This window comes from Streptomyces sp. NPDC091279 (assembly GCF_044757465.1).
Lineage (GTDB): Bacteria > Actinomycetota > Actinomycetes > Streptomycetales > Streptomycetaceae > Streptomyces.
Genome location: NZ_JBIVVA010000009.1, coordinates 55,615 through 113,285, shown reverse-complemented (window position 1 = coordinate 113,285; position 57,671 = coordinate 55,615). Strand labels below are relative to the sequence as shown.

50 protein-coding genes and 1 pseudogene (2 of these 51 only partly in view) are annotated in these 57,671 nt (G+C 70.9%); 43 read left to right on the top strand and 8 right to left on the bottom strand.

Annotated features, from left to right (window positions below):
- From ruvC to ACIQOU_RS23105, 8 genes are all read left to right on the top strand, one after another.
- Positions 1-26, top strand: partial view of a crossover junction endodeoxyribonuclease RuvC gene (gene ruvC, locus ACIQOU_RS23140; protein ID WP_401538703.1) — the end only. The gene continues 517 nt to the left of window position 1, outside the view; 26 of the gene's 543 nt are visible here — the last part of the coding sequence; its start codon lies beyond the left edge, outside the window; it ends in the stop codon at positions 24-26.
- Complete coding sequence (gene ruvA, locus ACIQOU_RS23135) at positions 23-631, top strand: Holliday junction branch migration protein RuvA (protein WP_401538702.1); 609 nt, start codon at positions 23-25, stop codon at positions 629-631. Before ruvC ends, ruvA begins: the two co-directional genes overlap by 4 nt.
- A 25-nt stretch (positions 632-656) precedes the next feature.
- Positions 657-1,727 (top strand): Holliday junction branch migration DNA helicase RuvB, encoded by a 1,071-nt coding sequence (ruvB, locus tag ACIQOU_RS23130; protein ID WP_401538701.1) that lies wholly within the window; start codon positions 657-659, stop codon positions 1,725-1,727.
- A gap of 188 nt (positions 1,728-1,915) precedes the next feature.
- Positions 1,916-2,416, top strand: a complete 501-nt coding sequence (gene yajC, locus ACIQOU_RS23125) for a preprotein translocase subunit YajC (RefSeq protein WP_401539009.1) — start codon at positions 1,916-1,918, stop codon at positions 2,414-2,416.
- Positions 2,417-2,548: 132 nt separating this feature from the next.
- Entirely contained in the window at positions 2,549-4,333 is a 1,785-nt protein-coding gene (gene secD, locus ACIQOU_RS23120) for a protein translocase subunit SecD (protein ID WP_401538700.1), read from the top strand.
- Between the two features lie 3 nt (positions 4,334-4,336).
- Positions 4,337-5,464, top strand: coding sequence for a protein translocase subunit SecF (gene secF, locus ACIQOU_RS23115; RefSeq protein ID WP_401538699.1), 1,128 nt, complete (start codon positions 4,337-4,339; stop codon positions 5,462-5,464).
- A complete protein-coding gene (locus tag ACIQOU_RS23110; RefSeq protein ID WP_401538698.1) occupies positions 5,461-6,000 on the top strand; it encodes an adenine phosphoribosyltransferase in 540 nt (179 codons plus the stop codon). The genes secF and ACIQOU_RS23110 overlap by 4 nt, the downstream gene beginning before the upstream one ends.
- A gap of 284 nt (positions 6,001-6,284) precedes the next feature.
- A complete protein-coding gene (locus ACIQOU_RS23105) occupies positions 6,285-8,816 on the top strand; it encodes a RelA/SpoT family protein (RefSeq protein ID WP_401538697.1) in 2,532 nt (843 codons plus the stop codon).
- A gap of 77 nt (positions 8,817-8,893) precedes the next feature.
- On the opposite strand, the gene ACIQOU_RS23100 is transcribed toward ACIQOU_RS23105, so the two are convergent.
- Together ACIQOU_RS23100 and ACIQOU_RS23095 are read right to left on the bottom strand one after the other, a co-directional pair.
- Positions 8,894-10,123 carry a DUF349 domain-containing protein gene (locus ACIQOU_RS23100; RefSeq protein ID WP_401538696.1) on the bottom strand — a complete coding sequence of 410 codons (1,230 nt, stop codon included), beginning with the start codon at positions 10,121-10,123 and terminating at the stop codon, positions 8,894-8,896.
- A 145-nt stretch (positions 10,124-10,268) separates the two neighbouring features.
- Positions 10,269-11,081, bottom strand: a complete 813-nt coding sequence (locus ACIQOU_RS23095) for a peptidylprolyl isomerase (protein WP_401538695.1) — start codon at positions 11,079-11,081, stop codon at positions 10,269-10,271.
- A 177-nt stretch (positions 11,082-11,258) separates the two neighbouring features.
- Here ACIQOU_RS23095 and ACIQOU_RS23090 point away from each other — a divergent pair, with 177 nt between their 5' ends.
- The 18 genes and pseudogenes from ACIQOU_RS23090 to nusB all read left to right on the top strand — a co-directional run bounded on the left by ACIQOU_RS23090 (position 11,259) and on the right by nusB (position 29,860).
- A complete protein-coding gene (locus tag ACIQOU_RS23090) occupies positions 11,259-11,969 on the top strand; it encodes an MBL fold metallo-hydrolase (RefSeq protein ID WP_401538694.1) in 711 nt (236 codons plus the stop codon).
- Between the two features lie 13 nt (positions 11,970-11,982).
- A pseudogene (hisS, locus tag ACIQOU_RS23085) lies at positions 11,983-13,239 on the top strand (histidine--tRNA ligase); the annotation flags it as partial.
- A 368-nt stretch (positions 13,240-13,607) separates the two neighbouring features.
- On the top strand, positions 13,608-14,264 hold the full coding sequence (locus tag ACIQOU_RS23080) for a vitamin K epoxide reductase family protein (protein WP_401538693.1): 657 nt from the start codon (positions 13,608-13,610) through the stop codon (positions 14,262-14,264).
- Between the two features lie 53 nt (positions 14,265-14,317).
- Complete coding sequence (locus ACIQOU_RS23075; protein ID WP_401538692.1) at positions 14,318-15,673, top strand: replication-associated recombination protein A; 1,356 nt, start codon at positions 14,318-14,320, stop codon at positions 15,671-15,673.
- Positions 15,674-15,971: 298 nt separating this feature from the next.
- A complete protein-coding gene (gene rpsD / locus ACIQOU_RS23070; protein WP_153291663.1) occupies positions 15,972-16,586 on the top strand; it encodes a 30S ribosomal protein S4 in 615 nt (204 codons plus the stop codon).
- Positions 16,587-16,796: 210 nt separating this feature from the next.
- A complete protein-coding gene (locus tag ACIQOU_RS23065) occupies positions 16,797-17,243 on the top strand; it encodes a DUF948 domain-containing protein (protein WP_401538691.1) in 447 nt (148 codons plus the stop codon).
- 4 nt (positions 17,244-17,247) lie between these two features.
- Positions 17,248-17,613 (top strand): hypothetical protein, encoded by a 366-nt coding sequence (locus ACIQOU_RS23060; protein WP_401538690.1) that lies wholly within the window; start codon positions 17,248-17,250, stop codon positions 17,611-17,613.
- A complete protein-coding gene (alaS, locus tag ACIQOU_RS23055) occupies positions 17,613-20,285 on the top strand; it encodes an alanine--tRNA ligase (RefSeq protein WP_401538689.1) in 2,673 nt (890 codons plus the stop codon). Before ACIQOU_RS23060 ends, alaS begins: the two co-directional genes overlap by 1 nt.
- A gap of 8 nt (positions 20,286-20,293) precedes the next feature.
- Positions 20,294-20,758, top strand: a complete 465-nt coding sequence (ruvX, locus tag ACIQOU_RS23050; RefSeq protein ID WP_401539007.1) for a Holliday junction resolvase RuvX — start codon at positions 20,294-20,296, stop codon at positions 20,756-20,758.
- Positions 20,759-20,879: 121 nt separating this feature from the next.
- The gene (gene mltG, locus ACIQOU_RS23045) at positions 20,880-22,565 is read left to right on the top strand and encodes an endolytic transglycosylase MltG (RefSeq protein ID WP_401538688.1); all 1,686 of its coding nucleotides are present in this window, start codon (positions 20,880-20,882) and stop codon (positions 22,563-22,565) included.
- Positions 22,546-23,385, top strand: a complete 840-nt coding sequence (locus tag ACIQOU_RS23040) for a shikimate dehydrogenase (protein WP_401538687.1) — start codon at positions 22,546-22,548, stop codon at positions 23,383-23,385. The genes mltG and ACIQOU_RS23040 overlap by 20 nt, the downstream gene beginning before the upstream one ends.
- 187 nt (positions 23,386-23,572) lie before the next feature.
- Positions 23,573-24,757, top strand: coding sequence for a chorismate synthase (gene aroC / locus ACIQOU_RS23035; protein ID WP_401538686.1), 1,185 nt, complete (start codon positions 23,573-23,575; stop codon positions 24,755-24,757).
- Positions 24,754-25,272, top strand: coding sequence for a shikimate kinase (locus ACIQOU_RS23030; protein ID WP_401538685.1), 519 nt, complete (start codon positions 24,754-24,756; stop codon positions 25,270-25,272). The genes aroC and ACIQOU_RS23030 overlap by 4 nt, the downstream gene beginning before the upstream one ends.
- Positions 25,269-26,360, top strand: coding sequence for a 3-dehydroquinate synthase (gene aroB, locus ACIQOU_RS23025; protein ID WP_401538684.1), 1,092 nt, complete (start codon positions 25,269-25,271; stop codon positions 26,358-26,360). The genes ACIQOU_RS23030 and aroB overlap by 4 nt, the downstream gene beginning before the upstream one ends.
- A 164-nt stretch (positions 26,361-26,524) precedes the next feature.
- Positions 26,525-27,391 carry a Pro-rich N-terminal domain-containing protein gene (locus tag ACIQOU_RS23020; RefSeq protein ID WP_401538683.1) on the top strand — a complete coding sequence of 289 codons (867 nt, stop codon included), beginning with the start codon at positions 26,525-26,527 and terminating at the stop codon, positions 27,389-27,391.
- A gap of 300 nt (positions 27,392-27,691) precedes the next feature.
- A complete protein-coding gene (locus ACIQOU_RS23015) occupies positions 27,692-28,798 on the top strand; it encodes a M24 family metallopeptidase (protein ID WP_401538682.1) in 1,107 nt (368 codons plus the stop codon).
- A gap of 58 nt (positions 28,799-28,856) precedes the next feature.
- The gene (efp, locus tag ACIQOU_RS23010; RefSeq protein ID WP_401538681.1) at positions 28,857-29,423 is read left to right on the top strand and encodes an elongation factor P; all 567 of its coding nucleotides are present in this window, start codon (positions 28,857-28,859) and stop codon (positions 29,421-29,423) included.
- Between the two features lie 2 nt (positions 29,424-29,425).
- Positions 29,426-29,860 carry a transcription antitermination factor NusB gene (gene nusB, locus ACIQOU_RS23005; RefSeq protein WP_401538680.1) on the top strand — a complete coding sequence of 145 codons (435 nt, stop codon included), beginning with the start codon at positions 29,426-29,428 and terminating at the stop codon, positions 29,858-29,860.
- 429 nt (positions 29,861-30,289) lie between these two features.
- On the opposite strand, the gene bldD is transcribed toward nusB, so the two are convergent.
- Complete coding sequence (bldD, locus tag ACIQOU_RS23000; RefSeq protein ID WP_401538679.1) at positions 30,290-30,793, bottom strand: transcriptional regulator BldD; 504 nt, start codon at positions 30,791-30,793, stop codon at positions 30,290-30,292.
- Between the two features lie 253 nt (positions 30,794-31,046).
- Here bldD and pyrR point away from each other — a divergent pair, with 253 nt between their 5' ends.
- The 13 genes from pyrR (at position 31,047) to metK (ending at position 45,482) form a co-directional block, all read left to right on the top strand.
- Positions 31,047-31,640 (top strand): bifunctional pyr operon transcriptional regulator/uracil phosphoribosyltransferase PyrR, encoded by a 594-nt coding sequence (gene pyrR / locus ACIQOU_RS22995; protein WP_401538678.1) that lies wholly within the window; start codon positions 31,047-31,049, stop codon positions 31,638-31,640.
- A gap of 89 nt (positions 31,641-31,729) precedes the next feature.
- The gene (locus ACIQOU_RS22990) at positions 31,730-32,710 is read left to right on the top strand and encodes an aspartate carbamoyltransferase catalytic subunit (RefSeq protein ID WP_401538677.1); all 981 of its coding nucleotides are present in this window, start codon (positions 31,730-31,732) and stop codon (positions 32,708-32,710) included.
- 4 nt (positions 32,711-32,714) lie between these two features.
- Positions 32,715-34,001, top strand: a complete 1,287-nt coding sequence (locus ACIQOU_RS22985) for a dihydroorotase (protein WP_401538676.1) — start codon at positions 32,715-32,717, stop codon at positions 33,999-34,001.
- A complete protein-coding gene (locus ACIQOU_RS22980; protein WP_401538675.1) occupies positions 33,998-34,561 on the top strand; it encodes a hypothetical protein in 564 nt (187 codons plus the stop codon). Before ACIQOU_RS22985 ends, ACIQOU_RS22980 begins: the two co-directional genes overlap by 4 nt.
- On the top strand, positions 34,558-35,715 hold the full coding sequence (carA, locus tag ACIQOU_RS22975; protein ID WP_401538674.1) for a glutamine-hydrolyzing carbamoyl-phosphate synthase small subunit: 1,158 nt from the start codon (positions 34,558-34,560) through the stop codon (positions 35,713-35,715). The genes ACIQOU_RS22980 and carA overlap by 4 nt, the downstream gene beginning before the upstream one ends.
- Positions 35,708-39,025 (top strand): carbamoyl-phosphate synthase large subunit, encoded by a 3,318-nt coding sequence (gene carB, locus ACIQOU_RS22970; protein WP_401538673.1) that lies wholly within the window; start codon positions 35,708-35,710, stop codon positions 39,023-39,025. The genes carA and carB overlap by 8 nt, the downstream gene beginning before the upstream one ends.
- Positions 39,026-39,080: 55 nt before the next feature.
- A complete protein-coding gene (locus ACIQOU_RS22965) occupies positions 39,081-40,187 on the top strand; it encodes a quinone-dependent dihydroorotate dehydrogenase (RefSeq protein ID WP_401538672.1) in 1,107 nt (368 codons plus the stop codon).
- Positions 40,184-41,029, top strand: coding sequence for an orotidine-5'-phosphate decarboxylase (pyrF, locus tag ACIQOU_RS22960; RefSeq protein WP_401538671.1), 846 nt, complete (start codon positions 40,184-40,186; stop codon positions 41,027-41,029). The genes ACIQOU_RS22965 and pyrF overlap by 4 nt, the downstream gene beginning before the upstream one ends.
- A gap of 401 nt (positions 41,030-41,430) precedes the next feature.
- Positions 41,431-41,754 carry an integration host factor gene (locus ACIQOU_RS22955; protein WP_401538670.1) on the top strand — a complete coding sequence of 108 codons (324 nt, stop codon included), beginning with the start codon at positions 41,431-41,433 and terminating at the stop codon, positions 41,752-41,754.
- A 60-nt stretch (positions 41,755-41,814) separates the two neighbouring features.
- Positions 41,815-42,408 carry a guanylate kinase gene (gmk, locus tag ACIQOU_RS22950; protein WP_401538669.1) on the top strand — a complete coding sequence of 198 codons (594 nt, stop codon included), beginning with the start codon at positions 41,815-41,817 and terminating at the stop codon, positions 42,406-42,408.
- 50 nt (positions 42,409-42,458) lie between these two features.
- Entirely contained in the window at positions 42,459-42,731 is a 273-nt protein-coding gene (gene rpoZ / locus ACIQOU_RS22945) for a DNA-directed RNA polymerase subunit omega (protein ID WP_003988945.1), read from the top strand.
- Positions 42,732-42,832: 101 nt separating this feature from the next.
- Positions 42,833-44,035, top strand: coding sequence for a bifunctional phosphopantothenoylcysteine decarboxylase/phosphopantothenate--cysteine ligase CoaBC (coaBC, locus tag ACIQOU_RS22940; RefSeq protein WP_401538668.1), 1,203 nt, complete (start codon positions 42,833-42,835; stop codon positions 44,033-44,035).
- A gap of 238 nt (positions 44,036-44,273) precedes the next feature.
- A complete protein-coding gene (metK, locus tag ACIQOU_RS22935; protein WP_401538667.1) occupies positions 44,274-45,482 on the top strand; it encodes a methionine adenosyltransferase in 1,209 nt (402 codons plus the stop codon).
- Between the two features lie 60 nt (positions 45,483-45,542).
- Here the strand turns inward: metK and ACIQOU_RS22930 are convergent, their stop codons facing one another.
- Genes ACIQOU_RS22930 through ACIQOU_RS22915 form a run of 4 tightly spaced genes read right to left on the bottom strand, consistent with a single transcriptional unit; the run spans position 45,543 to position 50,670 of the window.
- Positions 45,543-46,640 (bottom strand): hypothetical protein, encoded by a 1,098-nt coding sequence (locus tag ACIQOU_RS22930; RefSeq protein WP_401538666.1) that lies wholly within the window; start codon positions 46,638-46,640, stop codon positions 45,543-45,545.
- A gap of 26 nt (positions 46,641-46,666) precedes the next feature.
- Positions 46,667-48,616, bottom strand: a complete 1,950-nt coding sequence (locus ACIQOU_RS22925; RefSeq protein WP_401538665.1) for a hypothetical protein — start codon at positions 48,614-48,616, stop codon at positions 46,667-46,669.
- On the bottom strand, positions 48,613-49,368 hold the full coding sequence (locus ACIQOU_RS22920; RefSeq protein ID WP_401538664.1) for a TIR domain-containing protein: 756 nt from the start codon (positions 49,366-49,368) through the stop codon (positions 48,613-48,615). Before ACIQOU_RS22920 ends, ACIQOU_RS22925 begins: the two co-directional genes overlap by 4 nt.
- Before the next feature lie 12 nt (positions 49,369-49,380).
- Entirely contained in the window at positions 49,381-50,670 is a 1,290-nt protein-coding gene (locus ACIQOU_RS22915; RefSeq protein ID WP_401538663.1) for a helix-turn-helix domain-containing protein, read from the bottom strand.
- Positions 50,671-50,950: 280 nt separating this feature from the next.
- Here ACIQOU_RS22915 and ACIQOU_RS22910 point away from each other — a divergent pair, with 280 nt between their 5' ends.
- Complete coding sequence (locus ACIQOU_RS22910; RefSeq protein WP_401538662.1) at positions 50,951-53,116, top strand: primosomal protein N'; 2,166 nt, start codon at positions 50,951-50,953, stop codon at positions 53,114-53,116.
- Between the two features lie 492 nt (positions 53,117-53,608).
- Here ACIQOU_RS22910 and ACIQOU_RS22905 read toward each other — a convergent pair whose 3' ends face one another.
- The gene (locus ACIQOU_RS22905; protein ID WP_401538661.1) at positions 53,609-54,142 is read right to left on the bottom strand and encodes a hypothetical protein; all 534 of its coding nucleotides are present in this window, start codon (positions 54,140-54,142) and stop codon (positions 53,609-53,611) included.
- Positions 54,143-54,378: 236 nt separating this feature from the next.
- On the opposite strand from ACIQOU_RS22905, the gene fmt reads away from it, so the two are divergent.
- The 3 genes from fmt to rpe all read left to right on the top strand — a co-directional run.
- Positions 54,379-55,311, top strand: coding sequence for a methionyl-tRNA formyltransferase (gene fmt, locus ACIQOU_RS22900; protein WP_401538660.1), 933 nt, complete (start codon positions 54,379-54,381; stop codon positions 55,309-55,311).
- Positions 55,312-55,908: 597 nt separating this feature from the next.
- Positions 55,909-57,336, top strand: coding sequence for an RsmB/NOP family class I SAM-dependent RNA methyltransferase (locus tag ACIQOU_RS22895; RefSeq protein WP_401538659.1), 1,428 nt, complete (start codon positions 55,909-55,911; stop codon positions 57,334-57,336).
- A 70-nt stretch (positions 57,337-57,406) separates the two neighbouring features.
- Positions 57,407-57,671: the 5' portion of a ribulose-phosphate 3-epimerase gene (rpe, locus tag ACIQOU_RS22890; RefSeq protein WP_401538658.1), read on the top strand. It continues 422 nt past the right edge of the window; 265 of the gene's 687 nt are visible here — the first part of the coding sequence; it begins with the start codon at positions 57,407-57,409; its stop codon lies off the right edge, out of view.

Below are 57,671 nucleotides of genomic sequence, written 5' to 3'. Positions count from 1 at the left end.
CACCCCTGAAAGGCCGCACCGCATGATCGCCTTCGTCACCGGCCCGGTCGCCGCCCTCGCCCCGGACTCCGCGGTCGTCGAGGTCGGCGGCATCGGCATCGCCGTCCAGTGCGCCCCGAACACCCTGTCCGGACTGCGCATGGGCCAGCAGACCCGGCTGGCCACCTCCCTCGTCGTCCGCGAGGACTCCCTCACCCTCTACGGATTCGCCGACGAGGACGAACGCCAGACCTTCGAGCTGCTCCAGACCGCCAGCGGCGTCGGCCCCCGCCTCGCCCAGGCCATGCTGGCCGTGCACTCCCCGGACACCCTGCGCCGCGCCGTCGCCGCCGGTGACGAGAAGACCCTCATCGCGGTCCCCGGCATCGGCAAGAAGGGCGCCCAGAAGCTGCTCCTGGAGCTGAAGGACCGCCTCGGCGCCCCGGTCGGCGCCCCCGGCATCGGCACGGCGCCCACCCTCTCCGGCTGGCGCGAGCAGCTGCACGCGGCCCTGATCGGACTCGGCTACGCCACCCGCGAGGCCGACGAGGCCGTCAGCGCCGTCACCCCCCAGGCCGAGGCCGCCGAGGGCACCCCCCAGGTCGGCCAGCTCCTCAAGGCGGCCCTCCAGACCCTGAACCGCGCCCGCTGACCCACCACCCTCCGAGGCACATCACATGAACTGGGACGACACGACCGACCCCGCCGCCGACGACCGGCTCGTGGGCCCGGTCGCCGACGGCGAGGACCAGGCCGTCGAGGCCGCCCTGCGCCCCAAGGACCTGGACGAGTTCATCGGCCAGGAGAAGGTCCGCGAACAGCTCGACCTGGTGCTGCGCGCCGCCCGCGCGCGCGGCGCCACCGCCGACCATGTGCTGCTCTCCGGCGCCCCCGGCCTCGGCAAGACCACCCTGTCCATGATCATCGCCGCCGAGATGGCCGCCCCCATCCGCATCACCAGCGGCCCCGCCATCCAGCACGCCGGTGACCTCGCCGCGATCCTCTCCTCGCTCCAGGAGGGCGAGGTGCTCTTCCTCGACGAGATCCACCGCATGTCCCGGCCCGCCGAGGAGATGCTGTACATGGCGATGGAGGACTTCCGCGTCGACGTCATCGTCGGCAAGGGCCCCGGCGCCACCGCCATCCCGCTGGAGCTGCCGCCGTTCACCCTGGTCGGCGCCACCACGCGCGCGGGGCTGCTGCCGCCGCCGTTGCGGGACCGTTTCGGCTTCACCGCGCACATGGAGTTCTACGAACCGGGCGAGCTGCAACGGGTCGTGCACCGCTCGGCCGGACTGCTCGACGTGGAGATCGACACCGCCGGCGCCGCCGAGATCGCCGGCCGCTCCCGGGGCACCCCCCGCATCGCCAACCGGCTGCTGCGCCGGGTCCGCGACTACGCCCAGGTCAAGGCGGACGGCGTCATCACCCGGGAGATCTCGCGGGCCGCCCTCGCCGTGTACGAGGTCGACGGGCGCGGCCTCGACCGCCTCGACCGGGCCGTGCTGGAAGCCCTGGTCAAGCTGTTCGGCGGCGGTCCCGTCGGCCTGTCCACGCTGGCCGTCGCGGTGGGGGAGGAGCGCGAGACCGTCGAGGAGGTCGCCGAACCGTTCCTGGTCAGGGAGGGCCTGCTCGCCCGTACCCCGCGGGGCCGGATCGCCACCCCCGCCGCCTGGGCCCACCTGGGGCTGACCCCGCCGCAGCAGGCCACCGCCGGAAACGGACAACAGGATCTGTTCGGGACGTGACGGAGGGGACAGCGTGAACATTGGCCGGGTCAGGAACCCAGGTGCCATGCTGAGCGTTGTTCCCTGCGCGCGGACTCGCTTAGACTCCGCCGATGCCGTCCTAGTCGGCGGTACACATACCCCCATCCATGAGGCCGCTGTCCGCCGCGGCCGTGCGAAGGAAATACCGTCCCGTGACCAACATCAGCATGCTCCTCCCCTTCATCGTGCTCATCGGGGCCATGTTCCTCATGACCCGCTCGGCCAAGCGCAAGCAGCAGCAGGCCCAGAAGATGCGCAACGAGATGCAGCCCGGCAGTGGCGTCCGCACGATCGGGGGCATGTACGCGACGGTCAAGGAGGTCAACGAAGACACGATCCTCCTTGACGCCGGTCCGGGCGTCGAGCTCCTCTTCGCGAAGAACGCCATCGGCGCCGTCCTCTCGGACGACGAGTACAACCGCATCGTCCACGGCATCGAGCACGACCTGAAGTCCGACGCCGACCTGGTCCCGGACGACGCCTCCTCCCTCACCGAGACCGACGACTCCGCCGCCGAAGCCGCCGCCTCCGACGACAAGGCCGTCGACCTCGGCAAGAAGGACACCCCCGAGGAGCCGGCCGACGAGACCGTCGCCGCCGAGGCGGGCACGGACGCGACGGCGGACGCGGAGCCGAAGAAGACCGACGGAGGCTCCACCGCGAAGTAGGCGCACCACGGGGGTGAACGGACGCGGTCCGCGCGCCCCGGGGTGTGTCTGTCCCGCACGGAGTCCCGACACCATGTCATGGCCGCCCGCCCGTAACCCGGCACCCGGCGGCCCGAGAGGGAGTACGAGAAGGTGGCAGCACCGAAGAAGGGCCGGAGCGCGAGCGCCCAGAGCAAGCCATGGCGCTCGCTGGCCCTCATCCTGATCGCCATCGTGGCGCTCACCGGCGGCATGTTCGCCTCCGGGAACACCACTCCGCGTCTCGGCATCGACCTGGCCGGCGGTACGAGCATCACGCTGCGCGCGGTCGCGGAGCCGGGCAAGGCGTCCGCGATCAACAAGACCAACATGGACACCGCGGTCGAGATCATGAACCGCCGTGTCAATGGTCTGGGTGTGTCCGAGGCCGAGGTTCAGACCCAGGGCGAGAAGAACATCATCGTCAACATCCCCAAGGGCACGAACTCCAAGGAGGCACGGCAGCAGGTAGGCACCACCGCCAAGCTCTACTTCCGCCCGGTGCTCGCCACCGAGGTCTCCGGCGCCGCCGCGAACACCAGCCCCTCGCCGAGCGCCTCCAGCAGCGCCTCGGACACGTCCTCCAAGGACACCTCCTCGGACACGTCCACCGGCAAGGACAAGGCGACCGACCCCTCGGCGACCCCCTCCGCCAGCGCCACCACCCAGGGCCGCGCGGTCACCGACGCCCTGAAGGCGGACGCCACCCCGTCCGCGAGCACCTCGGCCACCACCACCCCCTCGGCGAGCGCGAGCACCCCCGCCGCCGACGCGGCCGCCACCAAGCTCCAAGCGCAGTACACGGCGCTCGACTGCACCTCCAAGGCGCAGCGCGCCAAGGCGGGCAAGGGCGTCGACCCCAGCGACCCCACCGTCGCCTGCGGTGAGAACTCGTCGAAGCAGTGGCAGAAGTACATCCTCGGCCCGGCCGCCGTCGACGGCACCGACGTGGCGAAGTCCCAGGCGGTCTTCAACACGCAGACCGCCGCCGGCTGGACCGTCACCATGGACTTCACCAGCAAGGGCAGCAAGAAGTTCGCCGACATCACCGGCAAGCTCGCCCAGAACCAGTCGCCGCAGAACCAGTTCGCCATCGTCCTCGACGGCAACGTCGTCTCCGACCCGTTCGTGCAGCAGGCGCTGACCGGCGGCAGCGCGGAGATCTCCGGCAGCTTCGGCCAGGAAGAGGCCCAGAGCCTCGCCAACATGCTGTCGTACGGCGCTCTGCCGCTGTCCTTCAAGGAGGACAGCGTTACCACCGTCACCGCCGCGCTCGGCGGTGAGCAGCTGCACGCCGGTCTCATCGCCGGCGCCATCGGCCTCGGCCTCGTCGTGCTCTACCTGCTGGTCTTCTACCGGGGTCTGTCGGTCATCGCCATCCCCTCGCTGCTGGTCTCCGCGCTCCTCACCTACGTGATCATGGCGCTGCTCGGCCCGGCGATCGGCTTCGCGCTGAACCTCCCGGCGGTCTGCGGCGCGATCGTCGCGATCGGTATCACCGCGGACTCGTTCATCGTGTTCTTCGAACGCATCCGGGACGAGATCCGCGAGGGCCGCTCGCTGCGCCCCTCCGTCGAGCGGGCCTGGCCGCGCGCCCGGCGCACCATCCTGGTCTCCGACTTCGTGTCGTTCCTCGCCGCCGCGGTGCTCTTCATCGTCACCGTCGGCAAGGTCCAGGGCTTCGCGTTCACGCTCGGCCTGACCACCGTGCTCGACGTGGTCGTCGTCTTCCTCTTCACCAAGCCGCTGATGACGGTCCTCGCCCGCCGGAAGTTCTTCGCGAACGGCCACAAGCTGTCCGGCCTCGACCCCAAGGCCCTGGGCGCCAAGCCCCCGCTGCGCCGCACCCGCCGTCCCGCCGGTCCCGCCGGGGGCCCTGTCGACCCGAAGGAGGCGTGAGAGATGTCCAAGCTCGGCAATCTCGGCGCCCGACTGCACCGCGGCGAGGTCGGCTACGACTTCGTCGGCAACCGCAAGCTCTGGTACGGCGTCTCCATCCTGATCACCATCACGGCCATCCTCGGCCTGACGGTGCGCGGCCTGAACATGGGCATCGAGTTCCAGGGCGGTGCCGTCTTCACCACCCCGAAGCACATGACCGTCTCGGTCACCCAGACCGAGGACTTCGCACAGGAGGCGTCGGGCCACGACGCGATCGTGCAGAAGCTCGGCGACGGCAGCATGCGCATCCAGATCGCCGGTATCGACACCGACAAGTCGGACACGATCAAGGACCAGCTGGCCAAGGACCTCAAGGTCAACGCGGAGAACATCAACGCGGACCTGGTCGGGCCCAGTTGGGGTGACCAGGTCGCCAACAAGGCCTGGCAGGGCCTGGCGATCTTCATGGTCCTGGTGGTGATCTATCTGGCGATCGCCTTCGAGTGGCGGATGGCGCTCGCCGCGCTCGTCGCGCTGATCCACGACATCACCATCACCGTCGGCATCTACGCCCTCGTCGGCTTCGAGGTCACACCGGGCACGGTGATCGGTCTGCTGACCATCCTCGGTTACTCGCTCTACGACACGGTCGTCGTCTTCGACAGCCTCAAGGAGCAGACGAAGGGCATCACCAAGCAGACCCGCTGGACCTACAGCGACGTCGCCAACCGTTCGATCAACTCCACCCTGATGCGGTCGATCAACACCACGGCGGTCGCGCTGCTGCCGGTGGCGGCCCTGCTCTTCATCGGCGGCGGTGTCCTCGGCGCCGGCATGCTCAACGACATCTCGCTGTCGCTGTTCGTCGGCCTCGCGGCCGGTGCCTACTCGTCGATCTTCATCGCCACGCCGCTCGTCGCCGACCTCAAGGAGCGCGAGCCGTCGCTGAAGGCCCTCAAGAAGCGGGTCCTCGCCAAGCGCGCGCAGTCCCCGGCCGACGGCGAGCAGCTCGACCCCGAGCAGAGCGACGCCGACGACGACGAGTACGACGACGAGCCGGAGGACGCGGCCGCCGCGGTCGTCGGCCCGCGCAACCAGCCCGCCTCCCGCGCCCGTGGCCGCGGCCGTCCCTCGGGGAAGCGTCGATGACCGACATCCAGGAGCTTCTGCTCAGCCGTATCCGCGACGTCCAGGACTACCCGCAGCCGGGCGTGATGTTCAAGGACATCACCCCGCTGCTGGCCGACCCGGCGGCGTTCACCGCGCTCACCGACGCGCTGGCCGAGATCGCCGAGGAGACCCGCGCCACCAAGGTCGTCGGCCTGGAGGCCCGCGGCTTCATCCTCGGCGCCCCGGTCGCCGTCCGGGCCGGACTCGGCTTCGTCCCGGTCCGCAAGGCCGGCAAGCTCCCGGGAGCGACTCTCGGCCAGCGGTACGACCTGGAGTACGGGTCGGCCGAGATCGAGGTGCACGCCGAGGACCTGAGCGCCGAGGACCGTGTTCTGGTCATCGACGACGTCCTCGCCACCGGCGGCACCGCCGAGGCCTCCCTCCAGCTGATCCGCCGCGCGGGCGCCGAGGTCGCCGGCCTCGCGGTCCTGATGGAGCTGGGCTTCCTGGGCGGCCGGTCCCGCCTGGAGCCCACCCTGGAGGGCGCCCCCCTGGAGGCCCTCCTCCAGCTCTGACCGAGCGCACACCACGACGGCCGTCCCCGAACCGGGGGCGGCCGTCGCGCGTACCGGAACGGCTGAAATCCGCGCCCCCGCAGGACACCTGCCGGGCCCGGGCGCCCTCCCCGTCACCCCCGATACACCCGTCCGACGCCCCTGCGGCACCCCTCGTCGGCCTCGTCCGTCTCTCGCGTGGACGGTGCTCACAGTGGCCTGAAGGCGATGCTTGGGCGCGGGCTCGCTACCATGGGGTCTCCGGGAGCCTGACCGGGGACCCGGATCGCGCACGAGGAGTCCTCTTGCCAGACGAGGCCCAGCACCTGACCGCCGCCAAGCCCGAGGCCACCTCGGCAGCCGCGGCCAAGCCCGCGCCGACCACCCCGCCGGTGAAGAACGACAGCGGCGGGCCGGTCGAGCACGCCCAGTCCGCGCCGGTCGACAAGTCGGCCGAGCAGTCGCGTCCCAAGCCGGCTCCGCCCGAGCACCCGGCCCCCGCCGTCCGCCCGAACAGCGGCCAGCCACCCCGCCCCGGCTCCTCCAACCGCGTCCGGGCCCGCCTGGCCCGCCTCGGCGGCCAGCGCGCCAACCCGTACAACCCGGTGCTGGAGCCGCTGCTGCGGATAGTGCGCAGCAACGACCCGAAGACCGAGTCGGCCACCCTGCGCCAGATCGAGAACGCCTACCAGGTCGCCGAACGCTGGCACCGGGGCCAGAAGCGCAAGAGCGGCGACCCGTACATCACGCACCCGCTCGCCGTCACCACCATCCTCGCCGAGCTGGGCATGGACCCGGCCACCCTGATGGCCGGCCTGCTGCACGACACCGTCGAGGACACCGAGTACGGCCTCGACCAGCTCCGCCGCGACTTCGGTGACCAGGTCGCCCTGCTCGTCGACGGCGTCACCAAGCTGGACAAGGTCAAGTTCGGCGAGGCCGCGCAGGCCGAGACCGTGCGCAAGATGGTCGTCGCCATGGCCAAGGACCCGCGCGTCCTGGTCATCAAGCTCGCCGACCGGCTGCACAACATGCGCACCATGCGCTACCTCAAGCGGGAGAAGCAGGAGAAGAAGGCGCGCGAGACCCTGGAGATCTACGCGCCGCTCGCCCACCGCCTGGGCATGAACACCATCAAGTGGGAGCTGGAGGACCTCGCCTTCGCGATCCTCTACCCCAAGATGTACGACGAGATCGTCCGCCTGGTCGCCGAGCGCGCCCCCAAGCGCGACGAATACCTCGCCATAGTGACCGACGAGGTCCAGGCCGACCTGCGCGCGGCCCGCATCAAGGCGGCCGTCACCGGGCGCCCCAAGCACTACTACAGCGTCTACCAGAAGATGATCGTCCGCGGCCGGGACTTCGCGGAGATCTACGACCTGGTCGGCATCCGCGTCCTGGTGGACACCGTCCGCGACTGCTACGCGGCCCTGGGCACCGTCCACGCACGCTGGAACCCCGTTCCCGGGCGTTTCAAGGACTACATCGCGATGCCCAAGTTCAACATGTACCAGTCGCTGCACACGACGGTCATCGGGCCCAACGGCAAGCCGGTCGAGTTGCAGATCCGCACCTTCGACATGCACCGCCGCGCCGAGTACGGCATCGCCGCGCACTGGAAGTACAAGCAGGAGGCCGTGGCCGGCGCCTCCAAGGTCCGCACCGACGTCCCCAAGGCGTCCGGCAAGGACCAGGGCGCCATCAACGACATGGCCTGGCTCAGGCAGCTCCTGGACTGGCAGAAGGAGACCGAGGACCCCAGCGAGTTCCTGGAGTCCCTGCGCTTCGACCTCTCCCGCAACGAGGTCTTCGTCTTCACCCCCAAGGGCGACGTGATAGCGCTCCCGGCGGGCGCCACCCCCGTCGACTTCGCGTACGCGGTGCACACCGAGGTCGGCCACCGCACGATAGGAGCACGGGTCAACGGACGCCTCGTCCCGCTCGAATCGACCCTCGACAACGGCGATCTGGTGGAGGTCTTCACCTCCAAGGCGGCCGGCGCGGGCCCCTCCCGCGACTGGCTCGGCTTCGTCAAGTCACCGCGCGCCCGCAACAAGATCCGGGCCTGGTTCTCCAAGGAACGCCGCGACGAGGCGATCGAGCAGGGCAAGGACGCCATCGTCCGCGCGATGCGCAAGCAGAACCTGCCGATCCAGCGCATCCTCACCGGCGACTCCCTGGTCACCCTCGCCCACGAGATGCGCTACTCCGACATCTCCGCCCTGTACGCGGCGATCGGCGAGGGCCACCTCTCCGCCCAGAACATCGTGCAGAAACTGGTCTCCGCGCTCGGCGGCGAGGAGGCGGCCAGCGAGGAGATCGACGAGTCGGTCCCGCCGGCCCACAACCGCGGTCGCACACGCCGCTCCAACGCCGACCCCGGCGTCGTCGTCAAGGGCGTCGACGACGTCTGGGTCAAGCTGGCCCGCTGCTGCACCCCGGTGCCAGGCGACCCGATCATCGGCTTCGTCACCCGGGGCAGCGGCGTCTCCGTTCACCGCAGCGACTGTGTGAACGTCGACTCGCTGTCCCGTGAGCCCGAGCGCATCCTCGAAGTCGAGTGGGCGCCCACCCAGTCCTCGGTCTTCCTGGTCGCCATCCAGGTCGAGGCCCTCGACCGCTCCCGGCTCCTGTCGGACGTCACCCGCGTCCTGTCCGACCAGCACGTCAACATCCTCTCCGCAGCCGTGCAGACCTCCCGGGACCGCGTCGCCACCTCCCGCTTCACCTTCGAGATGGGCGACCCCAAACACCTCGGGCACGTCCTGAAGGCCGTCAGAGGCGTGGAGGGCGTCTACGACGTCTACCGGGTCACCTCGGCCCGCAACAAGACCTGACAGCCGCAGCAACGACGAGGAGGGGCCCCGCACACCAAGTGCGGGGCCCCTCCTCGTACGGCCGTCCGGGACCGGCGTCAGCCGCCGAACTCGTGCAGGCCCTTCAGCGCCTGGTCCAGCAGGGCGCGACGGCCCTCCAGCTCACGTTCCAGCTTGTCGGCCTTGGCGGTGTTGCCCTGGGCCCGCGCCTGCTCGATCTGGCCCGTCAGCTTGTCCACGGCAGCCTGGAGCTGACCCGTCAGACCCTCGGCACGCGCCCGCGCCTCCGGGTTCGTGCGGCGCCACTCGGCCTCCTCGGCCTCCTGGATGGCCCGCTCGACGGCGTGCATCCGGCCCTCGACCTTCGGACGCGCGTCCCGAGGGACGTGGCCGATGGCCTCCCAGCGCTCGTTCACCGAACGGAAGGCCGCGCGGGCCGCCTTCAGCTCCGTGATCGGGAGGATCTTCTCGGCCTCCTCGGCCAGCTCCTCCTTGAGCTTCAGGTTCTCCGACTGCTCGGCGTCCCGCTCCGCGAAGACCGAGCTGCGGGCGGCGAAGAACACGTCCTGGGCGCCGCGGAAGCGGTTCCACAGGTCGTCCTCGTGCTCGCGCTGGGCGCGGCCCGCCGCCTTCCACTCCGTCATCAGGTCGCGGTAGCGCGCGGCCGTGGGACCCCAGTCCGTCGACCCGGACAGCGCCTCGGCCTCGCCGACCAGCCGCTCCTTCACCTTGCGGGCGTCCTCGCGCTGGGCGTCCAGGGACGCGAAGTGCGCCTTGCGCCGCTTGGAGAAGGCCGACCGGGCGTGCGAGAAGCGGTGCCACAGCTCGTCGTCCGACTTGCGGTCCAGACGCGGCAGCCCCTTCCAGGTGTCCACCAGCGCCCGCAGCCGTTCGCCGGCCGCCCGCCACTGGTCGGACTGCGCCAGCTCCTCCGCCTCGACGACCAGCGCCTCCTTGGCGCCCCGCGCCTCGTCGGACTGCTTCGCGCGCTGCTGCTTGCGCTCCTCACGCCGGGACGCGACCGTCTCCACCAGCGCGTCCAGGCGGGTGCTCAGCGCCGCCAGGTCGCCGACCGCGTGATGCGCGTCGACCTGCTCACGCAGATGACCGATGGCGGTGTGGGCGTCCTTCGACGACAGGTCGGTGGTCTTCACCCGCTTTTCCAGGAGGCCGATCTCGACGACCAGACCCTCGTACTTGCGCTCGAAATAGGCCAGCGCCTCCTCGGGGGAGCCGGCCTGCCAGGAACCAACCACCTGCTCGCCCTCGGCCGTACGCACGTACACGGTCCCCGTCTCGTCGACGCGGCCCCACGGGTCGCTGCTCACAGCGCCTCCTCCACATGATGCCTGCGGTGGGCTTCGCCGCCCCCGGGCATCGTCCACAGTTTCGTCACGGCCAACATAGGCGACCGGCGGGTTGCCTGTCCGCATCCCGCGCGACCGAAATTCTGCACCTCGCAGGCGGGGTGCGTCAGGACTTCGTGACCGTCGCCTTGTTGATGACGACCGTCGCGTTCGGGGCTCCGTCGCCCGCTCCGGTGTTCTCGCCGGCGGCGGCGATCTTCTTCAGCACCTTCAGCCCGGACGCCGACACCGTGCCGAACGGCGTGTAGTTCGGCGACAGCTGGCTGTCCTGGTAGACGAGGAAGAACTGGCTGCCACCGGTGTTCTTGCCGGCGTTCGCCATCGCGACCGTGCCCGCCGGATAGACGTTGCCCTTGAGGCTCTTGTCCTTGAGGTTCTCGTCCGGGATCGTGTAGCCGGGGCCGCCGCTGCCGGTGCCCGTGGGGTCGCCGCACTGGAGCACGTAGATCCCGTTGGTCGTCAGCCGGTGGCACTTCGTGTGGTCGAAGTAGCCCTTGCCGGCCAGGAAGTCGAACGAGTTCACCGTGTGCGGAGCCGCCGACGGCTTCAGCGCGATGTCTATGTCACCGCAGGTCGTGGCGAGCTTCATCGTGTACTTCGCCGACGTGTCGATGGTCTGCGCCGGCTGCTTCTTCCAGGTCAGCTTCTTGACCGAGCCCTTGGCCGCCTTCTCGCACGGGTCCACGGGCTTGCTCGCGGACGCGCTGGGCGTGACGTCCGCGCTCGCGTTCGACGTGTCGTCGCTCTTGAAGGCGTTCGTCGTGTACAGGGCCACGCTGCCGATCACGATCACGCCGAGGACCGACGCGATCGCGGAGTTCCGCATGCGTGCCTTGCGCCGGGCTGCGGTGCGCCGCTGCTGCTGCCGCAAGAACTTCTCCCGGGCGAGCTGCCGCTTCCGCTGTTCCTGGGTGACCACCGGGTTGTCTCCTCATGCGTCTCGAACGCCGACCGGGACGTGTGCGTCCCGTGTGCCGACCGCCTGCGTGTGCCCCGTACCGTATATGGGTTCGCTGAGGAAACGGCAGCGCCGGTAGGCTCTGACCGCAGTTGCAGCCGCGCCGGCTGCCCGTTATCGACCCAACGAAGGACGATCGTGCTCATTGCCGGGTTTCCCGCCGGGGCCTGGGGGACGAACTGTTACCTCGTCGCCCCCGCCGCCGGTGAGGAGTGCGTGATCATCGACCCCGGGCACCAGGCCGCCGAGGGCGTCGAGGAGGCGCTGAAGAAGCACCGCCTCAAGCCCGTCGCCGTCGTCCTCACCCACGGCCACATCGACCACGTCGCCTCGGTCGTCCCGGTGTGCGGCGCGCACGACGTCCCGGCCTGGATTCACCCCGAGGACCGGTACATGCTGAGCGACCCCGAGAAGGCGCTCGGCCGCTCCATCGGCATGCCGCTCATGGGCGAGCTGACCGTGGGGGAGCCGGCCGACGTCGAGGAGCTGACCGACGGCGCCGCGCTGACCCTCGCGGGCCTGGAGTTCTCCGTCGCGCACGCGCCCGGCCATACCAAGGGGTCGGTGACGTTCCGGATGCCTCAGAGCGCGGACATTCCCTCCGTGTTCTTCTCCGGGGATCTGCTCTTCGCCGGCTCCATCGGACGCACCGATCTGCCCGGCGGCTCCCACGCCGAGATCCTCGACTCGCTGGCCCGCGTGTGCCTGCCGCTCGACGACTCGACCGTGGTGCTCTCCGGGCACGGCCCCCAGACGACCATCGGCCAGGAGCGCGCCACCAACCCGTATCTGCGGCAGGTGGCCGCCGGCGGCCCAGGGAGCATGGACGCTCCCCGACGAGGAATGTGACGAGAGACCTTCCGTGAGCACCTTCAAGGCCCCCAAGGGCACGTACGACCTGATCCCGCCGCAGAGCGCGACGTTCCTGGCGGTCCGCGAGGCGATCTCCGCCCCGCTGCGCAACTCCGGCTACGGCTACGTCGAGACCCCCGGCTTCGAGAACGTCGAACTGTTCGCACGCGGGGTCGGTGAGTCCACCGACATCGTCACCAAGGAGATGTACGCCTTCGAGACCAAGGGCGGCGACCGCCTCGCCCTGCGCCCCGAAGGCACCGCCTCCGTGCTGCGCGCCGCTCTTGAGGCCAACCTGCACAAGGCGGGCAACCTCCCCGTCAAGCTCTGGTACTCGGGCTCCTACTACCGCTACGAGCGCCCGCAGAAGGGCCGTTACCGGCACTTCTCGCAGGTCGGCGCCGAGGCGATCGGCGCGGAGGACCCGGCCCTCGACGCCGAGCTGATCATCCTGGCCGACCAGGCGTACCGCTCGCTGGGCCTGCGGAACTTCCGCATCCTGCTCAACAGCCTCGGCGACAAGGAGTGCCGTCCGGTCTACCGGGCCGCCCTCCAGGACTTCCTGCGCGGTCTCGACCTCGACGAGGAGACGCTGCGCCGCGCGGACATCAACCCGCTGCGGGTCCTCGACGACAAGCGCCCGGACGTCCAGAAGCAGCTCACCGACGCCCCGTTGCTGCGCGACTACCTGTGCGACGCCTGCAAGGCGTACCACGAGGAGGTGCGCGAACTGCTGCTGGCGCAGGGCGTCACCTTCGAGGACGACGCCAAGCTGGTGCGCGGCCTCGACTACTACACCCGGACCACGTTCGAGTTCGTGCACGACGGTCTCGGCTCGCAGTCCGCGGTGGGCGGCGGCGGCCGCTACGACGGTCTCTCCGAGATGATCGGCGGGCCCGCGCTGCCGTCCGTGGGCTGGGCGCTGGGCGTCGACCGCACGGTCCTCGCCCTGGAGGCGGAGGGCATCACCCTCGAACTCCCCGCGTCCACCAGCGTGTTCGCGGTCCCGCTCGGGGAAGAGGCCCGCCGGGTCCTGTTCACCAAGGTGACCGAGTTGCGCAAGCTCGGGGTCGCGGCCGACTTCTCCTACGGCGCGAAGGGGCTCAAGGCGGCGATGAAGGCGGCCAACCGGTCCGGCGCCCGCTACACCGTCGTCGCCGGTGAGCGCGACCTCGCCGAGGGCGTCGTCCAGCTCAAGGACATGGAGTCCGGCGACCAGACCCCCATCCCCGTCGACGAACTCGTATCCGAACTGAAATCCCGCCTCACTGACGAGACACGTTCTCAAGGGGCTCCGCCCCCTGACCCCCGCTCCTCAAACGCCGGAGGGGCTGATGTGAGCCCGTCCGGCGCTTGAGGACGAGGCCGTTCAGGCCGAAGCCGGGGTCTGGGGGCGGCAGCCCCCGGGATGGGACGGGTCAGGGCGGCGGGGGCGAGGAACGTCAACGTCGTGGGTGTGGGTTCACCCGGCGGGGAGGGGTTCGTGCGGGGCGCCTTCTGGCCCCGGGGGCATGCGGGACGGCCCGTTGCGGAGTCTCTTACTTATGTCCAACGAACGGTGGACGGCACCCCCCGTGCGGCACAATGGCCCCAGCCCGAAGAAGGTCCAACTCTCAAGCAGGCGGAATCGGCCCGATGAGCAAGACCACAGTGAAAGACGCCTCCACCGAGCCCGCGCCCGACGGCGCCTCCGCCGGCCCGCGCACGGTGGCCGGCAGCCGTGCCTTCGGTGTGCTGCTGCTGATCACGGGCGCGGCCGGCCTGCTCGCCGCGTGGGTCATCACCATCGACAAGTTCAAGCTGCTGGAAGCCAAGATCGCCGGCACGACGTTCACCCCGGGGTGCAGCCTCAACCCGGTCGTCTCCTGCGGCAGCGTCATGGAGTCCAAGCAGGCCGCCGCCTTCGGCTTCCCCAACCCGATGCTCGGCCTGGTCGCCTACGGCATCGTCATCTGCGTCGGCATGAGCCTGCTGGCCCGCGCCCGCTTCCCGCGCTGGTACTGGCTCACCTTCAACTTCGGCACGCTCTTCGGCGTCGGCTTCTGCACCTGGCTCCAGTTCCAGTCGCTGTACCGCATCAACGCGCTCTGCCTGTGGTGCTCGCTGGCCTGGGTCGCGACGATCATCATGTTCTGGTACGTGACGTCGTTCAACGTACGCAACGACCTGCTGCCCGCCCCGCGCTGGCTCAAGAGCTTCTTCGGAGAGTTCACCTGGGTCGTGCCCGTGCTGCACATCGGCATCATCGGCATGCTGATCCTGACCCGCTGGTGGGACTTCTGGACCAGCTGACCGCGCCCACCGCACCGACGGCGTTGTCAGTGCCGTGAACTAGGGTTCATGACGTGGAGCCCGACCTGTTCACCGCAGCCGCAGAAGAACGCCAGGAGCGAGACCCGGCAGGCAGCCCCCTGGCCGTACGGATGCGCCCGCGCACCCTCGACGAGGTGGTGGGCCAGCAGCACCTGCTGAAACCCGGCTCCCCCCTGCGCCGCCTGGTCGGCGAGGGCTCCGGCGGCCCTGCGGGACCGTCCTCGGTGATCCTCTGGGGCCCGCCCGGCACCGGCAAGACGACCCTCGCGTACGTCGTCTCCAAGGCCACCAACAAGCGCTTCGTCGAGCTGTCGGCGATCACCGCGGGCGTCAAGGAGGTCCGCGCGGTCATCGACGGCGCCCGCCGCGCCACCGGCGGCTACGGCAAGGAGACCGTCCTCTTCCTCGACGAGATCCACCGCTTCAGCAAGGCCCAGCAGGACTCCCTGCTCCCCGCGGTGGAGAACCGCTGGGTGACCCTCATCGCGGCCACCACCGAGAACCCCTACTTCTCCGTGATCTCCCCGCTGCTCTCCCGCTCCCTCCTGCTCACCCTCGAACCCCTCACCGACGACGACCTGCGCGCCCTGCTGCGCCGCGCCCTCGCCGACGAACGGGGCCTCGGCGGCGCCGTCACCCTCCCCGAGGACACCGAGAGCCACCTCCTGCGCATCGCCGGCGGTGACGCCCGCCGCGCGCTGACCGCCCTGGAGGCCGCCGCGGGCGCCGCCCTCGACAAGGGCGACGCGGAGATCGAGCTGACCACCCTGGAGGAGACGGTCGACCGGGCGGCGGTGGCCTACGACCGGGACGGCGACCAGCACTACGACGTCGCCAGCGCCCTCATCAAGTCCATCCGAGGCTCCGACGTCGACGCGGCCCTGCACTACCTCGCCCGCATGATCGACGCCGGTGAGGACCCCCGTTTCATCGCCCGGCGGCTGATGATCTCCGCCAGCGAGGACATCGGCCTCGCCGACCCGAACGCCCTGCCGATCGCGGTCGCCGCCGCCCAGGCTGTCGCCATGATCGGCTTCCCGGAGGCGGCCCTCACCCTCAGCCACGTCACCATCGCCCTCGCCCTGGCCCCCAAGTCCAACGCGGCGACGACCGCGATCGGCGCCGCCATGGAGGACGTGCGCAAGGGGCACGCGGGGCCGGTGCCGCCGCATCTGCGCGACGGCCACTACAAGGGCGCCGCCAAGCTCGGTCACGCCCAGGGGTACGTCTACCCGCACGACCTGCCGGAGGGCATCGCCGAGCAGCAGTACGCGCCGGAGGCCCTCAAGGACCGCACCTACTACACGCCCACCCGGCACGGGGCCGAGGCGCGGTACGCGGACGCCGTCGAATGGACCAGGAAGCACCTCGGTCGAAAGCGGTCCTGAGCGGCCTGTAGACTTCCCCCAGTGCTGCGTCCCGCGCCGTCAGAGCGGGACAGTCAGCCGGAACCGGTCCCTCGTGGGCCGACTCCAGGAGCGTCGCGCACCGTCGATCGGTGTCGCGGGCAGCCCACCACCCTCCGGGATTCCGGAAACGGTCGGTGGGCCACTCGTGTGCTGCACGTATGTGCCCAGATCAGGGGAGCGGCTGCCTGACAGGTCCCGAGCGGACCTGACGGGTTTCCCCGGCTGCGGATGCGACCTCCCTCAACCCTGGCAAGCCGAACACAGGAAATGAGAGACAGTGGCGAATCAGTCCCGCCCCAAGGTCAAGAAGTCGCGTGCCCTCGGCATCGCGCTCACCCCGAAGGCCGTCAAGTACTTCGAGGCGCGCCCCTACCCGCCGGGCGAGCACGGCCGTGGCCGCAAGCAGAACTCGGACTACAAGGTCCGTCTGCTGGAGAAGCAGCGTCTGCGCGCGCAGTACGACGTGTCCGAGCGTCAGCTCGTCCGCGCCTACGAGCGTGCCTCCAAGGTCCAGGGCAAGACCGGTGAGGCCCTGATCATCGAGCTGGAGCGCCGCCTCGACGCCCTGGTCCTGCGTTCGGGCATCGCCCGCACCATCTACCAGGCCCGTCAGATGGTCGTGCACGGCCACATCGAGGTCAACGGCCAGAAGGTCGACAAGCCGTCGTTCCGTGTCCGTCCCGACGACGTCGTGATGGTCCGCGAGCGCAGCCGCAGCAAGACGCTGTTCGAGGTGTCCCGCGCCGGTGGCTTCGCCCCCGACGGTGAGACCCCGCGCTACCTCCAGGTGAACCTCGGCGCCCTGGCGTTCCGCCTGGACCGCGAGCCGAACCGCAAGGAGATCCCGGTGATCTGCGACGAGCAGCTCGTCGTCGAGTACTACGCCCGCTGATCACCGGCAGGCCGTAGCACCACCCCGGCCCGCCGCCTCCCCAGCCCTCTCGGGCACCGGAGGCGGCGGGTTCGTGCGTTCCGGGCGCACCCACACGTATCGCCCGCGCCGGCCGGGGATTTATCCGGTACGGAGGGCTGTCCCCGGCGCGATAGGCTCGGCTCCACGACTTTCGATGTCCCGAGACGTTTCAGGGAGCGGGTGCGCACGGTGACCGGTGGAGAGGTGGCCGGCCTTCTGGTGGCCGTCTTCTGGGCGATCCTGGTCTCCTTCCTCGCCGTCGCGCTGGCGAGGGTGGCCCAGACGCTCAGGGCGACCACCAAGCTGGTGGCGGACGTGACCGACCAGGCGGTGCCGCTGCTCGCGGACGCCTCGGCGGCGGTGCGGTCCGCGCAGACCCAGATCGACCGGGTCGACTCCATCGCCTCCGACGTCCAGGAAGTCACGTCGAACGCGTCCGCGCTCTCCTCCACCGTCGCCTCCACCTTCGGCGGCCCGCTGGTCAAGGTCGCGGCCTTCGGATACGGCGTCCGCCGGGCCCTCGGCGCCCGCCGCGACGACGAACCCGCCAAGGCCACCCGGCGCACCGTGATCGTCGGCCGCACCCTCTCCAGCGCGCGGCGCAGCAAGCGGAACAACCGCGGGAAGAAGGACTGAACCGATGTTCCGCCGTACGTTCTGGTTCGGCACGGGCGTCGCCGCCGGTGTCTGGGCCACCACCAAGGTCAACCGCAAGCTCAAGCAGCTGACCCCCGAGAGTCTCGCCGCGACCGCGGCCAACAAGGCGCTCGACGCGGGCCACCGGCTCAAGGACCGCGCGGTCGGCTTCGCCGTCGACGTACGCGACAACATGGCCCGGCGCGAGGCCGAGCTGACCGACGCCCTCGGCATCGACGCCGACCCCGAACTCCCCGCGCCCCGACGGCACTTCGCCGTCGAGAACAACCGGCCGAAGTACCTCGAAGCCACGACGTACCCCCGGCCGACGAACACCGACCACTCGCACAACCGGAATGAGGACCACTGATGGAGTCGGCAGAGATCCGCCGCCGCTGGCTGAGCTTCTTCGAGGAGCGCGGTCACACCGTCGTCCCTTCGGCGTCGCTCATCGCGGACGACCCGACTCTGCTCCTCGTCCCGGCCGGCATGGTGCCGTTCAAGCCGTACTTCCTGGGTGAGGTCAAGCCGCCCTTCACGCGCGCCACCAGCGTGCAGAAGTGCGTGCGCACGCCGGACATCGAGGAGGTCGGCAAGACCACCCGGCACGGCACCTTCTTCCAGATGTGCGGCAACTTCTCCTTCGGTGACTACTTCAAGGAAGGCGCCATCACCTACGCCTGGGAGCTGCTCACCGCGCCCCAGGACAAGGGTGGTTACGGGCTCGACCCGGAGCGGCTGTGGGTCACGGTCTACCTCGACGACGACGAGGCCGAGACCATCTGGCGCGACAAGGTCGGCGTCCCGGCCGAGCGCATCCAGCGCCTGGGCAAGAAGGACAACTACTGGTCGATGGGCGTCCCCGGCCCCTGCGGACCCTGCTCCGAGATCAACTACGACCGCGGCCCCGAGTTCGGCGTCGAGGGCGGCCCCGCCGTCAACGACGAGCGGTACGTGGAGATCTGGAACCTCGTCTTCATGCAGTACGAGCGGGGCGAGGGCACCGGCAAGGAGGACTTCGAGATCCTCGGGGACCTCCCCAGCAAGAACATCGACACCGGCCTCGGTCTGGAACGTCTCGCCATGATCCTGCAAGACGTGCAGAACATGTACGAGATCGACACCTCCATGGCCGTCATCGAGAAGGCCACCGAGCTGACCGGTGTCGCGTACGGCGACGCCCACGCCTCCGACGTCTCCCTGCGCGTGGTCACCGACCACATGCGCACCTCGGTGATGCTCATCGGCGACGGCGTCACCCCGGGCAACGAGGGCCGCGGCTATGTGCTGCGCCGCATCATGCGCCGCGCCATCCGCAACATGCGTCTGCTCGGCGCCACCGGACCGGTCGTCAAGGACCTGATCGACGTCGTCATCCGCATGATGGGCCAGCAGTACCCGGAGCTGGTCACCGACCGCGAGCGCATCGAGAAGGTCGCCGTCGCCGAGGAGAACGCCTTCCTCAAGACGCTCAAGGCCGGCACCAACATCCTCGACACCGCCGTCACCGACACCAAGACCGCGGGCGGCACCGTCCTCGCCGGCGACAAGGCGTTCCTGCTCCACGACACCTGGGGCTTCCCGATCGACCTCACCCTGGAGATGGCCGCCGAACAGGGCCTGTCCGTGGACGAGGACGGCTTCCGGCGTCTGATGAAGGAGCAGCGCGAGCGCGCCAAGGCGGACGCCCGCGCCAAGAAGACCGGCCACGCCGACCTCGGCGCCTACCGCGAGATCGCCGACGCCGCCGGAGCCACCGAGTTCATCGGCTACGGCGACACCGAGGGCGAGACGACGATCGTCGGCATCCTCGTCGACGGCGTCTCCTCCCCGGCCGCCACCGAGGGCGACGAGGTCGAGATCGTTCTCGACCGCACCCCGTTCTACGCCGAGGGCGGCGGTCAGATCGGCGACACCGGCCGGATCAGGGTCGACTCCGGTGCCGTCATCGAGATCCGCGACACCCAGAAGCCGGTCCCGGGCGTCTACGTCCACAAGGGCGTCGTCCAGGTCGGCGAGGTCACTGTCGGAGCCAAGGCGCAGGCCGCCATCGACGGCCGGCGCCGCAAGGCCATCGCCCGCGCCCACTCCGCCACCCACCTCACCCACCAGGCCCTGCGCGACGCCCTCGGACCGACGGCCGCGCAGGCCGGTTCCGAGAACCAGCCGGGCCGGTTCCGCTTCGACTTCGGATCGCCCGCCGCCGTGCCGACGGCCGTGATGGCCGACGTCGAGCAGCAGATCAACGAGGTGCTCGCGCGGGATCTCGACGTGAGCGCCGAGGTCATGGGCATCGACGAGGCCAAGAAGCAGGGCGCCATCGCCGAGTTCGGCGAGAAGTACGGCGAGCGGGTCCGGGTGGTGACCATCGGCGACTTCTCCAAGGAGCTGTGCGGCGGCACCCATGTGCACAACACCGCCCAGCTGGGCCTGGTGAAGCTGCTCGGCGAGTCCTCCATCGGCTCCGGCGTGCGCCGCATCGAGGCCCTCGTCGGCGTCGACGCCTACCAGTTCCTGGCCCGCGAGCACACGGTCGTCGCCCAGCTCCAGGAGTTGGTCAAGGGCCGCCCCGAGGAGCTGCCGGAGAAGGTCTCCGCGATGCTCGGCAAGCTGAAGGACGCCGAGAAGGAGATCGAGAAGTTCCGCGCCGAGAAGGTGCTCCAGGCCGCCGGCGGGCTCGTCGACTCCGCCAAGGACGTGCACGGCGTGGCCGTCGTCACCGGCCAGGTCCCGGACGGCACCAACCCGGACGACCTGCGCAAGCTGGTGCTCGACGTGCGGGGCCGTATCCAGGGCGGCCGGGCCGCCGTCGTTGCGCTGTTCGCGGTCAACAACGGCAAACCCCTCACCGTCATCGCCACCAACGAGGCCGCCCGTGAACGCGGCCTGAAGGCAGGGGAGTTGGTGCGTACGGCGGCCAAGACCCTCGGTGGTGGCGGCGGCGGCAAGCCGGATGTCGCCCAGGGCGGCGGGCAGAACCCGGCCGCCGTCGGCGAGGCCGTCGACGCGGTCGAGCGGCTCGTGGCGGACACCGCCAAGTGACCGACGGCATGCGCAGGGGCCGCCGGCTCGCGATCGACGTCGGTGACGCCCGGATCGGGGTCGCCTCGTGCGACCCCGACGGGATTCTCGCCACACCGGTCGAGACGGTCCCCGGCCGGGACGTGCCGGCGGCCCACCGCAGGCTGCGTCAACTGGTCGAGGAGTATGAGCCGATCGAGGTCGTCGTCGGTCTCCCGCGCTCCCTCAAAGGGGGCGAGGGACCGGCTGCGGCCAAGGTCCGCGCGTTCGTCCAGGAGCTGGCCCGAGGCATCGCGCCGGTGCCGGTCAGGCTGGTGGACGAGCGGATGACGACCGTGACGGCCAGTCAGGGGCTGCGCGCCTCCGGGGTGAAATCCAAGAAGGGCCGATCGGTCATCGACCAGGCAGCCGCCGTGATCATCCTTCAGCAGGCCTTGGAATCCGAACGGGTGTCAGGTAAAGCACCCGGCGAGGGCGTCGAAGTGGTCATCTGATCGCGATACGGTAACGTTCCGCGCGATGCGTTGGTTTTCGAACAACCTCCGCACAGCAAGAGACGGAACGGAACCCGGCCCGCCAGCCGCGTGACCGCCGCCTCGCGGCTCTAGGGGATCGATGACTGATTATGGCCGGGGCCCAGGCTCCGAACCGTGGCATCCCGAGGACCCGTTGTTCGGGGACGGCGGATGGGGAGGACAGCAGGCGCACGTGGGCCAGCAGTCCCCCTACGGCGGCCAGCCGCAGCACCATCCTGAGCAGCAGCCGCACTACGGCGACTGGGGCGACGGCGGAGCATCCGGGCACGGCCAGCAGCAGTACCCGCAGTACGAACAGCCGTACGGTCAGCAGCCCCAGTACGGTGATCAGACCCAGCAGCACTACGCGGGTCACACCACCCAACAGGCCTACGACAACAGCGGCTGGACGGCGGGCGCCCAGACGTACGCCCCGTACCCCGACCCCACCGACCCCTACGGTCAGCAGGGCGCCGGGTACGGCGGCGAGCAGCCCGACTTCTACCACTCGCCCGACGCCTACCCGCCCCCCGAGCCGCCGAGCCGTCGCAGCCCCGAACCCGAACCCCGGGTCGACTGGGACCCGGGGCCCGACCAGGGCGAACACGCCTTCTTCGCGGCCGGTGGCGGCGAGGACGAGGTCGAGGCGGAGGCCGAGAGCCGACGCGGACGCGGCGAGCGGCGGGGGCGTGGCGGCAAGGACAAGAAGACCCGCAGCGGCTGTGCCTGCCTGGTGGTCGTGCTGGTGTTCGGCGGCGGCATCGGCGGGGTCGGCTACTTCGGCTACCAGTTCTACCAAAACCGTTTCGGCACGGCTCCGGACTACGCCGGGGACGGCAGCGGCGGGACGGTGATCGTCCAGATCCCCGAGGGCGCCGGCGGCTACGACATCGGCAGACGGCTCAAGGAGGCCGGAGTCGTCAAGAGCGTCGACGCCTTCGTCGCCGCCCAGCAGCAGAATCCCGGGGGCAAACGCATTCAGGCCGGCGCTTATCTGCTGAAGAAGCAGATGTCCGCCGCCAGCGCCGTCGAGATGATGTTGGACAAGAAGAGCCAGAACAACGTCATGGTCAAACCGGGACAGCGCAACATTGCCGTCTACAAGGCCATCGACGCGAAACTCGAACTCTCCTCGGGAACGACCAGAAAAGTCGCCGAGAAGGAATACAAGACCCTCGGACTGCCCAGCTGGGCGAACTCCAACAAACAGATCAAGGACCCGCTGGAGGGCTTCCTCTACCCGGGTACCTATCCGGCCGCGAAGGGCATGAAGCCGGAATCCGTCCTGAAGTCGATGGTCAGCCGCGCCACCACCGCGTACGGCAAGTACGACCTCGCCGCGAAGGCCGAATCCCTCGATCTGAAGAACCCGTTGGAGCTGGTCACGGTCGCGAGCCTGGTCCAGGCCGAAGGCAAGACCGACGACGACTTCCGAAAGATGGCCGAGGTGATCTACAACCGCCTCAAGCCCACCAACACGGAGACCAACCAGCTGCTCCAGTTCGACTCGACCTTCAACTACCTGAAGAACGAGAGCAACATCCACATCAGCGCCTCGGAGATCAACAGCAACAAGGACCCGTACAACACCTACACCAATAAGGGCCTGCCGCCCGGACCGATCGGAAACCCCGGCGACGACGCTCTCAAGGCGGCGCTGAACCCGACCGAGGACGGCTGGATCTACTTCGTGGCGACCGACGGCAAGAACGAGACCGAATTCGCCCGGACCTATGCCGAATTCCAGCAGCTCAAGGACAAGTTCGATGCAAGCTCGGGCCGTTGACGCCCGTCGGGCCGCCGTACTCGGCTCGCCGATCGCCCACTCGCTCTCCCCGGTGCTGCACCGCGCCGCCTACGCGGCACTGGGGCTGACCGACTGGTCGTACGACCAGTTCGAGGTCGACGAGGCCGCGCTGCCCGGCTTCGTCGACGGGCTCGGCCCCGAGTGGGCCGGTCTGTCGCTGACCATGCCGCTGAAGCGGGCCGTCATCCCGCTGCTCGACGAGATCAGCGACACCGCGGCCTCCGTCGAGGCCGTCAACACCCTCGTCGTCACCGGCGACGGCCGCCGCGTCGGTGACAACACCGACATCCCCGGCATCGTCGCCGCCCTGCGTGAGCGCGGCATCGACCAGGTCGACTCGGCGGCGATCCTCGGCGCCGGCGCCACCGCCTCCTCCGCCCTCGCCGCCCTGGCCCGGATCTGCACCGGCGAGGTCGTCGCCTACGTCCGCAGCGCCGACCGGGCCGCCGAGATGCGCCGCTGGGGCGAACGCCTCGACATCGAGGTCCGCACCGCCGACTGGGCCGACGCGGCCGACGCCCTGCACGCCCCGCTGGTGATCGCCACCACGCCCGCCGGGGCCACCGACGCCCTCGCCGGCGCCGTACCCGAACGCCCCGCCACCCTCTTCGACGTCCTCTACGAGCCCTGGCCCACCGCACTCGCGGCCCGCTGGTCGGCGTACGGCGGGGCCGTCGTGGGCGGGCTCGACCTGCTGGTGCACCAGGCGGTGCTCCAGGTCGAGCGGATGACGGGCCGCGCCCCGGCCCCTCTCGACGCGATGCGCAAGGCCGGCGAACACGCCCTGGCGTCCCGCTAGCGGCTCCCCGTTCCGGCGGCGGTCGTGCCGTGCCGTGTCCGTTTTCTGGACCGGCGGCCGGAGATGCCCCCGGACGTGGGAGGATCGGGAGTGGCGGGCCAGGGCCGCGCACCAGGTCGCGCCGTCGACGTACGCGAGGAGACGTGTACGCAGGGCAGTACCGGGGCGCGAGCATGGAGGAGCACCGTTGAGCAGGTTGCGCTGGCTGACGGCGGGGGAGTCCCACGGCCCCGCACTCGTGGCGACGCTGGAGGGCCTTCCCGCCGGTGTACCGATCACCACGGAGATGGTGGGGGACCACCTGGCCCGGCGCCGGCTCGGTTATGGACGCGGCGCCCGGATGAAGTTCGAGCGCGACGAGGTCACCTTCCTCGGAGGCGTCCGGCACGGTCTCACCCTCGGCTCGCCGATCGCCGTCATGGTCGGCAACACCGAGTGGCCCAAGTGGGACCAGGTCATGTCGGCCGACCCGGTCGACCCCGAGATCCTCGCGGGGCTGGCCCGTAACGCCCCGCTGACCCGCCCCCGCCCCGGCCACGCCGACCTCGCCGGCATGCAGAAGTACGGCTTCGACGAGGCCCGCCCGATCCTGGAGCGCGCCTCCGCCCGGGAGACCGCGGCCCGCGTCGCCCTCGGCGCCGTCGCCCGCTCCTACCTCAAGGAGACGGCCGGCATCGAGATCGTCAGCCATGTCGTCGAGCTGGCCGCGGCCAAGGCGCCCTACGGCGTCTACCCGACCCCGGCCGACGTCGAGAAGCTGGACGCCGACCCCGTGCGCTGCCTGGACGCCGACGCGTCGAAGGCGATGGTCGCGGAGATCGACCAGGCCCACAAGGACGGCGACACGCTCGGCGGGGTCGTCGAGGTCCTCGCCTACGACGTGCCGGTCGGCCTCGGCTCGCACGTCCACTGGGACCGCCGTCTGGACGCCCGGCTCGCCGCCGCCCTCATGGGCATCCAGGCGATCAAGGGCGTCGAGGTCGGCGACGGCTTCGACCTCGCGCGCGTGCCGGGCTCGAAGGCGCACGACGAGATCGTCTCCACACCGGACGGCATCCGGCGCTCCACCGGCCGCTCCGGCGGCACCGAGGGCGGTCTCACCACCGGCGAACTGCTGCGCGTGCGGGCCGCGATGAAGCCCATCGCGACCGTGCCGCGCGCCCTCCAGACCATCGACGTCGTCACCGGCGAGGCCACCCAGGCCCACCACCAGCGCTCCGACGTCTGTGCGGTGCCGGCCGCCGGCATCGTCGCCGAGGCCATGGTCGCGCTCGTCCTCGCGGACGCCGTCGCCGAGAAGTTCGGCGGCGACAGCGTGCCCGAGACCCGCCGCAACGTGCGCTCCTACCTCGACCACCTGGCCATCCGATGAGCCCGGTGCCCGCCGTCGTCCTGGTGGGGCCCATGGGCGTCGGCAAGTCCACCGTCGGACAGCTGCTCGCCGAGCGCCTCGGGGTCGGTTACCGGGACACCGACGACGACATCGTCGCCGCCGAGGGCCGGGCCATCGCCGAGATCTTCGTCGACGAGGGCGAGCCCGTCTTCCGCGCCATCGAGAAGCGGGCCGTGCGGGACGCGCTCGCCGCGCACGACGGCGTCCTCGCGCTGGGCGGCGGCTCGATCCTCGACGCCGACACCCGCGCGCTGCTCGCCGGCCACCGGGTCGTCTACCTCTCGATGAACGTCGAGGAGGCGGTACGGCGCACCGGCCTCAACGCGGCCCGCCCGCTGCTCGCCATCAACCCGCGCAAGCAGTGGCGCGAACTGATGGAGGCGCGGCGCGAGTTGTACGAGGAGGTCGCCACCGTCGTGGTCGCGACGGACGGCCGCACGCCCGAAGAGGTCACCCAAGTCGCCCTGGAAGCACTGGAGTTGAAGGAAGCATGAGCGAGTCGGTGACACGGGTCCAGGTCGGCGCAGCGGCGGGCAGCGACCCGTACGAGGTGCTGGTGGGCCGTCAACTCCTGGGCGAACTGCCCGGGTTGATCGGCAAGAAGGCCAAGCGGGTCGCCGTGATCCACCCCGAGGCCCTCGCCGACACCGGCGACGCGCTCCGCGCCGACCTGGCCGAGCAGGGCTTCGACGCGGTCGCCATCCAGGTGCCGAACGCGGAGGAGGCCAAGACCGCCGAGGTCGCCGCCTACTGCTGGAAGGCGCTCGGCCAGTCCGGCTTCACCCGCTCCGACGTCATCGTGGGCGTCGGCGGCGGGGCCACCACCGACCTCGCCGGGTTCGTCGCGGCGACCTGGCTGCGCGGGGTGCGCTGGATCGCCGTTCCGACCACCGTGCTGGCCATGGTGGACGCGGCCGTCGGCGGCAAGACCGGCATCAACACCGCCGAGGGCAAGAACCTGGTCGGCTCCTTCCACCCGCCGGCCGGCGTCCTGTGCGACCTGGCCGCGCTGGACTCCCTGCCGGTCAACGACTACGTCTCCGGGCTCGCCGAGATCATCAAGGCCGGCTTCATCGTCGACCCGGAGATCCTCGACCTGATCGAGTCCGACCCGCAGGCCGCCCGCACCCCGCAGGGGCCGCACACGGCCGAGTTGATCGTGCGGTCGATCCGGGTCAAGGCCGAGGTGGTCTCCTCCGACCTCAAGGAGGCCGGACTGCGCGAGATCCTCAACTACGGCCACACGCTGGGCCATGCGATCGAGAAGAACGAGCGCTACCAGTGGCGGCACGGCGCGGCCGTCTCGGTCGGCATGCACTTCGCCGCCGAACTGGGGCGCCTGGCGGGCCGGTTGGACGACGCGACGGCCGACCGGCACCGCACGATCCTGGAGTCGGTCGGACTCCCGCTCTTCTACCGCTACGACCAGTGGCCCAAGTTGCTGGAGAACATGCGGGTCGACAAGAAGTCGCGCGGCGATCTGCTGCGCTTCATCGTCCTCGACGGCCTCGCCAAGCCGACCGTCCTGGAGGGCCCCGACCCCGCCGTTCTCGTCGCCGCGTACGGCGAAGTGGGCCAGTAAGTACCGCGGTACTCCTTCCGCCCGATTCGCCTTGTGACCGTGGGCACTTCGGACCGCCCCCGGCCGTTCACCAAACGACGGCCGGGGGCGGTACCGTTCGGTGACGAGCGGGGTCCGCACCCGCTGCCAGCGCCCATCGCCTGTACGAGACGGAGTGGCACCGGATGCAGCACGCAGTGGGTTCTCCGCTGCCGCCGCCCCATCAGCCGGGGCACGGACCGGCCGAGGGCTGGTCCCCGGCCGCACACCACCCGGGCCCCGGCCCTCAACCCCCCGGCTCCCACCCGGGCCCGCACCTGGGTTCGGCGCCGGTACCCCCACCGCCCCCGGCCCCGGGTTTCGCCCCGCACCCCCCGCCGCAGCACCCCGCACCGCCGGACACCACGGGCCACGTCCCGTTGCCGCCGGGCGGCCCGGTCGGGATGCCCACGCCCGCCGTCGGCACGATGACGCCGTCCACCCCGGACCCGACGACGACCACGCTGGCCGTCCTCCTCATCGGCCCCGCCGGAGCGGGCAAGACGAGCGTCGCCAAGTACTGGGCCGACCACCGCCGCGTCCCCACGGCCCACATCAGCCTCGACGACGTCCGCGAGTGGGTCCGCTCCGGCTTCGCCGACCCCCAGTCCGGCTGGAACGACCACTCCGAGGCCCAGTACCGCCTGGCCCGCCGCACCTGCGGCTTCGCCGCGCGCAACTTCCTGGCCAACGGCATCTCCTGCATCCTCGACGACGCCGTCTTCCCGGACCGCCCGGTGGTCGGCCTCGGCGGCTGGAAGCGGCACGTCGGCCCCGGGCTCCTCCCGGTCGTCCTGCTGCCCGGCCTGGAGATCGTCCTCGAACGCAACGCGGAGCGCTCGGGCAATCGCCGCCTCACCGACGAGGAGGTCGCCCGCATCCACGGCCGCATGGCCGGCTGGTACGGCTCCGGCCTCCCCATCATCGACAACTCCCAACTCGACATCCCCCAGACCGCCCAGATCCTCAACGACGTCCTCACCAGATCAATAGCCAGCCCACCCAGCTGGTAGCGGGGCCCCGGGCGGTGTGGCCCGCAGATGGCTGGGCCGGTAACCAAGGCCCACTGTCCCGACCCAAGGGGCGCGGGGAACTGCGCGACCAGCCCCCACCGACCCGCACCCGGCACACCACCGAACCACCCACCCCGTACCCCTACCACCGGTCACCCGCACCCGGCACACCACTGAACCACCCACCCCGTACCCCCACCACCGGTCACCCGCACCCGGCGCGCCACCGAAGCCACCCCCTTCGTCCCCCGAACGACACCCCAACCGGCACAAATCCCCCACCCCTCCTACGCTCGACTCATGTCAGAGGTCTACGCAGCCCGCCGGGCACGACTGAGGGAACGCGGCCAGGCCGCAGGCAACCAATCCACCCTGGTCACCCGCCCCGCCAACGTGCGCTACCTCGCCGGAGCCGCCCCCCAGGACGCCGTCCTGCTGCTGGGCCGGAGCGAGGACATCCTCGTCTGCACCGGCCCTCCCGAGGACCGCCCCACCGACGGCCGCCCCGACGACACCCTGCGCCTGCACATCCTCCCCGGCCCGGCCGGCGACCCGGCCGTCGCAGCCGCCGACCTCGCACTCGCGCAGCACGCCGACTCCATGGCCGTCGAGGAACACCACTTCACCGTCGCCCGCCACCGCGCCCTCCGCTCGGTCGCCCCGGCGCTGCGCCTCACGGACCTCGCCTGCGCCGTCGAACAGCTCAGGGTCGTCAAGGACGAGGAGGAGATCTCCTGCCTCCGCATCGGCGCGGAGATCGCCGACCAGGCGTTGGGCGAACTCCTGGAGTCCATCCTCGTCGGCCGCACCGAACGCCACCTCGCCCTCGAACTCGAACGCCGCCTCGTCGACCACGGCGCCGACGGCCCCGCCTTCGCCACCTCCGTCGCGACCGGACCGAACTCCGGCAGACGAGCCCACCGCCCCACCGACCGCCGCGTGGAGGAGGGCGATTTCCTCTCGGTCTGCCTGGGCGCCACCTACCGCGGCTACCGCTGCGAGATCGGCCGGACCTTCGTGATCGGCACGACCCCCGCCGACTGGCAGATCGAGCTGTACGACCTGGTCTTCGCCGCCCAGCGCGCCGGACGGCAGTCCCTCGCGCCCGGTACCGCCTACCGCGAAGTCGACCGCGCGGCACGTCAGGTCCTGGACTCCGCCGGGTACCGGGAGGGCCTCCCGACGCTCATGGGGCACGGGGTCGGACTCGAAATCGACGAGGACCCGCAGTTGGCCCCTGCGGCCATGGGTAAACTGGACGCTTGCGTGCCGGTCACCGTCGAACCGGGAGTTCACCTCCCGGGCCGGGGCGGCGTCCGGATCGATGACACGCTCGTCGTCCGCCCCGAGGCGGACGGCGGACCCGAGCTACTCACCATCACGACCAAGGAGCTGCTCGCGCTCTAGCCTCGCGCTGCGCGCTCGCCCCGTGGTCGTCCACGTCAGTCCAGGAGATTCCGCAACCGTGGCTTCCACGAACGACCTCAAGAACGGCCTGGTGCTCAAGCTCGACGGAGGCCAGCTCTGGTCCGTCGTCGAGTTCCAGCACGTCAAGCCCGGCAAGGGCCCGGCCTTCGTGCGCACCAAGCTGAAGAACGTGCTTTCCGGCAAGGTCGTCGACAAGACGTTCAACGCCGGCGTCAAGGTCGAGACGGCCACTGTCGACAAGCGCGACATGCAGTTCTCCTACATGGACGGCGAGTACTTCGTCTTCATGGACATGGAGACCTACGACCAGCTCATGGTCGACCGCAAGGCTGTCGGCGACGCCGCCAACTTCCTGATCGAGGGCTTCACGGCCACCGTCGCCCAGCACGAGGGCGAGGTGCTCTTCGTCGAGCTGCCGGCCGCCGTCGAGCTGGTCGTGCAGGAGACCGAGCCGGGCCTCCAGGGCGACCGTTCCACCGGTGGCACCAAGCCCGCCAAGCTCCAGACCGGTCACCAGATCCAGGTCCCGCTCTTCATCACCACCGGAGAGAAGATCAAGGTCGACACCCGCACGAGCGACTACCTCGGCCGGGTGAACAGCTAACCGTGGCTGCCCGCAACACGGCCCGCAAGCGCGCCTTCCAGATCCTCTTCGAGGGCGACCAGCGCGCGACCAATGTCCTCACGGTCCTCGGCGACTGGATTCGGCTCTCCCGGGAGGACACCCGGCAGCCACCGGTCAGCGAGTACACGATGCAGCTCGTCGAGGGCTACGCGCAGCACGCGCGGCACATCGACGAGCTGATCGCGCAGTACGCCGTGGGCTGGACGCTGGACCGGATGCCGGTCGTGGACCGCAACATCCTGCGGCTGGGCGCGTACGAGCTGATCTGGGTCGACGAGACCCCGGACGCCGTCGTGCTCGACGAGATGGTGCAGCTGGCGAAGGAGTTCTCCACGGACGAGTCGCCCTCGTTCGTGAACGGCCTGCTGGGCCGCTTCAAGGAACTCAAGCCCTCGCTGCGCCGGGACGAGGCATAAGAGGCGCACCACCCCGCCGCCGCGCCGACCGGGCGGCCGAAGACGCCGGAGGGCCCGCAGCAACGCACCACCCCTGCTGCGGGCCCTCCGGCATCTCCGCACCCGGCTCCGGAAGGGGCCCCACGCTCCCCATCAGCCCCTCGCCGGCGCCCCCTGAACTTCTGGCGCCGCACGAGCCTCCTGGACGCCTCCAGCGCCACACGAAGCTCCGGCCCCTCCAGTCCCCGCCCCGCAGTCACCCACGTCCCAGGGAGCCCAGGGAGCCCTTCAGCCCCCGGCGCCTCAGAACGCCCGCTCAGCCCATGAGGCGCTCCTCGCGTCCCCGGGGCCCCGCATCCGCCACCAGGGCCTCACAACGCCACCGGGGTGGCCGGAACCGTTACGTTCCGGCCACCCCGGTGGCACGTTTCTTCTCAAGTGGGGAGCGGGTCAGCCCTCCTCGTGGCTGGCCACGGCGCGCCGCGCGTCCGCGTTCAGCACGCCCCAGCTGATCAGCTGCTCGGTGAGGAGCGAGGGGGACTGGTCGTAGATGACGGCCAGTGTGCGCAGGTCGTCCTGGCGGATCGACAGCACCTTGCCGTTGTAGTCGCCGCGCTGGGACTGGATCGTCGCCGCGTACCGCTGGAGCGGGCCGGCCTTCTCGGACGGCACGGTCGCCAGCCGCTCCAGGTCCAGGACCAGCTTCGGCGGCGGCTCGGCGGCCCCGCCGGGGGTGGTACCCGGCAGCAGTTCCTGCACCGGAACGCCGTAGAAGTCCGCCAGCTCGGCGAGGCGCTGCACGGTCACGGCACGGTCGCCACGCTCGTACGAGCCGACCACGACGGCCTTCCAGCGGCCCTGGGACTTCTCCTCGACTCCGTGGAGGGAAAGGCCCTGCTGGGTGCGGATGGCCCGAAGCTTGGCCCCGAGCTGTTTGGCGTATTCGCTGGACATATAGCTCCCCGGACACTGTGTCGCGCGCCGCGGTGGGATTCCGTGCCGCGCGTCTGGTAACTCACTGTGAGGTTACGCAGCGTGACTCTCATGCGTCAAGCCGAAAGGGCCACACCGCTACTTCCTCGGCCGTCGTGGCCGATTGGGCCAGGGGGGTGAATCCGCGCCCCTCGGGGGCCTGCTACCGTGGATGGCGCAAATCCGACGTCCTTTAAGAGCCGTCCCGTGAGGCGGAGAAGGAGGTCCGTTTCTCATGGACACCCAGGAAGACCAGGGCACCCCGGAGACCGAGAGCGTGTCGCCCTCGGACGCCCGGGCCGTGCTCGAAGGCCCCGACATCGCGCGGGTGTTGACCCGCATCGCCCACGAGATCGTCGAACGCGCCAAGGGCGCCGACGACGTGGTGCTGCTCGGCATCCCCACCCGAGGTGTCTTCCTCGGCCGGCGGCTCGCCGAGAAACTTGAGGAGATCACCGGGCGCACGATCCCGGTCGGCTCGCTCGACATCACGATGTACCGCGACGACCTGCGCATGCACCCCCCGCGCGCGCTGGCCCGCACCGAGATCCCCGGCGACGGCATCGACGGCCGTCTCGTCGTCCTCGTCGACGACGTGCTCTTCTCCGGCCGCACCATCCGCGCCGCCCTCGACGCCCTGAACGACATCGGGCGCCCCCGCGCGGTGCAGCTCGCGGTCCTCGTCGACCGGGGCCACCGCGAACTGCCCATCCGCGCCGACTACGTCGGCAAGAACCTCCCCACGTCGTTGCGGGAGACGGTCAAGGTCCAGCTCGCCGAGGAGGACGGTCGCGACACCGTGCTGCTCGGTGTGAAGCAGACCCCGTAGCGAGCGAACGGCGCACGCCCGCCCGGCGTGCCGCGCCCTCGCCTGCCCGGAATCTCCTCATACCTGAACTGCCTTACGGAGCCTGACAGATGCAGCGTCATCTCATCTCGGCCGCCGACCTCACCCGCGACGACGCCGTCCTGATCCTCGACACCGCCGAGGAGATGGCCCGGGTCGCCGACCGGCCGATCAAGAAGCTGCCGACCCTGCGCGGCCGAACGATCGTCAACCTCTTCTTCGAGGACTCGACCCGGACCCGGATCTCCTTCGAGGCGGCGGAGAAGCGGCTGTCCGCCGACGTCATCAACTTCACCGCCAAGGGATCGAGCGTCTCCAAGGGCGAGTCCCTCAAGGACACCGCCCAGACCCTGGAGGCCATGGGCGTCGACGCCGTCGTCATCCGGCACGGCGCCTCCGGTGCCCCCTACCGGCTCGCCAACTCCGGCTGGATCGACGCCGCCGTCATCAACGCGGGCGACGGCACCCACCAGCACCCCACCCAGGCCCTGCTGGACGCGTTCACCATGCGCCGCAGGCTGGTCGGCCGGGACACCGGGCTCGGCCAGGACCTCGCGGGCAAGCGCATCACCGTCGTCGGCGACATCCTGCACAGCCGGGTCGCCCGCTCCAACGTCGACCTGCTGCACACCCTCGGCGCCGAGGTCACCCTCGTCGCCCCGCCCACCCTGGTCCCGGTCGGCGTCGGGAACTGGCCCTGCGAGGTCTCCTACGACCTCGACGCCGTGCTGCCCAAGACCGACGCCGTGATGATGCTGCGCGTCCAGCGCGAGCGCATGAACGCCGCGTTCTTCCCGACCGAGCGCGAGTACTCACGGCGCTACGGGCTCGACGGCGACCGCATGGCGCGGATGCCCGGACACGCCATCGTGATGCACCCGGGCCCGATGGTCCGCGGCATGGAGATCACCGCCGAGGTCGCCGACTCCGACCGCTGCACCGTCGTCGAGCAGGTCGCCAACGGCGTCTCCATCCGGATGGCCGTGCTGTACCTCCTGCTCGGCGGCAACGAACCCGCCGTCAGCCACGCCCGCACCACCGAGGAGAAGTAGACCCATGAGCAAGATCCTGATTCGCGGTGCGCGGGTGCTCGGCGGCGAGCCGCAGGACGTCCTGGTCGACGGCGAGACGATCGCCGAGGTCGGCACCGGTCTGTCCGCCGAGGGCGCCGAGGTCGTCGAGGCCGCGGGCAAGATACTGCTGCCGGGCCTCGTCGACCTGCACACGCATCTGCGCGAGCCCGGCCGCGAGGACTCCGAGACCGTACTGACCGGCACGCGCGCGGCGGCCTCCGGCGGCTACACGGCCGTCTTCGCGATGGCCAACACCTTCCCCGTCGCCGACACCGCCGGCGTCGTCGAGCAGGTCTACCGGCTCGGCCGCGAGCACGGCTACTGCGACGTGCAGCCCATCGGCGCCGTCACCGTCGGCCTGGAGGGCCGCCAACTCGCCGAGCTGGGCGCCATGCACGAGTCGGCGGCCGGTGTCACCGTCTTCTCCGACGACGGCAAGTGCGTCCACGACGCCGTGATCATGCGCCGCGCGCTGGAGTACGTGAAGGCCTTCGGCGGCATCGTCGCCCAGCACGCGCAGGAGCCCCGGCTGACCGAGGGCGCCGAGATGAACGAGGGCGTCGTCTCCGCCGAGCTGGGCCTCGGCGGCTGGCCCGCGGTGGCCGAAGAATCGATCATCGCCCGGGATGTCCTGCTCGCCGAGCACGTTGGCTCCCGCGTCCACATCTGCCACCTCTCGACCGCCGGTTCCGTCGAGATCGTCCGCTGGGCCAAGTCCCGGGGCATCGACGTCACCGCCGAGGTCACCCCGCACCACCTGCTGCTCACCGACGAACTGGTGCGCACCTACAACCCGGTCTACAAGGTCAACCCGCCGCTGCGCACCGAGCGCGACGTGCTGGCCCTGCGCCAGGCGCTCGCCGACGGCACGATCGACATCGTCGCCACCGACCACGCCCCGCACCCGCACGAGGACAAGGACTGCGAGTGGGCCGCCGCCGCCATGGGCATGGTCGGCCTGGAGACCGCGTTGTCAGTGGTCCAGGAGACCATGGTGGACACCGGGCTCCTCGACTGGGCCGGGGTGGCCGCGCGCATGTCCCACAAGCCCGCCGAGATCGGCCGGGCCGAGGGCCACGGTCGCCCCGTCTCGGCTGGTGAGCCCGCCAACCTCACGCTCGTCGACACGGCATACCGTGGGTCGGTGGACCCCGCGGGCTTCGCCTCGCGCAGCCGGAACACCCCGTACGAGGGGCGTGAACTGCCGGGCCGTGTGACACACACCTGGCTCCGGGGCAAGGCCACGCTCGTCGACGGGAAGCTCACGTGACATCTCCTGCACTTCTGCTGGCGGCCGAGAAGCACTCGGCCGCGGTGACCGACTGGGCCGCCCGCATCGGCTGGGTGGTCGGCCTCGGCCTGTTCGTCGCGCTCGTCTACTGGCTGATGCGCGAGGGCTGGAAGTGGCGCGGCACGCTCCAGGGCGACCTGCCCGAGCTGCCCACCGCGCCGGACGACCCCGGTACGGCGAGACTGAGCATGACCGGCCGCTACCACGGCTCCACCACCGCGGGACAGTGGCTGGACCGCATCGTGGCGCACGGCCTCGGCACCCGCAGCCGGGTCGAGCTGACACTGACCGGCGCGGGACTGGACGTCGTACGCCCCGGCGCGCACGACTTCTTCATCCCCGTCGCCGCCCTGCGCGAGGCCCGGCTCGACAAGGGCATCGCCGGCAAGGTCCTCACCGAGGGCGGGCTGCTGGTGGTGACGTGGACGCACGGCGAGCGGCTGATCGACTCCGGGTTCCGCTCGGACCGGGCGGCCGAGCACACCGCATGGGTCGACGCCCTGAACCAGATGATCAACAAGACGGAAGGCGCACGATGACGACCTCCATCCAGGGAGCGGCCTCGCAGAGGCTCACGGCAGCTCCCGCCGTACTCGTCCTGGAGGACGGCCGGGTCTTCCGCGGCCGCGCCTACGGGGCCGTGGGGGAGACCTTCGGCGAAGCGGTGTTCTCCACCGGCATGACCGGCTACCAGGAGACCCTCACCGACCCGTCCTACGACCGTCAGATCGTCGTCGCGACCGCCCCGCAGATCGGCAACACCGGCTGGAACGACGAGGACGACGAGTCCGCCCGCATCTGGGTCTCCGGCTACGTCGTGCGCGACCCCGCGCGCGTGCCGTCCAACTGGCGGGCCACCCGCTCCCTGGACGCCGAACTGGTCGCCCAGAGCGTCGTCGGCATCTCCGGCATCGACACGCGCGCGTTGACGCGCCATCTGCGCGAGCGCGGCTCCATGCGCGCCGGCATCTTCTCCGGCGAGCGGGTCGCCCCCGAAGCCGAGCTGGTCGAGCGGGTCACGGCGCAGCCGCAGATGAAGGGCGCGAGCCTCTACGAGGAGGTCGCGACCAAGGAGACGTACGTCGTCCCGGCGGTCGGCGAGAAGAAGTTCACCGTCGCCGCCGTCGACCTCGGCATCAAGGGCATGACCCCGCACCGGATGGCCGAGCGCGGCATCGAGGTGCACGTGCTGCCCGCCACCGCGAGCGTCGAGGACATCTACGCCGTCGCCCCCGACGGCGTGTTCTTCTCCAACGGCCCCGGCGACCCGGCCACCGCCGACGGCCCCGTCGCGCTGATGACCGCCGTCCTGGAGCGCTCCACCCCGCTCTTCGGCATCTGCTTCGGCAACCAGATCCTGGGCCGCGCCCTCGGCTTCGGCACCTACAAGCTGAAGTACGGCCACCGGGGCATCAACCAGCCCGTGCAGGACCGTACGACCGGCAAGGTCGAGGTCACCGCGCACAACCACGGCTTCGCCGTCGACGCCCCGCTCGACCGGGTCACCGACACGGAGTTCGGCCGCGCCGAGGTCTCCCACGTCTGCCTGAACGACAACGTGGTGGAGGGTCTGCACCTCCTCGACCGCCCGGCGTTCAGTGTCCAGTACCACCCCGAAGCGGCGGCGGGCCCGCACGATGCCGCCTACCTGTTCGACCGCTTCGTTTCTTTGATGGAGGGCCAGCGTGCCTAAGCGCACCGATATCCAGTCCGTCCTGGTCATCGGCTCCGGCCCGATCGTCATCGGCCAGGCCGCCGAGTTCGACTACTCCGGCACCCAGGCGTGCCGCATCCTGCGCGCCGAGGGCCTGCGGGTCATCCTGGTGAACTCCAACCCGGCGACGATCATGACCGACCCGGAGATCGCCGACGCCACCTACGTCGAGCCGATCACCCCCGAGTTCGTCGAGAAGATCATCGCCAAGGAGCGCCCCGACACCCTGCTGCCCACCCTGGGCGGCCAGACGGCCCTGAACACGGCGATCTCGCTGCACGAGGCCGGCACCCTGGAGAAGTACGGCGTCGAGCTGATCGGCGCCAACGTCGAGGCCATCAACAAGGGCGAGGACCGCGACCTCTTCAAGGACGTCGTCGAGGCCGTGCGCGGCCGGATCGGGTACGGCGAGTCCGCCCGCTCGGTGATCTGCCACACCATGGACGACGTCATCCAGGGCGTCGACACCCTCGGCGGCTACCCCGTCGTCGTGCGGCCGTCGTTCACCATGGGCGGCGCCGGTTCCGGCTTCGCCCACGACGAGGAGGAGCTGCGCCGCATCGCCGGGCAGGGCCTCATGCTCTCCCCGACCACCGAGGTGCTCCTTGAGGAGTCCATCCTCGGCTGGAAGGAGTACGAGCTGGAGCTGATGCGCGACAAGAACGACAACGTCGTGGTCGTCTGCTCCATCGAGAACTTCGACCCGATGGGCGTGCACACCGGCGACTCGATCACCGTCGCCCCGGCGATGACGCTGACCGACCGCGAGTACCAGATCCTGCGCGACATCGGCATCGCCGTGATCCGCGAGGTCGGCGTCGACACCGGCGGCTGCAACATCCAGTTCGCGGTGAACCCCGAGGACGGCCGGGTCATCGTCATCGAGATGAACCCGCGCGTGTCGCGGTCCTCGGCGCTCGCGTCCAAGGCGACCGGCTTCCCGATCGCGAAGATCGCCGCCAAGCTCGCCGTTGGCTACACGCTCGACGAGATCCCCAACGACATCACCAAGGAGACCCCGGCCTCCTTCGAGCCGACGCTCGACTATGTCGTCGTGAAGGCGCCGCGGTTCGCGTTCGAGAAGTTCCCGTCCGCCGACTCCACGCTGACGACGACCATGAAGTCGGTCGGCGAGGCGATGGCGATCGGCCGCAACTTCACCGAGGCCTTCCAGAAGGCGCTGCGCTCGCTGGAGAAGAAGGGCAGCCAGTTCACCTTCGTCGGCGACCCCGGCTCCGCCGAGGACAAGGTGCGCCTCCTCGAAGAGGCGGTGCGGCCCACCGACGGGCGGATCAACACCGTCATGCGGGCGATCCGCGCGGGCGCCACGCCCGAGGAGGTCTTCGACTACACGAAGATCGACCCCTGGTTCGTCGACCAGCTCTTCCTCATCAAGGAGATCGCCGACGAGCTGGCCGCCGCCGACAAGCTGTACCCGGAGCTGCTGGCCGAGGCCAAGCGGCACGGCTTCTCCGATGTCCAGATCGCCGAGATCCGCGGTCTGCGCGAGGACGTCGTCCGCGAGGTCCGGCACGCCCTGGGCATCCGCCCGGTCTACAAGACCGTCGACACCTGCGCCGCCGAGTTCGCCGCGAAGACGCCGTACTTCTACTCCTCCTACGACGAGGAGAACGAGGTCGCGCCCCGCGAGAAGCCCGCGGTGATCATCCTCGGCTCCGGGCCCAACCGCATCGGCCAGGGCATCGAGTTCGACTACTCCTGCGTCCACGCCTCCTTCGCCCTGTCGGACGCCGGGTTCGAGACCGTCATGGTCAACTGCAACCCGGAGACCGTCTCCACCGACTACGACACCTCCGACCGGCTCTACTTCGAGCCGCTCACCCTGGAGGACGTCCTGGAGATCGTCCACGCCGAGCAGCAGGCGGGCCCCGTCGCCGGGGTCATCGTCCAGCTCGGCGGCCAGACCCCGCTGGGCCTGGCGCAGGCCCTCAAGGACAACGGCGTGCCGATCGTGGGCACCCCGCCGGAGGCCATCCACGCAGCCGAGGACCGGGGCGCGTTCGGGCGCGTGCTCGCCGAGGCCGGGCTGCCCGCCCCCAAGCACGGCACCGCCACCACCTTCGCCGAGGCCAAGGCCATCGCCGACGAGATCGGCTACCCGGTCCTGGTCCGGCCCTCCTACGTCCTGGGCGGACGCGGCATGGAGATCGTCTACGACGAGACCCGCCTCGCCTCCTACATCGCCGAGTCGACCGAGATCAGCCCCTCCCGGCCGGTCCTCGTCGACCGCTTCCTCGACGACGCCATCGAGATCGACGTCGACGCCCTCTACGACGGCGAGGAGCTGTACCTCGGCGGCGTCATGGAGCACATCGAGGAGGCCGGCATCCACTCCGGCGACTCGGCGTGCGCGCTGCCCCCGATCACCCTGGGCGGCTTCGACATCAAGCGGCTGCGGACCTCGACCGAGGCCATCGCCAAGGGCGTCGGCGTACGCGGCCTGATCAACATCCAGTTCGCGATGGCCGGGGACATCCTCTACGTCCTCGAAGCCAACCCGCGCGCGTCCCGCACGGTCCCCTTCACCTCCAAGGCGACCGCGGTGCCGCTCGCCAAGGCCGCCGCCCGCATCTCCCTGGGCGCGACCGTCGCCGAACTGCGCGCCGAGGGCATCCTCCCCGCCCACGGCGACGGCGGTGAACTCCCCTTCGACGCGCCGATCTCCGTCAAGGAGGCCGTCATGCCGTGGTCGCGCTTCCGTGACATCCACGGCCGGGGCGTCGACACCGTGCTCGGCCCGGAGATGCGCTCCACCGGCGAGGTCATGGGCATCGACTCCGTCTTCGGCACGGCGTACGCCAAGTCGCAGGCGGGCGCCTACGGTCCGCTGCCCACCAAGGGCCGCGCGTTCATCTCGGTCGCCAACCGCGACAAGCGCTCGATGATCTTCCCGGCGCGCGAGCTGGTCGCCCACGGCTTCGAGCTGCTCGCCACCTCCGGCACCGCCGAGGTCCTCAAGCGCAACGGCATCAACGCCACCCTGGTGCGCAAGCAGTCCGAGGGCCCCGGGCCCAACGGCGAGAAGACCATCGTCCAGCTGATCCACGACGGCGAGGTCGACCTCATCGTCAACACCCCCTACGGCACCGGCGGCCGGCTCGACGGCTACGACATCCGCACGGCGGCCGTGGCCCGCGCGGTGCCCTGCCTGACGACGGTCCAGGCACTCGCCGCCGCCGTCCAGGGCATCGACGCCCTCAACCACGGTGACGTGGGCGTCCGTTCCCTCCAGGAACACGCCCAGCACCTGACCGCGGCCCGCGACTAGCAGCCGGAGCAGGGGGGACACCGCAGACGGTGTCCCCCCTCTTCATGAGGACACCATGTACAAGATCTTCTTCGACCTCGTCTTCCGGCGGATGGACCCCGAGCAGGCCCACCATCTCGCGTTCCGCTGGATTCGCCTGGCCGCCCGCGTCCCCGTCCTGCGCACCTTCCTGGCCGCCGCCCTCGCGCCCCGCCACCGGGAACTGCGCACCGAGGCCCTCGGCCTGCGCATGCACGGCCCGTTCGGACTCGCCGCCGGGTTCGACAAGAACGCCGTCGCCATCGACGGCATGTCGATGCTCGGCTTCGACCACGTCGAGATCGGCACCGTGACCGGCCGGCCGCAGCCGGGCAACCCCAAGAAGCGGCTGTTCCGGCTGGTCCCCGACCGCGCGCTCATCAACCGCATGGGCTTCAACAACGAGGGCTCGCTCGCCGTCGCGGCCCGCCTGGCGTCCCGTGAGGCGGTCTTCAGGACCGTCGTGGGCGTCAACATCGGCAAGACCAAGGCCGTTCCCGAGGCGGAGGCCGTCGGCGACTACGTGACCTCGACCGAACGCCTCGCCCCCTACGCCGACTACCTGGTCGTCAACGTCTCCTCGCCCAACACGCCCGGGCTGCGCGATCTCCAGGCCACCGAGGCGCTGCGCCCGCTGCTGAGCGCCGTGCGCGAGGCCGCCGACCGCACGGTCACCGCCCGCCGCGTCCCGCTCCTGGTCAAGATCGCCCCCGACCTCGCCGACGAGGACATCGACGCCGTCGCCGACCTGGCCGTGGAGCTGGGCCTCGACGGCATCATCGCCACCAACACCACCATCGCGCGCGAGGAACTCGGCCTGGCCTCCGACCCCGCCCTCGTGCAGGAGACCGGCGGCCTGTCCGGCGCGCCCCTCAAGGAACGCTCCCTGGAGGTGCTGCGCCGCCTCTACGCGCGCGTGGGCGACCGGATCACCCTGGTGGGCGTCGGCGGCATCGAGAACGCCGAGGACGCCTGGCAGCGCATCCTGGCCGGCGCCACCCTCGTCCAGGGCTACAGCGCGTTCATCTACCAGGGCCCCTGCTGGGCCCGTGCCGTCCACAAGGGGCTCGCCGCGCGCCTGCGGACCAGCCCGTACGCCACCCTCGCCGACGCGGTCGGCGCCGACGTCAGGAAGGCCGCATGACCGCCCAGGAAGCCTTCGGCGCCCGCCTGCGCCGCGCCATGGACACCCGCGGCCCGCTCTGCGTCGGCATCGACCCGCACGCCTCCCTGCTCACCGCCTGGGGCCTGAACGACGATGTGCACGGCCTGGAGCGGTTCAGCCGGACGATCGTGGCGGCGCTGGCCGACCGGGTCGCCGTGCTGAAGCCGCAGAGCGCGTTCTTCGAACGGTTCGGCTCGCGCGGGATCGCCGTTCTGGAGAAGTCCGTCGAGGAGGCGCGGGCGGCCGGCGCGCTGGTTGTGATGGACGCCAAGCGCGGCGACATCGGCTCGACCATGGCCGGGTACGCCGAGACCTTCCTGCACCCGGACTCCCCGCTGTTCTCCGACGCCCTCACGGTCTCCCCGTACCTCGGCTACGGCTCGCTGGCCCCGGCCGTCGCGCTGGCCCGCGAGAGCGGCACCGGCCTCTTCGTGCTGGCGCTCACCTCCAACCCGGAGGGCGGCGAGGTCCAGCACGCGGTGCGGGCCGACGGACGGACCGTCGGCGCGACGATGCTGGCCCACCTCGCCGCCGAGAACGCGGGGGAGGAGCCCCTGGGGTCCTTCGGCGCCGTGGTGGGCGCCACGCTGGGCGACCTGTCCTCCTACGACCTCGACATCGACGGGCCGCTGCTGGCTCCCGGCGTCGGCGCGCAGGGCGCCACTCCGGCCGACCTCCCGGGCGTCTTCGGGGCCGCCGTGCGCAACGTCGTCCCGAACGTCAGCCGGGGTGTGCTGCGGCACGGTCCGGACGCCGGGGCGCTGCGGGCGTCCGCCGACCGATTCGCGCAGGAGATCCGTATCGCGCTCGCGAGCGTGTGACCAGCATCACTGAAGGGTGCGGATTGAGGGCTGTGTGAGGCACGCCACTAGGGATGTCACGCGCGCGTGGGGAGGCCGTGTGTGCCGTATGAGGCTTTCGCGACGGTCGTCGCGGGCGTTCGAGCTGGTCGTGAGCGTCTTTCGGTGCCTCGCGACGGGCGGCCCGTGATCGGTTCGCGTCCGAATCCGCCCTCGCATCCTGGTCGTTATGTCCCGTATGTCGCTCCTCACGGAGGCTGACCAGGACTTTTCCGCTGTTCTCGCTGACTCTGGCGCCCGTGGCCGCTAGTCTCCGACGAGAGTCAACGGGCGAGCGTGTTGCTCGTGGCTCGCCAGGTGTGGGGCGACTAGGTTCCTCACCGGTCCGTATCCGACAGTTCGACATCCGAGGTGACGTAGGCGTGGCTCTTCCGCCCCTTACCCCTGAACAGCGCGCAGCCGCGCTCGAAAAGGCCGCCGCGGCTCGCCGGGAGCGGGCCGAGGTCAAGAATCGACTCAAGCACTCCGGCGCCTCCCTGCATGACGTCATCAAGCAGGGCCAGGAGAACGACGTCATCGGCAAGATGAAGGTCTCCGCCCTGCTGGAGTCTCTCCCCGGCGTGGGCAAGGTCCGCGCCAAGCAGATCATGGAGCGACTGGGCATCTCCGAGAGCCGCCGCGTGCGGGGTCTCGGCTCGAACCAGATCGCCTCTTTGGAGCGCGAGTTCGGCGGCGCCCCTTCCTGACTCCGGACGCCCGGGACCCGGGAGTCCCGGGCACGCGGGGATTGCTGGAATAATCGCCGCATGGCTGCAACATTCCGGGGGATGACCCCCGAGCCCCCGGACGGACGTCCGCGGCTGACCGTGCTCTCCGGCCCCTCCGGGGTCGGCAAGAGCACGGTCGTCGCCCATATGCGCAAGGAACACCCCGAGGTCTGGCTCTCCGTGTCGGCGACGACCCGGAAGCCGCGCCCCGGCGAGAAGCACGGCGTCCACTACTTCTTCGTGACCGACGAGGAGATGGACAAGCTGATCGCCAACGGCGAACTCCTGGAGTGGGCCGAGTTCGCGGGCAACCGCTACGGCACGCCGCGTGCGGCCGTGCTCGATCACCTGGACTCGGGCGTCCCGGTCCTCCTGGAGATCGACCTCCAGGGCGCCCGGCAGGTCCGCGAGACCATGCCGGAAGGCCGACTGGTGTTCCTCGCCCCTCCCTCCTGGGAGGAGTTGGTGCGCCGGCTCACCGGGCGGGGCACCGAACCGCCCGAGGTGATCGAACGCCGACTGGACGCGGCGAAGATCGAGCTGGCGGCGGAGCCGGAGTTCGACATGACCTTGGTCAACACCTCCGTCGAGGACGTGGCGCGTGAGCTGCTAGCCTTGATGGACGTTGTGTGATCGTGACGATCACACTCATTGAATCTTTCCCATCCATCGGAAGGTAGAGCGTGTCCTCTTCCATCTCCGCGCCCGAGGGCATCATCAACCCGCCGATCGACGAGCTCCTCGAGGCCACTGACTCGAAGTACAGCCTCGTGATCTACGCCGCGAAGCGGGCCCGCCAGATCAACGCGTACTACTCGCAGCTCGGCGAGGGTCTCCTCGAATACGTCGGTCCGCTCGTGGACACCCACGTCCACGAGAAGCCGCTCTCGATCGCCCTCCGCGAGATCAACGCGGGACTGCTGACGTCCGAGGCCGTCGAAGGCCCCGCGCAGTAATATCACCTGCTTGAACGTGAGTTTTCCACAGGCCCGGCAGCGCGACTGCCGGGCCTGTGGTGTGTCATGGAGTCGAACGTTGCCGAGCCTGGGGAGAGACGGTGGCCAAGTTGAAGGTCGTGCTGGGGGTCAGCGGCGGCATCGCCGCCTACAAGGCCTGTGAGCTGCTGCGCCGACTGACCGAGTCGGGCCACGAGGTGCGGGTCGTGCCCACCGCCTCCGCCCTGCACTTCGTCGGCGCCGCCACCTGGTCCGCCCTCTCCGGCAACCCCGTCTCCACCGAGGTCTGGGACGACGTCCACGAGGTCCCGCACGTCCGCATCGGGCAGCACGCCGACCTCGTCGTCGTCGCCCCGGCCACCGCCGACCTCCTCGCCAAGGCCGCCCACGGCCTCGCCGACGACCTCCTCACCAACACCCTGCTCACCGCCCGTTGCCCCGTCGTCTTCGCCCCCGCCATGCACACGGAGATGTGGGAGCACCCGGCGACCCGGGAGAACGTGGCCACCCTGCGCCGCCGCGGAGCCGTCGTCGTCGAGCCTGCCGTCGGCCGTCTCACCGGCGCCGACACCGGCAAGGGCAGACTGCCCGACCCCACCGAGATCTTCGAGGTCTGCCGCCGGGTCCTCGCCCGCGGCCCGCGCGAGCCCGACCTCGCGGGGCGGCATGTCGTGGTCAGCGCCGGCGGCACCCGCGAACCCCTCGACCCCGTCCGCTTCCTCGGCAACCGCTCCTCCGGCAAGCAGGGCTACGCCCTCGCCCGCACCGCCGCTGCCCGCGGCGCCCGGGTCACCCTGGTCGCCGCCAACACCGGCCTGCCCGACCCGGCCGGCGTCGACGTCGTCGAGGTCGGCACCGCCGTCCAGCTGCGCGAGGCCGTACTGAAGGCGGCGGGCGACGCGGACGCCGTCGTCATGGCCGCCGCCGTCGCCGACTTCCGCCCGCAGACCTACGCGGCCGGAAAAATCAAGAAGAAGGACGGCCAGGAGCCCGAACCCCTCGTGCTGGTACGGAATCCGGACATCCTCGCGGAGATCTCCGCCGAGCCCGCCCGTGCCGCCCAGGTGGTCGTCGGTTTCGCCGCCGAGACCGACGATGTCCTGGCCAACGGCCGCGCCAAACTGGCCCGCAAGGGCTGCGACCTGCTCGTGGTGAACGAGGTGGGGGAGCACAAGACCTTCGGCTCCGAGGAGAACGAAGCGCTGGTCCTAGGCGCCGACGGCTCCGAGACGCCCGTCCCGTACGGTCCCAAGGAGGCTTTGGCCGAAATCGTCTGGGACCTGGTGGCGGACCGGCTCGGCTGAGGGTTTCCTGCGGGTCCCGGTCTCCCGAACCTTCTCCACGCGGTGTGGCGAGTCTGGCCAAGGGGGCTGGGGATGTGCAGAATGCCCGTGCCGCAGGTCACAGCCATCCCTAGGGGCAAGATAGGGGGCCCGCTGACCGAGCGCGACCGATAAACTGTTTCTTGGACGAGGCCGGGCGCAGCCTCCGGACCCGTCCGACCATGATCAGACAGCAGCCGCTGCAACCCCAGGGAGCGTTGTGTCCCGTCGCCTGTTCACCTCGGAGTCCGTGACCGAGGGTCACCCCGACAAGATCGCTGACCAGATCAGCGACACCATTCTCGACGCGCTTCTGCGCGAGGACCCGTCGTCCCGGGTCGCCGTCGAGACGCTGATCACGACCGGCCTGGTGCACGTGGCCGGCGAGGTCACCACCAAGACCTACGCGGACATCGCGACCCTCGTCCGCAACACGGTCCTCTCGATCGGCTACGACTCCTCGAAGAAGGGGTTCGACGGCGCCTCCTGCGGCGTGTCGGTGTCCATCGGCTCGCAGTCCCCGGACATCGCACAGGGCGTCGACACGGCCTACGAATCGCGCGTCGAGGGCGACGAGGACGAGCTGGACAAGCAGGGCGCCGGCGACCAGGGCCTGATGTTCGGCTACGCGACGGACGAGACGCCGACGCTGATGCCGCTGCCGATCTTCCTGGCACACCGCCTCTCCAAGCGCCTCTCCGAGGTCCGCAAGAACGGCACCATCCCCTACCTGCGCCCGGACGGCAAGACGCAGGTCACCATCGAGTACGACGGCGACAAGGCCGTCCGCCTCGACACCGTCGTCGTCTCCTCGCAGCACGCGAGCGACATCGACCTGGAGTCGCTGCTCGCGCCCGACATCCGCGAGTTCGTCGTGGAGGCCGAGCTGAAGGCCCTCCTCGACGACGGCATCAAGCTCGACACGGAGAACTACCGCCTCCTGGTCAACCCCACCGGCCGCTTCGAGATCGGCGGCCCGATGGGCGACGCGGGCCTCACCGGCCGCAAGATCATCATCGACACGTACGGCGGCATGGCCCGCCACGGCGGCGGCGCCTTCTCCGGCAAGGACCCGTCCAAGGTCGACCGCTCGGCCGCCTACGCGATGCGCTGGGTCGCGAAGAACGTGGTGGCGGCCGGACTGGCCTCCCGCTGCGAGGTCCAGGTCGCCTACGCCATCGGCAAGGCCGAGCCCGTCGGCCTCTTCGTCGAGACCTTCGGCACCGCCAAGGTCGACGTCGAGAAGATCGAGAAGGCCATCGACGAGGTCTTCGACCTCCGTCCGGCCGCGATCATCCGCGACCTCGACCTGCTCCGCCCGATCTACGCCCAGACGGCCGCGTACGGCCACTTCGGCCGCGAGCTTCCGGAGTTCACGTGGGAGCGCACGGACCGCGTGGAGGCCCTGCGCGCGGCGGTGGGTCAGTAGGCCTGCCCGACGTACACCGAGGCCCGGTCCCTTCGGGGGCCGGGCCTCGCCCTTTTCATCTCATTGACCGGGCGCGTCCGGCGGAGCCGGTTCGTCCCCCAGGCCCTCGCTCCGCCCGTCCTCCTCGGTGTCGCCGAAACGGGACTTGATCTTCTCGGCGGCCTCGTGCTTGCCGTGTGCGTCGGCAAGAGTCACGAGGCGCTCGGTGAACAGGTCGACGTCCGGATCATCGTCGCGGAAGCCGAACCAGGCGAGGAAGGAATCGAGGTCCGGATTCGTACCCGTACCGTTCGTCGACGGCGGGTACCCCGCGTCGAAAGGGCGGTCCCAGGCGTACCCGTCGTCCGCTGGGTACGGGACGTTCGGCGTCGACGTCAGGTGGTCGAACGGGGGAGAGACCTCCTCGTTGTTGGCCGCCGCCGAGAGCTGGGCCAGCAGGCCGATGCGGTTGACGGCCCCCTCGACCTCCTCCTCGTTGCGGGACAGCCACCACACGACGGCACTGCCCGTGTCCTTGAGCACGTCCTCGCTCAGATAGCTTCTCTTGCTGCGCTCGTAGTTGCGCTCGTGCTCCCAGACGTCCTCGTCCTTGCGGACGGCGGACAACTTGGCCAGTCGCTCGCGGTCGAGTTCCGGAAGACTGAGAGAGACATCCTGCGCCATCGCCATGATCCGGCCGGTCGACTCGGGGCGCATGGTCGCCAGCGCTCCGTCGAGCTGGTGCTGGGTGAACGCGCTCCGATGAGGCGGCTGTTGTGCGGTCACCAGCCGCGCCCGCTGAAGGATCGCCTCGACGGCGAGGCCGGCCGGGTTCACGTACGGAGCATCCTCGGGGGCGTCCAGCACCAGCCAGCGCACCGTGGCCGAGAAGGAGAAGTCATAGTCGGTGACGGAACTGGGCAGTGCCACATGGGCGACACGCTGCTCCTGGCGGACGGTTGCGGGCAGGGGAAGGTCGGGGTCCGGCAGCAGCTCCCGTGGGAACCTTTCCGGTGCGGGAGCGAGCACCCGGTGCGTCACGGCCGCGACGACGAGTAACAGCGCGGCCAGGGTGGGCCATGCCCACATCGGCCATTCGGCACTCAGGCCGAGGATGACCAGGATCATGCCAAGGATGACGGTGACGAAGAGCGTCATCGTCCGGTGTCCGGAACTCATGGAGGGCCCCCGATGATCGTTCGGTGTCAGGCGATGGAGTCGTAGGGCTCGATGCCCTGAGCGGTGTTGATGCTGCGCAGCAGATGGGTGACCGTTTCGGAACGTCCGGTCTGGCCGGTGCGGGACCAGCGGAGAGCGACGCGGTAGACCTGCCCGGAGATCCGGGGGTCGGCCCCGCAGGCGAGGGCGAGCACGCGCAGTACCTGATCGCGGTGCCGGAGATCCTCGGCGGCCGTCAGCCAGCGGGCCTCGGCCTTCTCCCAGGACTCCACCCGGCTTTGGAGCACTCCCGTCCAGCAGGAGACGAGAGCCTCTCGCACCTCACGTCGGCCGATCAGCCGTACCGGATCGGCCAGAGCCAGGAAGAGCTCAGGGTCCCGGCCCGGGCGGCCCGACACGATGCCGATCTTCAGCCTGCCCAGCAACAGGCAGTACAGCCGGTTGTCCGAGGCGATCAGGCGCGTCAGGGCCGCCCGGGCCTCAGCGGTGACCTGAGCGGACGCGCGTCGGGCGAGATGGTGCAGGCGGACGAGTGCCTGGTCCGGATGGGTACGGGCCATGGTCTCGGCACACACCACGACGAGAACCCGCCGGAGCCGGTTGCCCGTCTCCGGCGAGACAGCCCACTCATAGATCTGCTGCCGGAAGAGACGGCCGTGCCGGTCGTCGTCCAGCCCCAGGGCCAGCACTTGCGCGGCGTCCGGGATGAGACGGACGGATGTCTCCCGCGCCATCCACTGCTCCGCCAGCCAGATCAGATCCCGAGGGCGGGCCGTGCGCAGTGCCTGGAAGGCGAACCGTTCGACAGCCCGGGTGCGGTCGGGCTGGGGCAGCGCGGGGTCGATCAGACGATCCTTGAACCAGTCGCGCAACTGCCGACGGATGTCCGGCAGGAAGGTCCAGAAGTGGTTCCGCACGGCCTGGTCGTATCCCGGTGTACGGAACCGCACCTGACCGTTCGCGTCTGTTTCTGCCTCGATGGCGTGCAGTTCCGCGTACAGATCGGCCTGTTCCAGCCGGGGAGTGATATCGGGAGGATGGCTGAGCACGGTCAGAAGCGAGTTGGCCGCCTGGAGCACCGTCTCCGGTGTTGTCCCGTGGAACAGGGCCAGGGACAGCAGCAGAGCCCGGCGCGGACCGCTCTGCTGGACCGAGAGATCCGCCGCCACTCTCGCACTCTGGTCCCGCTGACTCAGTAGGGCATCGGTGAGCCAGTCGGGGAAACCACGGTCGGCCGGCGACGTCTCTCGGAGGCGCCGAATCCGGTCGGCCAATCCCGCTACGTCCCGCACCGGTGCCTGAGTGAGGAAGGACCCGAGTTCACTTCCCTTCAGGTCCTCCGGCGCGAAGGTGACCCCGTCGCAGAGCAGGTGCCGTGCCAGCAGCCGGCGGGGCGAGGGGCGGCCGATCTCCACGGTGAGGCGCTTCAGTTCGCCCCTGAGCAGATAGCCGAGCCGGTGTGGAAGGACCACCGCGAGATGGGCCCCATGTGCCTTGAGCCCCTCACGGAAGTCGAACAGGGCCTCCTGGACCGCGAGAAACCGTGACTCCTCCGCCTCGGACAGATCCAGGAGGAGACGGGCGCCGTCGTCGATCTCACGGACATCGAGCAGTCCCGGCGACGTGTCGTCCGAGGTGTCGGGCAGCTCGTGCAAAGTGCTGTGGGAACCCGGCAGTTCGTGCAGCAACATGAGCGCGGTGGCCTGCCGACCGCTGCCGGGAAGGCCGCCGATCAGCGCGACCTGGCTCGTCGCCAGGAGGGTCCGGGCGAGTTGCATGCCGGCAGGGGGCAGGAAACGTGCCGCGAGGTGCTTGCGGTCCTCCTCGGTGATGACGCGCTTACGTCTGCTCGCCTGCTCGCGCAGACGTGAGGTGGCGGCCTGGACATAGATGTGTTGGTCGACGAACTGGCTTCCGGCGCCGGTGTGCACAGCCCCCTGGGCCTCGCTCAGGTAGGTGCCGTACGACTCTCTCACCGCCCCTCGCCCCCGCGCGGTGTCCGGGTGCCGAACCCCTGCCGGATGCCGCCCTTGTTGTTCCCGGCGACGTAGTTGGTGCCGTCGCCATTGATCTGCGGACCGTTGATCTGGTCGCCGTCGCCCGAGTGCAGCGGGCCGTGGGCCGTGTTGATGTAAGTCCCCACGGACTGTCCGACGCTGCCGATGCCGCCGCTCTGATGGTCGTTGCGGACAGTGGGCGTGGACTCCGGTTCGGCCGAAGCAGTCGGCACGGCGTGTGGACTCCGGTCCAGCGAGGCCAGAGCCGGGACCCGCTCGACGAGGCGGTCACCGAGCCGGGCGAGGTCCTCCCGCCGGTCGTGCAGGTCCACTCGTGTGTACTGGTACTCGGCGAGTTCGGCGATCGACCTCGGCAGACGCCGGGGGTCGAGCTGCTCCACCTTCCGGCCGATGAACAGGGGCACGACCAAGGCTCCTCCGGTGAGAGCCGCCTCGATCTCCAGCCTGACCCAGTCCTTCGGGTCGTCGAGCGCGCGCCGCCCGGAGTCCGACCGGTGGGGTTCTTCGGTCCACTCCTCATGGATGAGGGCCAGCAGAACGTGGCAGCGCCGGGCCGTGCGCAGCAGGACGTCCATGTGCGCGCCGGGCTCGATGGACGCCTTCGCGAGGAAGACGCTGTCGCGGCCGAACCGTTCCGACAAGACCTCGTCGCACATGTAGGCGACCTCCTTGCCGCCCTTGGTGCGGTAGTTGATGAAGATCTCGTGCATGCCGTTTCCCTTCTATGAGGTGGAGGACAGGACATCGGTCAGATCGGGGACCAGGGCCCGCACCGAGCGGTGCCCTGCGTGCCTGCCGAGCGTGCGCGAGAGGCGCCGCAGGTCGGCCCGGATGGTCGACGAGTGGGTGAGTCGGACCGAAGGCAGTACCTCGGCCGTGATCGCGCAGGCGTGCTCGACATCGCCCGCCGCCGCGTGGGCCAGGGCGCGCCGGACGCCGTAGCGCGCCCGGGTACGGAAGGCGTGGGCCGGGACACGCGCCGTCTCCGTGTCGAGGAGCACGGCCGCGTCACGCGGGCGGCCCAGGTCGTACAGGCACCAGCCGGTGAACATCGAGACCACGTCGGGCACGTGGGAGGCGCCGAGGACAGGTTGGCTCGGATCGGCCGAGTCCCGTTCGAGGAGGTCCCGTGCCTGGTCCAGGCTGCGCATGCAGGCGTCGTAGTCGCCCTCGACGGCCCTGGCCTGGGCCAGGTGCTGGGCGGCCAGGCCCCGGATGCGCGAGGGGGCGTCACTCCGTAGCGCGTGACCGGCCAGCTGCGCGGCGTCGTCGGCGTCGCCGCGATAGAGGCTGATCAGCGAACGCCGCACTTGGGCATAGGCGGCGAGGCCGGTGTCCTTGCCCGCGGCTGCCAGTTGGACAGCGCGCTCCGTCCACCAGATCGCGGCCTTGTCGTCTCCGCACTCCTGGGCCATCCAGCCCGCGTACTCGGCGTAGCGAGAGGCGAGCAGTAACAGGTCACGGCGGGCCCGGGGAGCGCTGGCCACCGCGAACTGCTCCAGGCTGTGCGTCTGTGCGATGAGCGGAGGCAGCACACTGGCCGGTCCCGAGACCTGGCCGAGCCGCCGGAACTGGTCGAACAGCATCCGGGAGGCCTCGACAAGAGTCTCCGCGCCCCCGGGCACCGGTGAGAGGACCTGTGGCGCACCCGAACTCATGGTCAGTACGGAGGCAGCTCCGGCCGCGATCACGTCGCGCCGCTTCATGGGTTGGAAGGAACTCGAACCGTCCTTGCGGAGTTGCATCAACCACACCTCGTCGTCGTTTTCGGGAGCGGGAAGCTGCGGCTGGGAACGGGGCACCGGCACGAGCCGAGTGAGTGCGCTCCGGGCGTCGAGCACGGTGTCGCACAGACGTGCCAGTTCGGGCGTCGGACGCTTGAGTCCCCGTTCCACCTTGCTCAACTGACTCTTGCTGTAGTGCACGCGCTGTCCCAGCTGTTGCAGGGAGAGCCCGGCGGCCATCCGCATACGGCGCAGTTCCCGCCCGAACTCCCGTGATTCCTGGGGCACTTCGACCTCCGTCACGTCTCGGCCGCAGCCGTAGAGCGACGTGATTCAGCGTGCGACAGACGGCTGCGGCGGAACAAGGCGAAACGGGCGTTTCCCGTTTCCTCCTCCGGAGCGAAGCCGACCTGCGAGGTTGTGTCGAGAAACGGGTTTCGGCCATGGCGTGACCTGGACCGGCGGACCGAGCGTCCTGTCGGCGGCGGGCCGTGGCCCCTGCCTGTTCGCGCTGGTGGGCGGAGTGAGCACAGGCCCGTTGTCAGTGGGGTTTGGTAAGAATGCGGGTGTGAGCAGTGGTGAGGGGCAGGGTGGTGGGGGCGGTGCGGGGGTGCCGCCCGAGCAGCTTGCGTTGATTCGGGAGAGTGTGCGGGAGGCCAAGGCGCCGCGGGCCAAGCCGCGGACCTGGCGGGGGGCCGCGCTGGCCGGGGAGCTGCCCGTCGCCCGGGTGCTGGTCGACAAAGGGGTGCTCCATCTCGACCGGTACTTCGACTACGCGGTGCCCGAGGAGCTGGACGCGGACGCGCAGCCCGGGGTGCGGGTGCGGGTGCGGTTCGGGGCCGGGCGGCACCGGGTGCGGGACGGGCGCCGGGAGGGCGGGGGGCTGATCGACGGGTTCCTCGTCGAGCGGCTCGCGGAGTCCGACTACTCCGGGCCGCTCGCCGCGCTCGCCCAGGTCGTCTCCCCCGAGCGGGTGCTGAGCGAGGAGCAGCTCGGGTTCGCGCGGGCCGTCGCCGACCGGTACGCCGGAAGCCTCGCCGACGTGCTCCAGCTCGCCGTTCCGCCGCGCAACGCACGCGCCGAGCGGAAGGCGTCGCCGGAGCCGTTGCCACCGCCCCCGGCGCCGGAGGCCGGGTCATGGACGCGGTACGAACAGGGGGGTGCCTTCGTCGAGGCGCTGGCCTCGGGCGGTGCGCCGCGCGCCGTGTGGAACGCGCTGCCGGGGCCCGAGTGGAGCGACGAACTGGCGCGGGCCGTGGCGGCGACGCTCGCCTCCGGGCGCGGGGCGCTCGTCGTCCTGCCCGACGGACGGACGGTCGCCCGGGTCGACGCCGCGCTGACCGCGCTGCTCGGGGAGGGCCGGCACGCCGTGCTCACGGCCGACGCCGGGCCCGAGAAGCGGTACCGGGAGTGGCTCGCCGTGCGACGGGGCTCGGTACGGGCCGTCGTCGGCACCCGGGCCGCCATGTTCGCGCCGGTCCAGGACCTCGGGCTGGTCGCCCTCTGGGACGACGGCGACGACAGCCACAGCGAGCCGCACGCCCCGCAGCCGCACGCGCGCGAGGTGCTGTTGCTGCGGGCCGCCCAGGATCGGTGTGGGTTTCTGCTGGGCGGCTGGAGTTGCACGGTGGAGGCGGCGCAGCTCGTCGAGAGCGGCTGGGCCCGGCCGCTCGTCGCTGCCCGTGACCAGGTGCGGGGCGCCGCGCCGCTGGTGCGGACCGTCGGGGACGGCGATCTCGCACGCGACGAGGCCGCCCGCGCCGCCCGGCTGCCGACGCTCGCCTGGCAGGCCGTCAGGGAGGGGCTGCGGCACGGGCCGGTGCTGGTGCAGGTGCCCCGGCGCGGTTACGTGCCCCGCATGGCCTGCACGGCCTGCCGTGCCCCCGCCCGGTGCCGGCACTGTTCGGGGCCGCTGGAGGCGCCGGACGCCGGGGCGTTGACGTGCGGGTGGTGCGGGCGCGGGGAGGGGTCCTGGCACTGCTCGGAGTGCGGGGGGTTCCGGTTGCGCGCGCAGATCGTGGGGGCCCGGCGTACCGCCGAGGAGTTGGGGCGGGCGTTCCCCGCGGTGCCGGTGCGGACGTCGGGACGTGAGCATGTGCTCGACACCGTGCCGGGGACGCCTGCGCTGGTCGTCAGCACACCGGGTGCCGAGCCCGTCGCCGAGGGCGGGTACGCGGCGGCGTTGCTGCTCGACGGCTGGGCGATGCTCGGGCGGCCCGATCTGCGGGCCGGGGAGGACGCGTTGCGGCGCTGGATCGGGGCGGCTGCTCTGGTCAGGGCGCAGGGTGTGGGCGGCACGGTGGTCGTCGTCGCCGAACCGACGTTGCGACCCGTCCAGGCACTGGTGCGGTGGGACCCCGTCGGACACGCGGTGCGTGAACTGGCCGAGCGGGCCGAGCTGGGCTTTCCGCCCGTGTCCCGGATGGCGGCGCTCTCCGGGGAGCCGGACGCGGTCGCCGCGTTCCTCGCGACGGCGCAACTTCCCCCGGACGCGGAGGTGTTGGGGCCTGTTCCGTTGCCGGTCACTCCCGCCGGACGGCCACGAAGGGCTGGGGCGCCGCCGCCGGGTGAGCGGTGGGAACGGGCGCTGATCCGGGTGCCTCCGGGTAGTGGAGCCGCCCTTGCCGCCGCGTTGAAGGCCACCCAGGCGGCGCGGATGGCCCGGGGGGCGGCGGGAACGGTGGGGGAGACGGGGGTAGTACGGGTGCGGGTCGATCCGCCGGACATCGGGTGAGGGCAGGTCTCTCGGGGCGGGTGTGGTGTGGGTTGCGGTTGGGGCGTTCGGGAAGAACTGTCCGCCGGGGGTGGGGGGTTGTCGGCGTCGGCCGCCGGTGGGGTTGTGGTCGGCACGCGCGCGGCGCCCCTCGGGGAGGGGGACTGGTTGTTTGGCGGCTTGCGCGCCGTCGTGGCTGGTCGCGCAGTTCCCCGCGCCCCTTACCGGCGTTGCCGGGCCGTTGGCTGCTGGTTCGGGTCGTTGGCTGCGCCTGCGTGGGGGAGCCGCATATCGGTGCAGCTCCGCGCCCTTAGCGGCGTTGCCGGGCTGTCGGCAGTTGGCTCGGGGCCGTTGGCTGGGCCCGCGTGGTGGAGTCGTGTATTGGTGCAGCTCCGCGCCCTTAGCGGCGTTGCCGGGTCGTTGGCTGGGCCCGTGCGGTGGGGTCGTGTATTGGTGCAGGCCGGGTATGGGGCTGCCCTCCCAAGGGGGTGGGAGGGCAGGGGGAGGGGTGGGTTAGCCGTTGCGGGGGCCTGGGAATGCCGTGGGCCTGGCCTCGTCGCGTAGGACCGGGCTGCCCGCCGTCGGCTGCGTCGGCATGGAACGCGCCGCCGGGACCGTCGGCAGGGCGGGCGTGACGCTCATCGTGCGGGCCGCCGAGCCCTCCGTCGTCCGTTCCGCCTCGGCCGCCGCCTGGGTCGCCGCCCGGCGTGAACCGTAACGCCGGTGCACCGCCTGCTTGGTGACGCCCAGTGCGGAACCCACCGCGTCCCAGGAGAAGCCCAGCGAACGGTCGAAGTCGACGGCGGCCGTGACCAGCGTCTCGACGCTGTCCCGCAGCTCCTGGGCGAGGCGGACCGTGGGAGCGGGGGCGCGCCCGTAGACGACGAAGCCCGTGGCGGGGCCGGAGCGGCGCGGGCGGTAGACGTTGCCCAGTTGGGCGGTGAGGGTGCGCAGTGCGTCCACCTGCCGACGGACCCGCTCGATGTCCCGCACCAGCAAGTGCAGGCTGGCCCGAGCCTGGGCGTCGTGGGTTGCGTGGTCGGCCATGAAGAAGCCTCTCGAACCGGCGTTGCAAAGGATCGGGCCGCACGTTCGCAGCCCGTTGTGGTCAACTCTTTCTTGACCAACGCCCGATCGCGCCGCGGGTCACGCATCGGGGGCGCGAGGGCCTGTGCGTACGCCCCCGGACTGCTTCAGCTCCCGAGGTCTGCGCCTGTCCCACCAGGGCCATAAACTTGGGGACCGTCTGTCAGCCCACCGCTCCGAGAGGGCCGTAACTCCCCATGAAGCTCGTCTTCGCCGGTACCCCCGAGGTCGCCGTTCCCGCTCTGGACGCCCTGATCGCCTCCGGGCGCCACGAGGTGGCCGCCGTTGTCACCCGGCCCGACGCGCCGGCCGGGCGTGGGCGCAGGCTGGTGGCGTCACCCGTGGCGGAACGGGCCGAGGAGGCCGGCATCGAGGTGCTGAAGCCGGTGAAGCCGCGGGACCCCGAATTCCTGGAGCGGCTGCGGGAGATCGCGCCGGACTGCTGTCCCGTCGTCGCGTACGGCGCCCTGTTGCCGCGCGTCGCCCTCGACATCCCGGCCCACGGCTGGGTCAACCTGCACTTCTCGCTGCTGCCCGCCTGGCGGGGCGCCGCCCCGGTGCAGCACTCCCTCATGGCCGGCGACGAGATCACCGGCGCCGCCACCTTCCTCATCGAGGAGGGCCTCGACTCCGGGCCGGTCTACGGCACCGTCACCGAGGAGATCCGGCCCACCGACACCAGCGGTGATCTGCTCACCCGGCTCGCGTTCGCCGGGTCGGGACTGCTCGCCGCGACCATGGACGGCATCGAGGACGGCACCCTGCACGCCGTACCGCAGCCGGCCGAGGGCATCAGCCTCGCCCCGAAGATCACCGTCGAGGACGCCGAGGTCGACTGGGCCGCCCCGGCGCTGCGGGTCGACCGCGTGGTGCGCGGCTGCACTCCCGCGCCCGGTGCCTGGACCGTCTTCCGGGGTGAGCGGCTCAAGCTCATCCATGCCGCGCCCGTTCCCGATCGCACCGATCTGGCGCCCGGTCAGCTCGCCGTCGGCAAGAACAGCGTGCACGTCGGCACCGGCTCCTACGCCATCGAGCTGCTGTGGGTGCAGGCCCAGGGCAAGAAGCCGATGCGCGCGGCGGATTGGGCGCGGGGCGTGCGTATCGCCGAGGGTGAGACCCTCTCGCGATAGTTAGCGGCTGGTGCTGATGCTGGCGGTGAGTGGTCCCTCTGGGGTCTGGGCGCCGGGCGTGTGGGCTGGGCGCTCGGCGTGTGCTGTTCGCTCTCGCAAGGGTGAGGCCCTCTCGCGAGAGTTAGACCCTGTAGCGGTAGCTGGTGGGTGTCGCAAACGGTACATAGTCGCGAGTCGCGAGCCTTCTGTCGGCTGCCACCCAGCCAGGCGCCTGACCGTGCCCCGGGTCGGCAACACCTGCGGCCCCGCGTTGCCGGGTGTCGCGGTACTGATACCTCATCGCGAGAGTTAGACCCTGTAACGACGGCGAGTGGGCCTCACGAACGTTAGCCCGCCGCCCGCCGCCCGCCGCCCGCCGCCCGCCGCCCGCCGCCCGCCGCCCGCCGCCCGCCGCCCGCCGCCCGCCGCCCGCCGCCCGCCGCCCGCCGCCGAGCACCCCACCCTGCCTCGGCAACACGCCCCCTCCACTCAGCCCCCGCCCCCCCGGCCCCCGCCCCGCGCCCCCCTCACCGGGGCGGACGTACCCTTGGGGGGTCTGTCGTGTGCGCTGGGACTGGGTCCGTGCGCACCCCCATCCACATCCGGAGCACCTTTTTCGTGAGCGACACCTCCCGTCGGCCCCGTAAGCCCGGCAAGCCCTACCGTCGGCCCCAGAAGGACCCCGTTCGCATCCTCGCCTTCGAGGCGTTGCGGGCCGTGGACGAGCGGGACGCGTACGCCAACCTCGTGCTGCCGCCGTTGCTGCGCAAGGCGCGGGAGAAGGAGGGGCCCGAGAAGTTCGACGGGCGGGACGCGGCGCTGGCCACCGAGCTGGTGTACGGGACGCTGCGCAGGCAGGGCACCTACGACGCCGTCATCGCGGCCTGCGTGGACCGGCCGTTGCGGGAGGTCGATCCGCCGGTGCTGGACGTGATCAGTCTCGGGGTGCACCAGTTGCTCGGCACCCGGATTCCGACGCACGCCGCCGTGTCCGCCTCCGTCGAGCTGGCCCGGGTGGTGCTCGGCGACGGGCGGGCGAAGTTCGTGAACGCCGTGCTGCGCAAGGTCGCGCAGGACGATCTGGACGGCTGGATCGCCAAGGTCGCGCCGCCCTACGACGAGGACGCGGAGGACCACCTCGCCGTCGTCCACTCGCATCCGCGCTGGGTCGTCTCCGCCCTGTGGGACGCGCTCGGCGGCGGCCGGGCCGGCATCGAGGAGCTGTTGGAGGCCGACAACGAGCGGCCCGAGGTGACGTTGGTCGCGCGGCCCGGCCGGGCCACCCAGGAGGAGTTGCTCGGCGAGGAGGCGGCCGTGCCGGGGCGCTGGTCACCGTATGCCGTGCGGTTGTCCGAGGGCGGCGAACCCGGTGCCGTCGACGCCGTGCGGGAGGGCCGGGCCGGGGTGCAGGACGAGGGCAGTCAGCTCGTCGCCCTCGCGCTGGCCAACGCGCCCCTCGACGGACCCGACCGGGCCTGGCTCGACGGCTGTGCGGGACCCGGCGGCAAGGCCGCGCTGCTCGCCGCCCTCGCCGCCGAACGCGGGGCGACGCTGCTGGCCTCCGAGAAGCAGCCGCACCGGGCCGGTCTCGTCGCCAAGGCCCTGCGCGGCAACCCCGGCCCCTACCAGGTGATCGCCGCCGACGGGACCCGGCCGCCGTGGCGTCCCGGCGCCTTCGACCGGGTGCTGATGGACGTGCCCTGCACCGGGCTCGGCGCGCTGCGCAGGCGGCCCGAGGCACGCTGGCGGCGCCGTCCCGAGGATCTCGACGGGTTCGCGCCGTTGCAACGGGCCCTGCTGCGCACCGCGTTGGACTCCGTGCGGGTCGGCGGGGTGGTCGGCTACGCGACCTGTTCGCCGCATCTCGCCGAGACCCGGGCCGTCGTCGACGACGTCCTCAAGCAGCACCCGCACGTCGAGCGGGTCGACGTCCGGCCGCTGCTGCCCGGGGTCCCGGACCTGGGCGAGGGACCCGACATCCAGCTGTGGCCGCATCTGCACGGCACCGACGCCATGTACCTGGCGATCCTGCGCAGGACCGCCTGAACCGTCTCCCCGCCCGGGCCGGGGCCGCATCGCGGCGACCAATCGGCCCAGGACATGGCAGTCTTGGGGCATGGCCGTGCAGATCAACCCCAGCATCCTGTCCGCCGACTTCGCCCGCCTCGCGGACGAGGCGAAGGCGGTCGGGGGAGCCGACTGGCTCCACGTCGACGTCATGGACAACCACTTCGTCCCGAACCTCACCCTCGGGGTGCCGGTCGTGGAGTCGCTGGCCCGGGCGACGGACACCCCGCTGGACTGCCATCTGATGATCGAGGACCCCGACCGCTGGGCGCCCCAGTACGTCGAGGCCGGGGCCTCCTCCGTCACCTTCCACG

Coding starts and splice junctions, on each gene's coding strand:
- gmk (WP_401538669.1), top strand. CDS start 41,815: ATGGCTGCAACATTCCGGGGGATGACCCCCGAGCCCCCGGACGGACGT.
- ACIQOU_RS22905 (WP_401538661.1), bottom strand. CDS start 54,142: ATGGCCGACCACGCAACCCACGACGCCCAGGCTCGGGCCAGCCTGCAC.
- pyrF (WP_401538671.1), top strand. CDS start 40,184: ATGACCGCCCAGGAAGCCTTCGGCGCCCGCCTGCGCCGCGCCATGGAC.
- ruvB (WP_401538701.1), top strand. CDS start 657: ATGAACTGGGACGACACGACCGACCCCGCCGCCGACGACCGGCTCGTG.
- pyrR (WP_401538678.1), top strand. CDS start 31,047: ATGGACACCCAGGAAGACCAGGGCACCCCGGAGACCGAGAGCGTGTCG.
- ACIQOU_RS23060 (WP_401538690.1), top strand. CDS start 17,248: ATGTTCCGCCGTACGTTCTGGTTCGGCACGGGCGTCGCCGCCGGTGTC.
- ACIQOU_RS22965 (WP_401538672.1), top strand. CDS start 39,081: ATGTACAAGATCTTCTTCGACCTCGTCTTCCGGCGGATGGACCCCGAG.
- ACIQOU_RS23020 (WP_401538683.1), top strand. CDS start 26,525: ATGCAGCACGCAGTGGGTTCTCCGCTGCCGCCGCCCCATCAGCCGGGG.
- ruvX (WP_401539007.1), top strand. CDS start 20,294: ATGCGCAGGGGCCGCCGGCTCGCGATCGACGTCGGTGACGCCCGGATC.
- bldD (WP_401538679.1), bottom strand. CDS start 30,793: ATGTCCAGCGAATACGCCAAACAGCTCGGGGCCAAGCTTCGGGCCATC.
- ACIQOU_RS22930 (WP_401538666.1), bottom strand. CDS start 46,640: ATGAGTTCCGGACACCGGACGATGACGCTCTTCGTCACCGTCATCCTT.
- ACIQOU_RS23030 (WP_401538685.1), top strand. CDS start 24,754: ATGAGCCCGGTGCCCGCCGTCGTCCTGGTGGGGCCCATGGGCGTCGGC.
- ACIQOU_RS23040 (WP_401538687.1), top strand. CDS start 22,546: ATGCAAGCTCGGGCCGTTGACGCCCGTCGGGCCGCCGTACTCGGCTCG.
- carA (WP_401538674.1), top strand. CDS start 34,558: ATGACGACCTCCATCCAGGGAGCGGCCTCGCAGAGGCTCACGGCAGCT.
- mltG (WP_401538688.1), top strand. CDS start 20,880: ATGACTGATTATGGCCGGGGCCCAGGCTCCGAACCGTGGCATCCCGAG.
- yajC (WP_401539009.1), top strand. CDS start 1,916: ATGCTCCTCCCCTTCATCGTGCTCATCGGGGCCATGTTCCTCATGACC.
- ACIQOU_RS22985 (WP_401538676.1), top strand. CDS start 32,715: ATGAGCAAGATCCTGATTCGCGGTGCGCGGGTGCTCGGCGGCGAGCCG.
- aroB (WP_401538684.1), top strand. CDS start 25,269: ATGAGCGAGTCGGTGACACGGGTCCAGGTCGGCGCAGCGGCGGGCAGC.
- ACIQOU_RS23015 (WP_401538682.1), top strand. CDS start 27,692: ATGTCAGAGGTCTACGCAGCCCGCCGGGCACGACTGAGGGAACGCGGC.
- ACIQOU_RS22990 (WP_401538677.1), top strand. CDS start 31,730: ATGCAGCGTCATCTCATCTCGGCCGCCGACCTCACCCGCGACGACGCC.
- ruvA (WP_401538702.1), top strand. CDS start 23: ATGATCGCCTTCGTCACCGGCCCGGTCGCCGCCCTCGCCCCGGACTCC.
- ACIQOU_RS22920 (WP_401538664.1), bottom strand. CDS start 49,368: ATGCACGAGATCTTCATCAACTACCGCACCAAGGGCGGCAAGGAGGTC.
- ACIQOU_RS23110 (WP_401538698.1), top strand. CDS start 5,461: ATGACCGACATCCAGGAGCTTCTGCTCAGCCGTATCCGCGACGTCCAG.
- fmt (WP_401538660.1), top strand. CDS start 54,379: ATGAAGCTCGTCTTCGCCGGTACCCCCGAGGTCGCCGTTCCCGCTCTG.
- ACIQOU_RS23080 (WP_401538693.1), top strand. CDS start 13,608: ATGAGCAAGACCACAGTGAAAGACGCCTCCACCGAGCCCGCGCCCGAC.
- alaS (WP_401538689.1), top strand. CDS start 17,613: ATGGAGTCGGCAGAGATCCGCCGCCGCTGGCTGAGCTTCTTCGAGGAG.
- secF (WP_401538699.1), top strand. CDS start 4,337: ATGTCCAAGCTCGGCAATCTCGGCGCCCGACTGCACCGCGGCGAGGTC.